The organism is Pseudomonas sp. Fl5BN2, assembly GCF_009908205.1.
GTDB lineage: Bacteria > Pseudomonadota > Gammaproteobacteria > Pseudomonadales > Pseudomonadaceae > Aquipseudomonas.
In genome coordinates, this window is the sequence record NZ_JAAARL010000018.1 from 57672 (window position 1) to 112759 (window position 55088).

The 55088-nt window shown below is 60.0% G+C and carries 60 protein-coding genes (2 of these 60 cut by a window edge); 46 read left to right on the forward strand and 14 right to left on the reverse strand.

From position 1 onward, the window contains the following. Window positions 1–811 carry the 5' portion of a phage integrase gene (locus GV819_RS23555; RefSeq protein WP_161758443.1) on the reverse strand. It extends 260 nt beyond the left edge of the window, so 811 of the gene's 1071 nt are visible here — the first part of the coding sequence; it begins with the start codon at window positions 809–811; the stop codon falls past the left edge of the window. Between the two features lie 2 nt (window positions 812–813). Next, window positions 814–1050, reverse strand: a complete 237-nt coding sequence (locus GV819_RS23560) for a helix-turn-helix domain-containing protein (protein WP_161758444.1) — start codon at window positions 1048–1050, stop codon at window positions 814–816. A gap of 92 nt (window positions 1051–1142) precedes the next feature. Here GV819_RS23560 and GV819_RS23565 point away from each other — a divergent pair, with 92 nt between their 5' ends. From GV819_RS23565 to GV819_RS23600, 8 genes are all read left to right on the forward strand, one after another. Then, window positions 1143–1376, forward strand: coding sequence for a hypothetical protein (locus GV819_RS23565; RefSeq protein ID WP_161758445.1), 234 nt, complete (start codon window positions 1143–1145; stop codon window positions 1374–1376). An 11-nt stretch (window positions 1377–1387) separates the two neighbouring features. After that, the gene (locus tag GV819_RS23570; protein WP_256667572.1) at window positions 1388–4054 is read left to right on the forward strand and encodes a toprim domain-containing protein; all 2667 of its coding nucleotides are present in this window, start codon (window positions 1388–1390) and stop codon (window positions 4052–4054) included. Window positions 4055–4522: 468 nt separating this feature from the next. Continuing rightward, window positions 4523–4816 carry a hypothetical protein gene (locus GV819_RS23575; protein WP_161758447.1) on the forward strand — a complete coding sequence of 98 codons (294 nt, stop codon included), beginning with the start codon at window positions 4523–4525 and terminating at the stop codon, window positions 4814–4816. 11 nt (window positions 4817–4827) lie between these two features. After that, entirely contained in the window at window positions 4828–5079 is a 252-nt protein-coding gene (locus GV819_RS23580; RefSeq protein WP_161758448.1) for a hypothetical protein, read from the forward strand. A gap of 62 nt (window positions 5080–5141) precedes the next feature. Beyond that, window positions 5142–5423, forward strand: coding sequence for a hypothetical protein (locus tag GV819_RS23585; RefSeq protein WP_161758449.1), 282 nt, complete (start codon window positions 5142–5144; stop codon window positions 5421–5423). After that, window positions 5416–5832 (forward strand): DUF2528 family protein, encoded by a 417-nt coding sequence (locus tag GV819_RS23590; protein ID WP_161758450.1) that lies wholly within the window; start codon window positions 5416–5418, stop codon window positions 5830–5832. The genes GV819_RS23585 and GV819_RS23590 overlap by 8 nt, the downstream gene beginning before the upstream one ends. After that, window positions 5829–6059, forward strand: a complete 231-nt coding sequence (locus GV819_RS33840) for an Arc family DNA-binding protein (protein WP_161758451.1) — start codon at window positions 5829–5831, stop codon at window positions 6057–6059. The genes GV819_RS23590 and GV819_RS33840 overlap by 4 nt, the downstream gene beginning before the upstream one ends. Then, window positions 6053–6301, forward strand: coding sequence for a hypothetical protein (locus tag GV819_RS23600; protein WP_161758452.1), 249 nt, complete (start codon window positions 6053–6055; stop codon window positions 6299–6301). The genes GV819_RS33840 and GV819_RS23600 overlap by 7 nt, the downstream gene beginning before the upstream one ends. Before the next feature lie 593 nt (window positions 6302–6894). Here GV819_RS23600 and GV819_RS23605 read toward each other — a convergent pair. From GV819_RS23605 to GV819_RS23615, 3 genes are all read right to left on the reverse strand, one after another. After that, complete coding sequence (locus GV819_RS23605; RefSeq protein WP_161758453.1) at window positions 6895–7155, reverse strand: ogr/Delta-like zinc finger family protein; 261 nt, start codon at window positions 7153–7155, stop codon at window positions 6895–6897. A gap of 78 nt (window positions 7156–7233) precedes the next feature. Next, window positions 7234–8100 carry a phage portal protein gene (locus GV819_RS23610; RefSeq protein ID WP_161758454.1) on the reverse strand — a complete coding sequence of 289 codons (867 nt, stop codon included), beginning with the start codon at window positions 8098–8100 and terminating at the stop codon, window positions 7234–7236. Next, window positions 8012–10063 (reverse strand): terminase large subunit domain-containing protein, encoded by a 2052-nt coding sequence (locus GV819_RS23615; RefSeq protein ID WP_161758455.1) that lies wholly within the window; start codon window positions 10061–10063, stop codon window positions 8012–8014. Before GV819_RS23615 ends, GV819_RS23610 begins: the two co-directional genes overlap by 89 nt. 163 nt (window positions 10064–10226) lie before the next feature. On the opposite strand from GV819_RS23615, the gene GV819_RS23620 reads away from it, so the two are divergent. From GV819_RS23620 to ptaA, 27 genes are all read left to right on the forward strand, one after another. Beyond that, window positions 10227–11132 carry a GPO family capsid scaffolding protein gene (locus GV819_RS23620; protein WP_161758456.1) on the forward strand — a complete coding sequence of 302 codons (906 nt, stop codon included), beginning with the start codon at window positions 10227–10229 and terminating at the stop codon, window positions 11130–11132. A gap of 1 nt (window position 11133) precedes the next feature. After that, window positions 11134–12165, forward strand: a complete 1032-nt coding sequence (locus GV819_RS23625) for a phage major capsid protein, P2 family (protein WP_161758457.1) — start codon at window positions 11134–11136, stop codon at window positions 12163–12165. Next, window positions 12162–12872 carry a phage terminase small subunit gene (gene gpM / locus GV819_RS23630; RefSeq protein ID WP_161758458.1) on the forward strand — a complete coding sequence of 237 codons (711 nt, stop codon included), beginning with the start codon at window positions 12162–12164 and terminating at the stop codon, window positions 12870–12872. Before GV819_RS23625 ends, gpM begins: the two co-directional genes overlap by 4 nt. Window positions 12873–12969: 97 nt before the next feature. Next, on the forward strand, window positions 12970–13431 hold the full coding sequence (locus GV819_RS23635; RefSeq protein WP_161758459.1) for a head completion/stabilization protein: 462 nt from the start codon (window positions 12970–12972) through the stop codon (window positions 13429–13431). Then, on the forward strand, window positions 13428–13874 hold the full coding sequence (locus GV819_RS23640; RefSeq protein WP_161758460.1) for a phage tail protein: 447 nt from the start codon (window positions 13428–13430) through the stop codon (window positions 13872–13874). Before GV819_RS23635 ends, GV819_RS23640 begins: the two co-directional genes overlap by 4 nt. Continuing rightward, entirely contained in the window at window positions 13864–14544 is a 681-nt protein-coding gene (locus tag GV819_RS23645) for a phage virion morphogenesis protein (protein WP_161758461.1), read from the forward strand. The genes GV819_RS23640 and GV819_RS23645 overlap by 11 nt, the downstream gene beginning before the upstream one ends. Before the next feature lie 11 nt (window positions 14545–14555). Continuing rightward, the gene (locus tag GV819_RS23650) at window positions 14556–15671 is read left to right on the forward strand and encodes a DUF2586 domain-containing protein (protein ID WP_161758462.1); all 1116 of its coding nucleotides are present in this window, start codon (window positions 14556–14558) and stop codon (window positions 15669–15671) included. 3 nt (window positions 15672–15674) lie between these two features. Then, window positions 15675–16124, forward strand: coding sequence for a phage protein (locus GV819_RS23655; RefSeq protein ID WP_161758463.1), 450 nt, complete (start codon window positions 15675–15677; stop codon window positions 16122–16124). Beyond that, on the forward strand, window positions 16124–16336 hold the full coding sequence (locus tag GV819_RS23660) for a TraR/DksA family transcriptional regulator (RefSeq protein ID WP_161758464.1): 213 nt from the start codon (window positions 16124–16126) through the stop codon (window positions 16334–16336). The genes GV819_RS23655 and GV819_RS23660 overlap by 1 nt, the downstream gene beginning before the upstream one ends. Next, window positions 16333–16725: a D-Ala-D-Ala carboxypeptidase family metallohydrolase gene (locus tag GV819_RS23665; RefSeq protein WP_161758465.1), complete on the forward strand. Its 393-nt coding sequence runs from the start codon at window positions 16333–16335 to the stop codon at window positions 16723–16725. The genes GV819_RS23660 and GV819_RS23665 overlap by 4 nt, the downstream gene beginning before the upstream one ends. A 1-nt stretch (window position 16726) precedes the next feature. Next, on the forward strand, window positions 16727–16942 hold the full coding sequence (locus GV819_RS23670) for a hypothetical protein (RefSeq protein WP_161758466.1): 216 nt from the start codon (window positions 16727–16729) through the stop codon (window positions 16940–16942). Beyond that, window positions 16932–17294, forward strand: a complete 363-nt coding sequence (locus tag GV819_RS23675) for a DUF1353 domain-containing protein (protein WP_161758467.1) — start codon at window positions 16932–16934, stop codon at window positions 17292–17294. The genes GV819_RS23670 and GV819_RS23675 overlap by 11 nt, the downstream gene beginning before the upstream one ends. 14 nt (window positions 17295–17308) lie before the next feature. Beyond that, complete coding sequence (locus GV819_RS23680) at window positions 17309–17563, forward strand: hypothetical protein (RefSeq protein ID WP_256667574.1); 255 nt, start codon at window positions 17309–17311, stop codon at window positions 17561–17563. Next, entirely contained in the window at window positions 17560–17847 is a 288-nt protein-coding gene (locus GV819_RS23685; protein ID WP_161758469.1) for a putative phage tail assembly chaperone, read from the forward strand. The genes GV819_RS23680 and GV819_RS23685 overlap by 4 nt, the downstream gene beginning before the upstream one ends. A gap of 23 nt (window positions 17848–17870) precedes the next feature. Beyond that, on the forward strand, window positions 17871–18011 hold the full coding sequence (locus GV819_RS33845; RefSeq protein WP_176707090.1) for a DUF6890 family protein: 141 nt from the start codon (window positions 17871–17873) through the stop codon (window positions 18009–18011). A 6-nt stretch (window positions 18012–18017) separates the two neighbouring features. After that, window positions 18018–20000 (forward strand): phage tail tape measure protein, encoded by a 1983-nt coding sequence (locus GV819_RS23690; RefSeq protein ID WP_161758470.1) that lies wholly within the window; start codon window positions 18018–18020, stop codon window positions 19998–20000. Beyond that, window positions 19997–20314, forward strand: coding sequence for a DUF2590 family protein (locus GV819_RS23695; RefSeq protein ID WP_161758471.1), 318 nt, complete (start codon window positions 19997–19999; stop codon window positions 20312–20314). Before GV819_RS23690 ends, GV819_RS23695 begins: the two co-directional genes overlap by 4 nt. Then, window positions 20311–21486: a baseplate J/gp47 family protein gene (locus tag GV819_RS23700; protein ID WP_161758472.1), complete on the forward strand. Its 1176-nt coding sequence runs from the start codon at window positions 20311–20313 to the stop codon at window positions 21484–21486. Before GV819_RS23695 ends, GV819_RS23700 begins: the two co-directional genes overlap by 4 nt. After that, complete coding sequence (locus tag GV819_RS23705; RefSeq protein ID WP_161758473.1) at window positions 21479–22003, forward strand: phage tail protein; 525 nt, start codon at window positions 21479–21481, stop codon at window positions 22001–22003. Before GV819_RS23700 ends, GV819_RS23705 begins: the two co-directional genes overlap by 8 nt. Before the next feature lie 8 nt (window positions 22004–22011). Beyond that, window positions 22012–23604: a phage tail-collar fiber domain-containing protein gene (locus tag GV819_RS23710; protein ID WP_161758474.1), complete on the forward strand. Its 1593-nt coding sequence runs from the start codon at window positions 22012–22014 to the stop codon at window positions 23602–23604. A gap of 5 nt (window positions 23605–23609) precedes the next feature. Beyond that, entirely contained in the window at window positions 23610–24179 is a 570-nt protein-coding gene (locus tag GV819_RS23715; protein WP_161758475.1) for a hypothetical protein, read from the forward strand. 20 nt (window positions 24180–24199) lie between these two features. Then, on the forward strand, window positions 24200–25102 hold the full coding sequence (locus GV819_RS23720) for a hypothetical protein (protein ID WP_161758543.1): 903 nt from the start codon (window positions 24200–24202) through the stop codon (window positions 25100–25102). After that, window positions 25099–25644 carry a DNA-binding protein gene (locus GV819_RS23725; protein WP_161758476.1) on the forward strand — a complete coding sequence of 182 codons (546 nt, stop codon included), beginning with the start codon at window positions 25099–25101 and terminating at the stop codon, window positions 25642–25644. The genes GV819_RS23720 and GV819_RS23725 overlap by 4 nt, the downstream gene beginning before the upstream one ends. Further along, window positions 25641–26345: a hypothetical protein gene (locus GV819_RS23730; protein WP_161758477.1), complete on the forward strand. Its 705-nt coding sequence runs from the start codon at window positions 25641–25643 to the stop codon at window positions 26343–26345. Before GV819_RS23725 ends, GV819_RS23730 begins: the two co-directional genes overlap by 4 nt. Continuing rightward, window positions 26318–27295, forward strand: coding sequence for a hypothetical protein (locus GV819_RS23735; RefSeq protein ID WP_161758478.1), 978 nt, complete (start codon window positions 26318–26320; stop codon window positions 27293–27295). The genes GV819_RS23730 and GV819_RS23735 overlap by 28 nt, the downstream gene beginning before the upstream one ends. Before the next feature lie 139 nt (window positions 27296–27434). Further along, entirely contained in the window at window positions 27435–28640 is a 1206-nt protein-coding gene (locus GV819_RS23740) for a hypothetical protein (protein ID WP_161758479.1), read from the forward strand. Between the two features lie 1072 nt (window positions 28641–29712). Next, entirely contained in the window at window positions 29713–30813 is a 1101-nt protein-coding gene (gene ptaA, locus GV819_RS23745) for a pyoverdine biosynthesis transaminase PtaA (RefSeq protein ID WP_161758480.1), read from the forward strand. A 69-nt stretch (window positions 30814–30882) separates the two neighbouring features. Here ptaA and GV819_RS23750 read toward each other — a convergent pair whose 3' ends face one another. Further along, on the reverse strand, window positions 30883–33249 hold the full coding sequence (locus GV819_RS23750; RefSeq protein ID WP_161758481.1) for a glucose/quinate/shikimate family membrane-bound PQQ-dependent dehydrogenase: 2367 nt from the start codon (window positions 33247–33249) through the stop codon (window positions 30883–30885). Between the two features lie 206 nt (window positions 33250–33455). Between GV819_RS23750 and GV819_RS23755 the strand changes: the two genes are divergently transcribed. The 10 genes from GV819_RS23755 (at window position 33456) to GV819_RS23800 (ending at window position 44508) form a co-directional block, all read left to right on the forward strand. Then, window positions 33456–33917 carry an Lrp/AsnC family transcriptional regulator gene (locus GV819_RS23755; RefSeq protein WP_011063845.1) on the forward strand — a complete coding sequence of 154 codons (462 nt, stop codon included), beginning with the start codon at window positions 33456–33458 and terminating at the stop codon, window positions 33915–33917. Window positions 33918–34087: 170 nt separating this feature from the next. Further along, the gene (locus GV819_RS23760; protein ID WP_161758482.1) at window positions 34088–35770 is read left to right on the forward strand and encodes a flavin monoamine oxidase family protein; all 1683 of its coding nucleotides are present in this window, start codon (window positions 34088–34090) and stop codon (window positions 35768–35770) included. 127 nt (window positions 35771–35897) lie between these two features. Then, on the forward strand, window positions 35898–36692 hold the full coding sequence (locus GV819_RS23765) for a carbon-nitrogen hydrolase family protein (protein WP_161758483.1): 795 nt from the start codon (window positions 35898–35900) through the stop codon (window positions 36690–36692). 48 nt (window positions 36693–36740) lie between these two features. After that, window positions 36741–39203, forward strand: a complete 2463-nt coding sequence (gene pqqF, locus GV819_RS23770; RefSeq protein WP_161758484.1) for a pyrroloquinoline quinone biosynthesis protein PqqF — start codon at window positions 36741–36743, stop codon at window positions 39201–39203. A gap of 156 nt (window positions 39204–39359) precedes the next feature. Beyond that, window positions 39360–39434 (forward strand): pyrroloquinoline quinone precursor peptide PqqA, encoded by a 75-nt coding sequence (pqqA, locus tag GV819_RS23775; RefSeq protein WP_003194766.1) that lies wholly within the window; start codon window positions 39360–39362, stop codon window positions 39432–39434. Window positions 39435–39537: 103 nt separating this feature from the next. Then, complete coding sequence (gene pqqB, locus GV819_RS23780; RefSeq protein ID WP_161758485.1) at window positions 39538–40449, forward strand: pyrroloquinoline quinone biosynthesis protein PqqB; 912 nt, start codon at window positions 39538–39540, stop codon at window positions 40447–40449. Between the two features lie 95 nt (window positions 40450–40544). After that, entirely contained in the window at window positions 40545–41297 is a 753-nt protein-coding gene (pqqC, locus tag GV819_RS23785) for a pyrroloquinoline-quinone synthase PqqC (RefSeq protein WP_161758486.1), read from the forward strand. Next, the gene (pqqD, locus tag GV819_RS23790; RefSeq protein WP_161758487.1) at window positions 41294–41569 is read left to right on the forward strand and encodes a pyrroloquinoline quinone biosynthesis peptide chaperone PqqD; all 276 of its coding nucleotides are present in this window, start codon (window positions 41294–41296) and stop codon (window positions 41567–41569) included. The genes pqqC and pqqD overlap by 4 nt, the downstream gene beginning before the upstream one ends. After that, window positions 41541–42710 carry a pyrroloquinoline quinone biosynthesis protein PqqE gene (gene pqqE / locus GV819_RS23795; protein ID WP_161758488.1) on the forward strand — a complete coding sequence of 390 codons (1170 nt, stop codon included), beginning with the start codon at window positions 41541–41543 and terminating at the stop codon, window positions 42708–42710. Before pqqD ends, pqqE begins: the two co-directional genes overlap by 29 nt. Continuing rightward, complete coding sequence (locus GV819_RS23800; protein ID WP_161758489.1) at window positions 42676–44508, forward strand: S9 family peptidase; 1833 nt, start codon at window positions 42676–42678, stop codon at window positions 44506–44508. The genes pqqE and GV819_RS23800 overlap by 35 nt, the downstream gene beginning before the upstream one ends. 41 nt (window positions 44509–44549) lie before the next feature. On the opposite strand, the gene GV819_RS23805 is transcribed toward GV819_RS23800, so the two are convergent. From GV819_RS23805 to GV819_RS23820, 4 genes are all read right to left on the reverse strand, one after another. Beyond that, complete coding sequence (locus tag GV819_RS23805; protein ID WP_011063854.1) at window positions 44550–44708, reverse strand: YqaE/Pmp3 family membrane protein; 159 nt, start codon at window positions 44706–44708, stop codon at window positions 44550–44552. A 207-nt stretch (window positions 44709–44915) separates the two neighbouring features. Continuing rightward, the gene (locus tag GV819_RS23810; RefSeq protein WP_161758490.1) at window positions 44916–45641 is read right to left on the reverse strand and encodes a type 1 glutamine amidotransferase; all 726 of its coding nucleotides are present in this window, start codon (window positions 45639–45641) and stop codon (window positions 44916–44918) included. Beyond that, window positions 45641–46924 carry an aspartate aminotransferase family protein gene (locus GV819_RS23815; RefSeq protein WP_161758491.1) on the reverse strand — a complete coding sequence of 428 codons (1284 nt, stop codon included), beginning with the start codon at window positions 46922–46924 and terminating at the stop codon, window positions 45641–45643. The genes GV819_RS23810 and GV819_RS23815 overlap by 1 nt, the downstream gene beginning before the upstream one ends. Beyond that, window positions 46921–47238, reverse strand: a complete 318-nt coding sequence (locus tag GV819_RS23820; RefSeq protein WP_161758492.1) for a hypothetical protein — start codon at window positions 47236–47238, stop codon at window positions 46921–46923. Before GV819_RS23820 ends, GV819_RS23815 begins: the two co-directional genes overlap by 4 nt. A gap of 102 nt (window positions 47239–47340) precedes the next feature. Here GV819_RS23820 and GV819_RS23825 point away from each other — a divergent pair, with 102 nt between their 5' ends. After that, window positions 47341–48270: a LysR family transcriptional regulator gene (locus tag GV819_RS23825; protein ID WP_161758493.1), complete on the forward strand. Its 930-nt coding sequence runs from the start codon at window positions 47341–47343 to the stop codon at window positions 48268–48270. Between the two features lie 236 nt (window positions 48271–48506). Here the strand turns inward: GV819_RS23825 and GV819_RS23830 are convergent, their stop codons facing one another. From GV819_RS23830 to GV819_RS23845, 4 genes are all read right to left on the reverse strand, one after another. After that, the gene (locus GV819_RS23830; protein WP_161758494.1) at window positions 48507–50285 is read right to left on the reverse strand and encodes an acyl-CoA dehydrogenase C-terminal domain-containing protein; all 1779 of its coding nucleotides are present in this window, start codon (window positions 50283–50285) and stop codon (window positions 48507–48509) included. Window positions 50286–50471: 186 nt separating this feature from the next. Continuing rightward, on the reverse strand, window positions 50472–52268 hold the full coding sequence (locus GV819_RS23835) for an acyl-CoA dehydrogenase C-terminal domain-containing protein (protein ID WP_161758495.1): 1797 nt from the start codon (window positions 52266–52268) through the stop codon (window positions 50472–50474). A gap of 91 nt (window positions 52269–52359) precedes the next feature. After that, window positions 52360–53652, reverse strand: a complete 1293-nt coding sequence (locus GV819_RS23840; protein WP_161758496.1) for a GGDEF domain-containing protein — start codon at window positions 53650–53652, stop codon at window positions 52360–52362. Window positions 53653–53872: 220 nt separating this feature from the next. Continuing rightward, a protein-coding gene (locus tag GV819_RS23845) for a phenylacyl-CoA dehydrogenase (RefSeq protein WP_161758497.1) crosses the window boundary here: on the reverse strand, window positions 53873–55088 show its 3' portion. 590 nt of this gene lie beyond the right edge of the window; only the last 1216 of its 1806 coding nucleotides appear in the window; the start codon falls outside the window, past its right edge; its stop codon occupies window positions 53873–53875.

Genomic DNA, 55088 nt, shown 5'->3' on the forward strand with positions numbered 1-55088 from the left:
GGAAGATGTTGTAACCGTGACGGAAGGGCAGTGAAGAGTCGAGCAGTCGCTGCAATTCCTCGCTGATTGGAACAGATCGATTCTTGCTCGATTTCGTCTTGTTAAATTGAATTAGGCAATTACGTACCTGGCGCGGCAACAGCTTTTCGGCTTCTCCCCACCTTGCGCCAGTTGCCAGGCAAACTTGCGCTATTAGGCCCGCGTCCGAATCCTCCGCAGCCAAAGCCTGCAACAGCTCCGGAATTTGGTCGACCGACAAATAGGCCATCTCAGCCTCGTCAAATTTCAACTTGCGAATCTTGGCCAGAGGGTTTTCCCCTTTCCACTCACCCAGACGCTCCAACTCATTGAACACAGCCCGTAAGTAGGCCAACTCATGGTTCAGCATATTGGCGCTGATGGGCTTCGGCTTCTCGTCCGTCTTGCTGCGACCACGCCCAAGACTAGTCCTGGTGTGTTTTCCCTCAGCCCTCTCGGCACGGTAGTTCGCAAAGTGATTGGCCGTGAATTTATGGACCTTGGGATCTCCCATACGCTGGACCATGGACTGCAGCAGGGATAGGCGCTGCTCACCAGTTTTTAGGGTTTGTCCGTGTAGTTTGAACCAAAGGTCGATCAACTGGCTTAGCCGGCGCTCATCAAGCTTCGGTGCCTTTTCGAACTCACCTCGGGAACCGTCGCCCATGATGCGACGTTCCAAGTGCATAGCCTCGTTCTTCGACTGCACCAGTCGCCGGATACGGGGCCCTGCTCTCCCCCCTGGGCGGCAGTCGACAAGCCACTGCCCGTCATCCTGTTTCTTGATAGCCATGCTTAAACCGGACTCACCTGACCAGACTCTGGTGCAACGTCACCAGTGACCAACCACAGTGCGTATTTCTTTAAGCGTGGGTGATTTGCGACCTTCAAAAACGGAGCAAGCCCCATCTCAGTTATCCCCGCATCGTACTTCTTCCAACTGCTGATACTGATCTCCAGTAATTCGCAGAACTCGGTCTGAGTAAGGCCTTCCTTAGCTCGTATGGCTTTCATTTTCGCCGGCAGATCCACTGCTTATCACCTCTTGACAGGTTCCAATCTTGGAACCATCATGGTTCCCTACTTGGAACTTTGATCCCCAATATTCAGCAGAGGTTAGCAGAATGCAGATCACCATCGACACGCCCTATGTCACGGTCGGCGAATACGCCAAGCGCTCTGGACAGTCCGACTCAGCCATCCGCCGTGAGATCGATCTGGGCCGTTACATCATCCGTCCGAAAGCGGAAGGCTCTAAGTCCGCCGTGCTTATCAACATGGTGCACATTCTGATGGAAGCAGCCGAACAGGCAGAACGCGTGCTCGTCCAACGCAGCAACAAAGCTGTAAACAAGTAATGGGAACTCGAATGGATTTCGACGCTATCTATCGAAACGATGTGGTCGACGCGCTGCTGAATGATCGTGACCTGGACTTCAAGAAAGAGAACGAGAAGTACCTGTCAGAGGGTGTATGCCCGCGCTGCAGCAAGCGAGAGCTGTTCATCAGCAAGGCCAAGCCTTACCAACTGAAGTGCAGCCGAGAGGGCAAGTGCCAGTTCGACGAGAAGACCCGAGAGCGCTACAGCTACCTGTTTGAAAACCTGAGCCAACGCTTCCCCAAAACCGACGAGAACCCACACGCAACCGCCGACGCCTACCTACAGCGCAACCGCGGATTCGATGTGGCCAAGCTGGCCGGCTGGTACACCCAGGGCCGTCGCAAGATGAAAACTGAGGAGTGGGCCGACACTGTTCGCTTCTCGCTCTCCAACGGCCACTGGGAGCGCATCATCGACGAGCGCATGGTGGCCGCGAACGAAGGTGTGAAGGCCGGCATCAAGGGCGGTATGAGCTACACCAACAGCGGCTGGATGCCCCCTGGCCAAATCATCGAGCGCAGCGATACCGTTTACGTCGTGGAAGGAATCTTCCATGCGATCGCACTGCATCTTGCAGGCTTCAAGGTCATCGCTTCGATAAGTTGCGTCAACTTCCCCTGGGAGATCGTCGAGGCGAACAAGGGCAAGCTCGTTACCTGGGTGATTGCCCTGGACGACGATAGCGCAGGCCACAAGTACATCCCCAAGTACCTCAAGATGCTGCGCGGCTTGTCAGAGATCGCCTGGGTAGCGCTCGCCGGCGAGCGCGATTGGGACGACGTGTACCGCGATGGCCACCTGGACAAGGCGTTCATGGACGAGGCCTGCTATCGCGGGCGGCTGTTCACGGCCAGCAGCACCCGGAAACTCGCCTACCTGGTGTACCTGCGGCGCCCTTCTGGCTTTTACCTGCTTGAGTTTGGCAATCAGCTCTACTCTGCGCGCGTTAACCAGGCAGAGCTGAGCAAGGCCCTAGGAGAGGAAAAGGTAGAGGGCAATCGGGAGGTCTTCTACAGCAACCTCCGTATCGATCAGATTTCCAACTGCATTCCCAACCTGGACTATCTGGAAAAGGACATTGTTACCGGGGAACAACGCTACTACTTCGACTTCAAGTTCCCAGACCGCACCCGCAGCTGCCAGGCGCCCCTGCCGTCCAGCGCGATCGCCGAGCCTCGCGGCTTCGTGCGCGCCCTGCTCGACTTCACCCCCGGCGGAAATTTCGAGGGTGGTGCCCGCGAACTGGCGATGCTCAAGCACAAATGGCTGAACGACGAGAGGCGACCTGTGCCAACCGTTCGAAGCCTGCCATTCCTGGGCTACGACGAAGAGAGCGGCACCTACTGCTATCCCAAGTTTGGATTCAACAGCGGCAGCGAGCTGGCGGTGAACACCCACGGCTACATCCAGGTGAAAGGGGCAGGCGTGAAAACCTCCTTGGTGAACACCAGGTTCGAACGCGGCGACGACTTCGACGGGGCGTGGTTTCCGGACTTCCTCGCCGTGCACAACCTGAACGGATTGACTTCTCTTGCCTGGTGGACCGCCTCTCTCTTCGTTCAACAGATCGGCACCGAGCAGGCATCGTTCCCGTTCCTGGAACTCACCGGTGACCCTGGCGCTGGTAAGTCCACCCTGCTCCGTTTCCTGTGGCGTCTCATCGGCCGCGACAACATGGAAGGCATCAAACCTAGCGGTACGGGCGCCAGTGCGGTCGGCCTGTCACGGGCCTTCGCGGAAGTGAGCAACCTGCCGGTCGTACTGATTGAATCGGACCGTACCTATGTGGACGCCAACGGCCGCACGGTGACCGTTCAGTTCGGCTGGGACGAAGTGAAGACCCTGTTCGACTACCACGCCCCGCTTCGTGTAACGGGCGCAAAGACCACGGGCAACGAAACCAGGGTGAGTATCTGGCGTGGCGCCCTGGCCATCTCTCAGAACGAGACCGTCGACGGTTCGGAGGCAATCTTGTCGCGGATCGTGCACCTGCACTGCACCACAGAACACCACTCCCTCGCGCTCAAGCCGCTGGCCGACCGCTTGAAGGTGTTGAAAGCAAAAGAGCTGGGCGGGTACTTGCGCAAGTGCCTGGCTAACGAGCAGCAGTGGCTGGCCAGATACTTCGAAGCCTTCCCCCGCTATGAGCAGCGTCTTCAGTCAGTCGGTGCGCTTACTGAGGGGCGAATCGTCCAGTGCCATGCGCAGATCATGGCCGCTGCTTACGCCACACAAGGCCTGTTCTCACAGTGGACGGACCGCGATACCGAGAGCGTGGCCAAACAGCTTGAGGCACGTGCAATCGATAGGCAGCAACGTTGCCGATCGGAGAACCCCACCGCCGCCAAGTTCTGGCAGATCTATCACTACCTGAATGAAGACGTGGTGACGACCATCGACGGTGATGGCGAGCGAGAAGAGATCCGAGAGACGTTGAACCACAGCATCGATAAGGAGCTGATCGGCATCAACATTGAGCACTTCCAACAGGCCTGCAGAAAGGCTGGCCAGGACGTGATTCCGGATACCCAACTGCGCCGCGCCCTAGCCAGTAGCACCACCCACAAGTTCATCGAAACCCGTAAAGCACGCTCCCGTTTGGAGAAGCGTTCTCTGTGGCTGTGGTTCTTCCACAAGCGCGGGGAGGCCGCTTGAAACGTATGGGTGCGAGGGGGGAAAGGGGTGTTCGTGGGCTGATGACTGCTTTTGTGCGAAGCCCAACAGAGCAGCCGGAACATCCGGAACATTTCTATTTAATCGATATAAAACCTAATAAATACAGGTAGTTAGAACACAAAAAATGTTCCGGCACTGCTGGAACATGCCGGAACGCACCGGAACAAAATCTGTTCCGGCATGTTCCGCCAATGTTCCAGTGGGGACTGACCACCGGAACATGGCTGCAGCCCTTGTATAGCGTGGCCTGTAGCCATTTTTACAAAAACCCGTGTTCCGGCATGTTCCGGTGACACCGGAACATTTTCGCACCGCTGGAGGCCCCGTAAATCAAGGGGTCCAGCAATTCAGCTTTCAGATGTTCCGGATGTTCCGGACGTATGAAGGGACTACACACGTTTTTATTTGCGCGGGGATTCCGCGTCAGCACCAGAGAGAGGCAACACCATGCAACTACAAGTCATCACCGGCCATATGGGCACAGGCAAAACCACCAAGCTACAGGCGATTCAAACCGAGCTGGCCAGCCAAGGTATCGACGCACCGATCATCGTCGGTGCGAGCTGCACCACTCCGTTCTTTCTGAACCAGATCTCCAGCCGGGCTATGGCCGGGGCCAAACACTTTCTGGCGGACGACTGCACCAGGGCTCAAATCAAAGCGGTGCACGACCTACGTGCACGCGGCATCAATTCAGGGTTACCGGAGTACTTGGTGATCCACCTGGTGCAGCAGGCTTAAAGGGGACGTCCATGAACATTCGATACAGCGCCAATGCTCTAAACGGGAGTCTGCAATTACCGAGCTACTACGTGGACCTATGCACACCCGAAGATCTTGCCGAAATAGTGACCATTGCGCACTGGCAGGACCATTCAGAAGAAACCCCAACGATCATCACCGTCGTTCACCTGCTGGAGGTCGACGGTCAAGACTTGGGATTGTTTGAAGTGCGCTGTGAGCAGCGCCCTGTATTCACGGCAAGCCAATTGCGGCAAGCCTGATAAAGACGGTGTCGAGGAGTTCGCACCTCCTCGACACCAACCACCACAAGAGGAGCAACACCATGCAAGCACAGCACCCAAGCAGCAGCGATTCGAAGGCTATCACATCACCGGCCGAAGGCATGCAGAAGGCACGTCACTTGATGGCCATCCGCATCGTTGGGACTGCACTTTTCGACTACCAGGTGCAAAAGACGGCGGCCGCCCGGATCCGCCTCGAGTCACTGGCAACCATGGCCCAAGCCCAGGGCGATTTGACCGACATTGAAGCGCTCGTGGTCGCCCAAGTTCTCGCCACTTCCAATAACCCTATCCAGCAGATGCAGGAGCGAAACCATGTCTGAGCAAACCAACATCAAGCGGTACAATGTCAAAGACACCTGGAAGGGCTATGAGGTGACCCTTGAGGTAAACCTTGACCGCCTGACAGCGGAGCGCGCTGGGCTCATCAATAGTTACTGGACCGGGGCTGAAGATCGTGGGGACGAGGAAGACGGCGACCTCATTCGCAGTGTCGTTCACCTGGCCGGGCTCGAGGTGATCTGTGAAATGCTCGAAGACGGCGGTGCCAACTTTTCCAGTGGCTGCAACGATTATCCCGCTCGTTGCGCGACTAGGACCCTTCAGGAAACAGAGGGCTGGGGAGGAGGCATTGATGGGGACGAATTCGGATGGTGTGGAATCCGCGTTGTCGCCGCTGATGTCCAGCTCCCAGACTTTGAGGACTTGGCGTTGGTCGAGGTGGCCTTATGAGCGATTCTCGTGAGCAAGATAAATTTGTGGTGCGTCTGCCGGATGGCCTACGCCCCGAGATCGCGGCCATAGCTCGAATCAACCATCGCAGCATGAATGGGGAAATCATCATCCGCCTGCAGCGCTCTCTCGTCCTGGAACAACTCCAAGCTAAGCAGGACGAACTCATTACCCAGTTGCTCAAACGCATTGATGCATTGGAATCAAAGGAGGCCTCCTCATGCTGATCGACGGACAATTCATCGCCATAAGTGAGGCGCAGTACTCTCACGCCCGCAAACAGCTGGAGCTGCCTTCAGACTTTCACCTGGTCGAAGCCACTGCCCTCCTCCACCACGACACTGGGAACGGCATTGCTCAAATCCCACTGCCTGCCGGGTTGGTCGTCGCAGCTTTTGAAAATACCGCGGGCCATCGTCAGTATGGCGTCGTGACTCTTCCCCCTTTAAAAATCAATTTTAGAGACTAAAAAATAGACTCCCAATCCATAAAGGGCGCTTCGGCGCCCTTTTTTTCCCTCTAGAACCTCAGTTCAAATCAACTAATAACAACACATCAAACATATATACTGCCTATGCCTTCAATTTATCCAACAGCAATCGAATACATCTTTAAGCATGAGAAACCACAACAAAACTCATTGTAATTGATCACAAAATTAAAGCCTTCTAGTGAAGTAAAGACTGAAATACCAAGCTAAAAATTACTTCCTCAAGTTCTACACCAGAGAGCCGCACGCCTGTAAATGATCGGTACAATATTATTTTACTATCAGTTTACAGTTCAAAAAATGTAGATCTTAGAACACTTGACGAATTAAAAAGCCACCATCTAAACTTCGCCAAATCAAGACCTGCCGAATATGGAGTTTTCAGTTATGAGTTCAGTTGTTGCGTCGAAAGAATTTCGAGAGGAGTTGCAGGATTGCCGAAATTCCGTAGCGTTTGCCCTAGAGTTACTGCCCTCTAATTCCGAGTTTTCCGAACATGCTCAAGCCGGGTTTGCGCAGTTCCGGATTGATTGTTTTAACCAGTTCAATGCCATTGTTTCGAAAGTGTGCAGTCACACTGATGGCAATACACCGAGTTGATCAAACAACTCTCGTTGCTGAGCACGGGGCAGGTCGCGGAGACGATCGAACAACAAACGATCAACCGCCTGCGCTGAAGGGCTCAGGGTGTGAGAAAAGGTGAGATTGGCCACCCAGGTGTGACCACACGAGATATCCCCGCACTGGCAGTAGAGTTTGGCAAATTTCTTCGACAGATCATCCCGTGAAGCAATCCGCCCTTTACTGCCACATTCCGCGCAATACACCCGCATCAACTGCCCTCCCCAGGGTTCCTTATTCGGCACTATTATGCCATATCTGTAGTGGCACCTTCTCTAAAGCCGCCCATATCAACTAGTTACAGTAGGGTCAGGCGCGTCCCTCCAAGCAATACGCCGATCGTCTCTTAGCGTGTCATTGAGCTGGTTGAACAGTTGGCAGATCGGCCTGATCTCGTTGCTGGTGTAAACCCGATCGATCTTTTCGATATCGCCAAAGCCACCGCTGTTTTCCGGAATGATCCCTGCCAGCGCCGGGTTCATACGCCATGCGGCGATTACATCGTTGCGGGTGATGTTCTTGACCTTCTCCAGCTCGTCCTTGGCCTGGAAGTCGCCCACGGGGATGATCTGGATTGCCTTCTCTGTTCCCCCCGGGATGTTCACGAACATCGATCTGAAGTTGCCCACGCCCTTACTGGCGCTGATCTGATCGCGCAGGTTGTCCTCGTCTTCTTCCGACAGGTTCGCGTCGTTGGTATAGAAGATGTAGCCCGCGTGGGCCCCGTTGCTGTAATAGCGCCGGCGGAACAGAGTCGCCGCCTCGTTGAGCAATAGCGACTGCAGGCCACCCAGGTAGTCGGGGATGCCATAGATGTTCTGTTCCACGTCGTAGTTCATGACGTGCTCGATCTCGTCCTGGTCGAATTCCTCTTCTTTGCCGTCTTTGCGCAGCATCACGAACCCACCGTCCACCTTTACCCGCATGTTGATCGCCGGCAGGTGCTCCAGCTCCAGCACCTGCCCGAAGGCGTTGGAGTGGCGCAGTAAATACGCCTCGCCGAACACCACGAAATCCAGGAAGGCACGGCCTGCAGTGGCGACCCCACAACCCTGCGACGGGATGAACTCACGCAGCAATAGGTTTCGCTTGAACCCTGGAATGGCGCCGTGGTGAGCGTTTGCGCGCAGCAGTTTGGCCAGGCCTTGGCGGGACACCGGCGGCGTGTAGATCCGTCCGTTGTCGCTGGCGAAGACGCCCAGGTACTGCCCGATATTCTCGGTCAGTACCTGCTCTGGTGCCCCGAACGAGAAGGCCCGCGTGGGCCGTCGTGCCGGAATTACCTGGTGCTCTTTTTTTGTGTTGGCCATTACCTGATCCGCTGAGTGCATAGCGACTGCGCCGCTGCTTGTTGGTGTTGAGGGGTTCATGGGCCAGGGCATGCATGATTGCCCAGGCCACATCGGCGTGGCCGGTGGCGTCGGTGCGCGATGCGCTATAGGTCACTTGGCCGCTGTTGGTGGTGCCGCGCTTAATTGTCAGGAACGCCTGGGCTATGTCGTTCCAGCCCGCGTCCCACTCAATCCGGCTTCCCATGATCGTGTCCTGGGCTTTGAGCACCAGCGCGTTCTTGGCCTCAAGGCTGTAGTGAATAGCCGTTGCACGCGGGTAGAAGTCGCGCACCAGGTCATACACGCCGTACCCGATACCGGTGGTATCGATGCCGATGTGTTGAACGTTGAAACGTTCGGTGAGCTTCTTGACCTGGGCCGCCTGGTACGTGAACGAATGCCCACGCCAGCTGTGCTTTTCCAAAATCCGGAACTTGGCCCCGGGCTCCAATGGCGGCGCGATGACGACACAGGTGGCGTCGTCACGGGTGCGACTGGGGTCATACCCCAGCCAGACGGGGCTGTTGCCAAAGGGCCGCTCATGGTCGGGGTCGAAGTCGGTCCACAACGACTGATCGGAGTAACAGCGTTCCAGATCCTTGAGGGCGAAGGCGCTCTGAGTGCTGTCGATGAACTTGCACATGAACAGCTGCTGAAATTTGTCCTCGTCATACTCAAGCTGCAGTTGCTCCAGGTTGAACAAATTGCAGCCGCCGGCGAGCGCATCCAGGATGGTGATGATCTTGCGCCACTGCCCATCCGGGCAGGTTGCGCCCGCTGCAATCTGGTCGTCGCTGGGCCATGGTTTTTTGGCGTCCGGGTGCTTGCCGTTGCGGAACTTCTCCCCAGTCCAGAACGGATAAGCCTGGTGCGACACGGCGCTGGGCGTCGAAAAGTAGGTTTTGCGCCATTTGAAGTGGGTGCCCATGGCACTAGCGGTGTTGTTCAGCTTCTCGAAATCGCGGATCCAGAAGTATTCGTCGACGTACACATGGCCGTGGTAGCCCTGGGCGGTTGCCCCGTTTGTACTGAGAAAGCGCAGCTCGGCCCAAGGCTTGCCATTCTTGCTGAGCACTATCGGGTTTCCGGTCAGCTCCAGACCGAACCACTCCTGGGCAAAGGCGATGATGTAGCTACGGAAAATCTCAGACTGGGCGCGGCTGGCGGATAGAAAGACCTGGTTGTCCCCGGACAGCACCGCGTCCATGAACGCCTCGCCGGCGAAGTAGTAGGTCAGACCCACCTGGCGGCTTTTGAGAATGTTCCGGATCCGCATCGTCAGCGGATTCTGTTTGGCCGCGAACAGCTCCTTCTGATAGCCGTACATCTTGCTTATAAACTTGTCGAGAAAGTCGACCTCGGTCAGCTCGCTGACGTCGTTCTTCACCTTCTTTTCGCGCTTCTTGCCACCTTTGTCGCCGCGCTCCCGGCGATCACCACGCGACCGATCGCGGCCGTCCTGGTGCTCTGCAGGCGGCTCACCGATCGGCGTCGGCACTGGCTTTAGGCATTGCTTAGCCAGGCGCTCGCGAAGCGTTGTGAGGCGGTCCAGCTCGTTCAACTCGCCCGGGGTCAGCGTGCCCGGCTTTTCAAGTAACAAGGTGATACGGCGGCTGACGGCGGTCAGCGGCTCCTCATCCGTGAGCATGTCCTCCCAGCCGCCCTGGCGGATCCAGTAATAGACGATCCGGATGTTCGGCAGGTTGAGTTGCGCCTGAATTTCCTTCGCCTTGTGGCGGCGCAGAAATAGGCGTTTTGCGGCTTCTTTGACTTCGACTGAATAGAACATGGGCCGCAGTCTATGCGGCGAAAACGCGGGAAACGCGGGGTTAAATTCCGCCTTCTTCCTAGATCGTGAATCTAGGAGAACCGCAGATTTGAACCGTTTGTTTGGGCCGGAATCGCTCCCTATCGTGGCGGCTCATTCAACCGATTGAGCGCAGTTAACGCCCATGCCCCGTTCCCTTGTTTCGTTCTGGAAACGCGTCGCCACCAGCGGCCTGACCGCCGATGGTCGGGATATTCTGGCCCAGGATCTGCGCGACATCGCCGAGACCTACAAGCCGTCTTTCTACACCGCTGTGATCTGGTGCGACCACGAACGCTGGCCGGGCTCCCACGGCACCGTCTATGCGGTGCGTCTGGTCGAGGAAGGCGACGATCTGCAACCAGGTGAGGTTGCGCTTGAGGCGCAATTGAAGCCCAACGACCAACTGCTCTACCTCAATGATCGCGGCCAGAAGCTGTTCACCAGCATCGAGATCACCCCGAACTTCCGAAAGACAGGCAAAGCGTACCTGACCGGCCTGGGCGTCACCGACGAACCCGCAAGCGTAGGCACCCAGGAACTGTACTTTTCGAAACGCTCCAACAAGACCGCCTATTACGCCGCTTCGGTGGCCATCGGTTCGTTCCGTGACGCCCAGCCCCAGGGTGAGATCGGCCGGCTCGCGGCCATGTTCACGCGCCTGTTCAAGCACTTCGGCCTCGAAGAAACCCCCGCAACCCCGCAAACCCCAACCGAGAGCAAACCCCCAATGGATGAAGCTACAGCCAAGGCGCTGCAGGCATTGCTGGAGCAGCTGTTGCTCGTTGCTGCCGGCATTCAAGCAGTGATCGAGCCCGCCACGTCTGAAATCGAAGAGCCCGAACAGGCTCCAATCGACGATGTTGAAGCCGCAGTCGCCGGCATTGTTGAACAGGCCGAGGCCGATCGTGAGTTCGCCCGAAGAGGCAATACCGACAAACGCCTGGCCAACATCGAAAGCCTGCTGACCAAGGCCTTCAGCACCGTCAAAACCCGTCAGGTATCGCGCACCACTGGCCCTGCCGGCCCTGCCAAGAAGCGGGTGGTCTGACATGAGCAAAGCACTGTCCAATCATGCTTTGAATCAGTACTGCTTGCTGCGCTTGGCGATCGCCGAGGCGTACAGCGTCGACGACGCCAGTCAGCAGTTCAGCGTTGAACCGTCCGTAGCCCAGGAACTCAACGACAAAATCACCGAGAAATCGGACTTTCTGGGTCGCATCAACGTAATCGGCGTATCCGAGGTCAAGGGCGAAAAGGTCATGCTCGGCGTGTCTGGCCCGGTGACCAGCCGCACCAACACCAAGACCACCGATCGCGAAGCCCGCGACGTTTCCGGCCTGGATAAGCACGGTTACGAGCTGTTCCCGACCGAGTCTGACGTGGGCCTGCCGTACGCCAAGATCGATGCATGGGCGAAGTTCCCCGACTTTGCCGAGCGCTACGCGGCAGCTGTTCAACGGCAGATTGCCCTGGACCGCATCATGATCGGCTGGCACGGCACCCACGCGGCGCCGCAAACCGACCTGAAAGCCTTTCCAATGCTGCAGGACGTGAATAAGGGCTGGCTGCAGATCGCCCGCGAACAGATCCCGGCTCAGGTGCTCAAGGAAGGTAAAGAGGCCGGCAAAATCACCCTCGGTGTCGGCGGCGACTACGCCAACCTCGACCTCTTGGTGCATGACGTCAAGCAGATGATCGACCCGGTCCACCGCGACGCCGGCGACCTGATTGCGATCATCGGCAGCGACCTGCTGGCCCATGACAAGGGCAAGTTGTACTCCAAGCAGGGCGACACCCCGACCGAGAAGGAGCGTATTGAAGGCGCCCAGGTGATTGCCACCTATGGCGGTCTGCCCAGCTTCATCGTCCCGTTCTTCCCGGTGGACGCTGTCACGGTCACCAGTTGGGACAACCTTTCGATCTACTTTCAGGACAGCAGCTGGCGCCGCCAGTTGGTCGAGAACCCGAAACGCTCGCGCACCGAGGATTACAACAGCCGCAACGAGGGCTACGTGATCGAGCAACTGGAGAAATTCGCAGCTGCCGAAAACGTGGTAGTGCTGCCGGTGCCTGCGCCATGAGCCTGGCCCTGGCGCACAAGCGCCGTCTCTTGGCGTTGGGGCCAGAGTTAGCCGCCGCTCAACTGGCGGTGGCTTACTCCCCCGACACCGCCCTGGCCAGCCCTGCGAACGCTCAAAAACACCTGCAGTTGATGGTGTCGGCGCTGGCCGGTGATCTGGAGCGCATCAGCGCGATCAATAGCCGCGACGACCGCCAGAAGCTCAAGCGCGACGAGTTGTTACCCAAGTACCTGGAGTACGTGACGCGCTACCGCGACAGCAGACTGAACTACCCCAACCCGGTGGTGATGCAGGTCCTGGTGTGGTTGTTCGACACGGTCCAGTTCGAACTGGGCCTGGAGCTGGCGAACTTCGCCATTGAGCAAGGCCAGACCATGCCGGAGCGCTTCAACCGCGACGTGCCGACCTTCGTTGCAGACGAGCTGATCGACTGGGCCGAGGCCGAACACAAAGCCGGCCGCAGCCCTGAGCCTTACGTCTCCAACCTGCTGACCTGGGTCGATGGCCGCTGGGATCTGTTCGAACGCATCCCGGCTCGCTACCACAAGTTGCTCGGCATCTTGGCCATTGAGGCCAAGGACTGGGCGAAGGCAATCACCCACTTTGAGCGTGCCACCGAGCTTTACAAGGAGATCGGCGTAGGGACGCGCCTGGACGGCGCACGCAAGGCACTTGCCAAACAACTGGCCCCACCGGCCACCGAGTAACCGACTACCCCCCCAGCGGGGAACTGTGGACGTGAGTCGGCCATTTATGGCCCGCCCTACGAGAAACAGTTTCCCCGCCCTATTCGAGCGACCAGCAATGAGCTTTTCGGGTAAACCCACCACCTTTGTGGAACTGCAGATCGAGAACGACGGCTTCTGGCCGAACCTCTCGCTGTCGCAGTTTCAGAAGGCCTATCGCCTTCCTGGGGAGTACCTGGTGGAAACGCTGGTCGATGGTTTGACCACTGCCATGGCCGAGGTCAATACCGACCTGGCCAAGTGCAAAGCCAAATGGCAGGACGCTGGCATAGACAGTGTGAGCACCGCTGATTCGCGCCTTCTGCCAGAGCGCACTTTCAAGGTTGCGACCTATCACCGTGCCGTCTACTGCCGCGCAAAAGCCAACCTGCTGACCCAGTTCGTGACCATCATCCGCCGCGACAGCGCCGAGAACCTGGGCAAGGAACTGCCGGACCGTCCGGAAACTTTCCTGGCATTCAGTCAACAGGCCGTGCGCTCGCTGCAGGGCCGTGGCCGCATCACGGCGGCGCTGCTATGAACAAGCTCCGCGCCCTGACCACTTACTTGATCGGCCTCAACCTGGTGCTGCCCGAGCAGATCGACAGCTGGGCCGAGCAGGTCAACCTGGATCTGATTTGGAAACCAGGCACCCAAGGCCTGCACATGGGCGACATGCGTTACCGCGCCGTGTTCGTGATCGAGCGATTCGCCGGCAACCCGGCGTTGCTGATGGCGCTGCTGGGCGGCTGGCTGGAATCCAACGATTCCGATCGCGACGACGACCTGCCGGCGCCGACCTTTGCGGTGGACCAGGTCACCCCGGACGAAGCCGACTTGGAACTGACCCTGGAGTTCATCGAGCCCCAGCACCTGGCCGAAGACCCCAATGGCCTGATCGATGCCTTCGGCAAGAAGTGGGGCCTGGTCGCCTTCGACCTGTGGACGGCCGAACACGGCGAGGTGCGCGGCCATGGCGCGTAGCACCTTTGAACTGGATGTTCGGGGCCACCTGGGCGTGCGTGAACAACTGGCCCTGCTGAGCCTGCCGCCGCAGTTGCGCCGGCGCCTGCTGAACAACGTCACCAAGCGCATACGGACGATGAGCCGTAAGCGGATCCGCGAGCAGCAGAACCTGGATGGCTCACCCTTTGAAGCGCGCAAGGGCGATAGCAAGGGCAAAAAGAAGATGGAAGCCGGCCTGGGCAAGCTGCTGCAGGTGACCCGGGTCAGTCCGGACGAAGCCGTCCTGGGTTGGCGCAACGGGTTGACCAGTTGGGTCGCTGCCCAGCAGCACAACGGCACGTCGGAGCGCCGTACCGCTGCCCAGATGCGCCGGTGGAACAAGGTTCCCGAAGGCCTGGCCGCGACCGACAAACAGGCCAAGCGGCTGCGCCGGCTGGGCTTCAAGGTACGCCAGAAGGGCAAAAAGAGCCTGACCCGGCCCGCAGTGGCGTGGATCCAGGAACACGTCGGGTACGCACAGGCGGGCCTGCTGATTCGCATTCTTTCCGATGAAAAAGCCGAAGGCACCGGTGCGCAAAGCTGGGAAATCACCCTGCCCAAACGCCAGTTCCTGGGCGTCAGCACCGATCGGGACACCAGCTTGCTGGTGAACCAGGTGCTGGAACAAATCCTCAATTCACCCCGCTAACGAGGCACTGCATGGCACTCGGCAAAGTCAGCGTCAACAATCTCAACCTCGGCCAGGGCGCCGTGACCGAGATCGAGCGCTATTTCCTGATCATCGGTCCCGGCGCCAAGAACGTCGGCCAGTTGATCCCCTTGAACACCGACAGCGACCTGGAAGCCCAGTTGGGCATTCCTGACAGTGACCTGAAAACCCAGGTCAAGGCCGCACGCCAGAACGGCGGCGACCGCTGGGCCTGTGTAGCGGCTCCGATCGCTGCCGACGGTGACTGGACCGGCGCCCTGGAAAAGGCCCAGCAGCAAGGCTTTTCAGTCGAAGCGGTGCTGCTGACCAAACCGGTCAGCACCGGCGCCGAACTGCTGGCCATGCATGACGCGGCCGAGGCCGTCGCCAACACCTACGGGCGCCGCCTGTTCGTGATGGCGTCTGCGCCTGGTATCACCGTTCAGCAGACCTGGAACGAATACCTGGTCGAGCGCAAAGCGCTGACCAAGGACGTATTGGCGCCGCGCGTCCTGCTGGTTCCCCAGCTGCATGGCAACGACCTGGGCGTGCTCGCCGGCCGCCTGGCCAACGCTGCCGTGAGCATCGCTGACAGCCCAATGCGCGTGGCCACGGGGTCGTTGCTGGGCCTGGGCCCGACGCCAGTGGACAAGGAAGGAATCCCGCTGCCTTCCGCCATCCTCGCCGAGCTGGACAAGGCCCGTTATTCGGTCCCTCAGACCTACCCGGACTATCCCGGGGTGTACTGGGGCGACGGCAACATGCTCGACGCACCGGCCAGCGACTACCAGGTGATCGAGTACCTGCGCCTCGCTGACAAGGCCGCTCGCCAGGTCCGGCCGCTGCTGATTCGTCGTGTCGCCGATCGGCGCCTGAACACCTCGCCGGCGAGCATGGCCGCCGCTGTCAGCGCGTTTATGAGGCCCCTGCGCGCCATGGCCAAGTCCACCACCTTTGCCGGCCAGGTGTTCCCGGGCGAGATCGAATCGCCCAAGGACGGCGACGTGGTCCTGACCTGGAAGAGCAAAACCAGCGTCGAGCTGTTCCTGAAAATCAAACCCCTCAACTGCCCGAAAGACCTCACGGCGAACATCGCCCTGGATCTTTCCAACGACGATTCGGAGTAACCCATGTCGCGTATTGGTGGCAAAAACTTCGACATTGCCCTGGGGGATCTCCAGGCCCACGTCGAGAGCTGCACCCTGGATATCACCGACAACACCGCCGTGGCGCAGTCCCGGGGTGTTCCGGACGGCTACGTCGATGGCGACGTGGCGGCCAGCGGTGAACTCGAGTTCGACAGCAACAACTTCAATCTGTTGATCGAGGCCGCACGCACTGCCGGCAGCTTCCGCCAGCTGGAGCCCTTCGACGTGGTGTTTTTTGCCCAGGCGGGCCAGGAGGAACTGCGCATTGAGGCCTTCGGCTGCAAGTTGAAGGTCTCCAGCCTGCTCAGCGTGGACCCCAAGGGCGGCGAAAAGACCAAGCACAAGGTGCCGTTTGACGTCACCAGTCCGGACTTTATCCGCGTGAACGGCGTGCCGTACCTGGCTGCAGCCGAGATCGAGGGCCTGCGCTGATGGTGTGCCCGTTCGATCGCGCCCAGGAGCTGGAGCAACGCCAGCGTGACCAGGCGATCACTGCTCAGCTTGCCCTGTCGCGTCCGAACGGGCCGAGCCTGACCCATTGCGAGGACTGCGATAAGCCGATCCCCGAGCAGCGTCGGGCACTGGGCGGCATGACTCGCTGTGTGCCGTGCCAATCCCTCTTTGAACAAGGACAACGTCGATGAGCAATACCCGTTGGCCGAACTTTTCGGCCAAAGAGCTGCGCTGTAAATGCGGCAAGTGCGGCAGTGACGGCAGCGAGATGCAGCCCGAGTTCATGGACAGCCTGCAGCAGCTGCGCGAGCGGTTCGGCAAGCCGATGGTACTCAGCAGCGCGTACCGCTGCCGCCGGCACCCCGAAGAGGCCAGGAAAGCCGAACCAGGCGAGCACGCCATGGGCCTGGCCGTCGACGTGCAGATCCGTGGTGCCGACGCCGTGCAGATCCTGCACCTGGCGCTGAACCTGGGCTTTACCCGAATCGGCATCAGCCAGAAGGGCAATAGCCGCTTTATTCACCTGGGCCGCGCCCCGATCGGCGGACGCCTGCCAAGCCCTGCACTGTGGAGCTACTGAGATGAACCGCCTGTTGATTGCCGTCTCTTTCGTCGCCGTGGCCCTGGTGGGCTGTGCGCTGAGCGATTCCCACGCCGTGGTGGCGCGCAGCGCTTCCACCCTGGTGGCCGCGTACTGCAAGACCCCGGCGCCGGCGCGCGCGTTGCTGCGCGCCCAAATTGCCGCCGATACCGCGCCAAACCGCATCCAAGTGGGGTGCGCCGCCGATGCCCTTTAGAAGTTCGCTTGAGGTCAAGGCCGTGTTCGGCACCAAGCAATGGCAGCTCACGCGGCCGCTGTTCTACGTGACAGCCGACAACCGATCGGTGGTCGTGCACGTGGGCTACCGCACCGACCTGGCCAGCGTGCCGCGCCCGGTGTGGTGGCTGATCCCACGTGATGACGAATTTGCCCGCCGGCCTTCGGTGATTCACGACTTCATTTACACCCACGGCACGGCCAAGTTCACCAAGGCCGAAGCTGACCAGGTCTTTTATGACGCCTTGCTCGAGGAGGGCATGCCCAAGCCCTTGGCCTGGCTGATGTTCGCCGCAGTGCGCATCGGCGGCCGTGGCAACTGGGGGCGTTAATGGAGCTTTCAGCGATGGCTATCAGCGTGCTGTTGATGCTGACCGAGCTGGTTTTGACCGGCGTGGTCGGCTTCCAGGTGTTCCTTTTCAAACAGGTCAGTGCGGCCCGCCGGGAGCACCTGGAGCTGCGCATCGAGATAGCCACGCACAACGGGCGAATGGAGTCGTTCGACAAAGCCCTGGAGAAGCTCGAGGCGCGATTTGAGAAACGCCTCGAGCAGTGCCTCGACACCTATTTCAACAACCTCAACCAGAGAAACAGACCATGACCCAATCCCGCGAAATCACCCTGGAAATCGGCGAAAAAGAATTCAGCTTCACCCTGTCGCCCCAGGACGTGACCAAGTACTTCAACGCCATGACCGCAACCAACAAGGTCGCGCCGTCGCACAACCTGCTGAGCACCACCGTCAACCAGGAACAGCGCGCAGGCCTGCGTGAGTTGCTGGCCAACCCGGTGACGACCATGCAGATCGCCGGCGCGCTCCTCGAGGAGTACGCACCTGACGTCGAGATCATCGTAAAAAAGCCCTCGAACGCGCTGACCGCCTGACCGAAGACGGCCTGGGCCAGTTGATGGCCCTGACAAACCGCTGGCTGCCTGGCGCTGAGCCCTCAATCGAGAACATGGGCACAGCGCAGTGGCTGGAAAACGAGCACTGGAGACGCATGGAGATTGCCGTGGCAAACGGCATCGCCCATGCGTTGAACGGATAAAAAAGCATGGCTGACCGCAGCGCCCGCCTGGACTTCATCCTGGCCCTGACCGACAAGGTCACCGCACCGTTGGGCAAGGTTAAAACAGGGTTTTCCAACCTGGCCGAACAGAGCGAGAAGAACATCAAGACGATGGGGCTTGGCCTGGCAGGCATGACGGGCGCTTTTGTCGGCATCAATGAATCGCTGCAGCCCGCCCTGGAGATGAACCGCGCCCTGGGCGAGGTCCGATCGCTGGGCGTGGCTGAGGACGCGTTGACCTCGCTCAATCAGAAAGCCCTGGAGTTCTCGGTGAACTACGGCGAGAACGCCCGGGACTTTGTGGCCTCGGCGTACAGCATCGAGGGCGCTATCAAGGGCCTGACCGGCAGCCAGCTGGCGACGTTCACCAACGCCAGCAACCTGTTGGCCAAGGCCACCAAATCGGACGCAGACACCATGGGGGCCTACGTCGGCACCATGTACAACCTGTTCAAGGGCCAGGCCGATGCCATGGGGAAGGCGGAATGGGTCGAGAAAATGAGCGGCCAGACGGCCCTTGCGGTGCAGCTGTTCCGCACGGACGGCGCGCAACTCAAGGACGCATTCAAGGAAGTCGGGGCGATCGCCACCGCCGGCGGCGTCGACATTGCCGAGCAGTTCGCGGTGATCGGCTCGCTCAGCAGCACCATGGAAGGCGGCGACGCCGGCGGCCGGTACAAGGCGTTCTTTGAAAACCTCGGCGCCGCGTCTGAAAAGATGGGCATGAAGTTCACCGACAACCAGGGCAAGGCCCTGCCCATGCTCGACATCATGGCCAAACTGGAAGGCAAGCTGGGCGACCTGACCAGCGCATCGGCCGGCACCAAACTCATGGAGGCCTTCGGCGGCGAAGGCGCCCAGGTGATCGGGGCGCTGGCCAAGGACTCGGACCGCCTGCGCAACAGCATGGACAAGCTGGGCAAGGTGCGCGGCCTGGAAGAGGCCGAGAAGATGGCCCAGGCCATGGTCGACCCGTGGCAACAGTTCGCGGCCGCGATCGAGGCGCTGCGCATTGCCTTCGGCCAGGCACTGATTCCGATCCTGACACCCTTGATGGCCAAGCTGACCAGCATCGCCGGCACGCTGACCCGCTGGACTCAGCTTTTCCCGAACATCACCCGGGTGATCGGCATCACCACGCTGACCATCCTGGCGATCATCGCCACCATTTCCTTTCTGACCTTCGCTGTCGGGGCCTGCCGCATGGCTTGGATGGCCCTGGTGACGATCTGGAAAGTGGTCCAGCTAATCAACCTGCGCACCGTGGCGGGTTTCCTCCTGCAGGCGGCGGTGATCGCCGTCTATGTGGCGGGTCTGACCGTGCTCTACACCACCATGGGCATCATCCGTGTGGCCATGATGCTGTGGCAGGGCGTGATCTGGTTGGTCAACGTGGCGTTGACGGCGAACCCGATCGGCGTGGTGGTGATGGGCATTGCCGCCCTGGTCGCGATCGTGATCGCCGCCGTCTACTACTGGGACGAGTGGACCGCGGCCCTGACCAACAGCGAGGCCTTCAAGTGGGTGCTCGAGCAGCTGCAGGCGCTTTCTAACTGGTTCGACTCAATGGGCGGCTGGGCCGGCATGGCCAAGGGCGCGTGGGACGGGATCGTGGGCATCTTTCAGAAGGCCATCAACGGCCTGATCGAGATGATCAACAAGATCCCCGGCGTGAATATCGAAGCCCGCCTGGGCGATATGCCGCAGATCCCCGGCGCCGAGCAGGCGGTGAACGCCGCAGAGGTGGCCAGCGCTTCGCAGAAAGCCCAGCAGACCATCAGCGGAGCCATTCCAAGCCTGTCGCCGGCGCGGCCTAACGCGGTGCCCCCGGGCGGCCTGCTGACCAGCATCCAGAACAACAGCAGCCAGAACAGCGGCACCCGCGTTGAGAACGTGAACATCCACACAGGGAAAGCCATGACCCCGCTGGAGCTTGAAAACATGATGGCCATGTCGGTGGGCGGATGAGCGAATACATAGACCTTTGGATCGTCGACAACGACCTGGTGCTGGATCCGTCCCGACAGCCGCTGCTGATCGAGGACCGGGCCAGTATCGCCCAGGACATCGCCCATATGATCCGCGACAGCGGCCTGTTGGTGACCCTGGTCGCCGAGCGTGATCGCCTCCGGCAGCGTGACTGTATCCAGCAACTGGAGCTGCTGGTGGAGTCGGACGAGCGCCTGGTGCCGGGCACCGCACTCATCACCCAGCTGCAGCCAGGCCAGTACCTGGTCACGGCTACCACCCTGCAATTTGGCAATATCGAGGTGACGTTGTGAGCGACGTAGATTTCAAGCGGGCATTGAGTGACGCCGGCATTCCCACCACCGAGGCCGGCCTGCGCCAGGCCTGGGAGATCGAGGTGGCGGCCCAGGGCTGCAAACTGAGCAACACCAGTACTTATTCGCCGTTCTGGCGTGTGGTCACCGCCCTGGTGACCAAGCCGGTTATGTGGATCCTCGACTTCTTTGTCAGCACGGTTCTGCCGAACTTTTTCGTCAAGACCGCCGGCGGCGCCTGGCTGGATATGCTGGCCTGGGCGGTTAACGTGACACGCAAGGGCGCGACAAAGGCCGAGGGCGTGCTGCTGTTCACCCGCATGACCGCCGGCGGCGCCCTGGTCGTACCCGCCGGAACCCTGATCCAGTCTGCAGCAATCAATGGCCACGTTTACCAACTGGCCACCACCGTGGCCGGCGCCTTCACCGATGGCCTGATGCAGTTGGAGATCCCGGTGAAGGCCACCGACGCCGGATCCGGCTACAACCTGGCCCCGGGTTACTACGCCATCCTGCCCGTGCCGGTGCCGGGTATCGCCCAGGTGGTCAATAACGACGGTTGGTTGATTGCACCAGGTGCAGATCCTGAGCCCAACGACGAGCTGCGTTTGCGGGTGCGAAACCAGTTCTCGGCGGTCAACCAATGGCACACCGACGCGGTATACCGGGCCATGATCTCGACCTTCCCGGGCGTACGGCCGGACGGGGTCTATTTCGAGCATGGCGCGCCACGCGGCCCGGGCAGTGCCAACGCCTTTGTGTTGTTCGAAGCCGGTGTGCCGGCGGCGACGTACCTGGAGCAGATCAACGCCCATATCCGCGACCAGGGAAACCATGGCCACGGGGATGACCTGCTGGTGATGGTGATGCCGGAGACCTTCCACGCGCTGCAGGTGGAAATCTGGCCACGTTCAACCGTCACCGTCGAGCAGCGGCAAAAGCTGCAGGACGAGGCCGAGCAGTTCATCAGGGCCGCATTCCGCGAGAGCACCGCCAGTGACTACCAGCCGACCCTGACTTATCCACAGTCGCGCTTCTCCTTTAGCCGCCTGGCCGAGGAGCTGCACCAGCAGTTCGCCGGCATCGAGTCGCTGCACTTTGCCACCGACGACATTCTGGCCGAGCTGAACATTCCCCGGATCCAGAGCCTGCAGGTGGTGCTGCGTGATTAAGATCAACCTGAAGTTCTGGCTGGCCGGCACTGAGCTTACAAAGCTCAAACAGGCCGCACAGGCCTGGTGGGAAAAGGTCGAGGGCTGGCTGCGCTGGCCCTTGCTGCAGATGGACGCCGACACCTGTCACCTGGTGGTGCTCGACCTGTTGGCCTGGCAGCGCGACATCAGCCGCTTTAAGGGCGAGCCCGAAAGCTTGTACCGGCTACGGGTCAAGTACGCATTCATCAACGCCGTGGACGCCGGCAGCACGGCCGGGATGAAACGCATCCTGGAGCGCCTGGGCGTGGGCTACGTCGAGATCGAGGAGCGTGAGCCGGATCGGGACTGGGATGTGGTGCTGCTCCGCTTCTCTGACTCGCAACTGTCGCAGAACCCCGAGCTGCTGCGTGTGCTGATCCAGCAATACGGGCGCACCTGCAGGCGATACGACTTCTCGACCATCACACCGGTGCGCCTGTCGGCCACCATCGTTCACTTCCACGACGATCAGCAAACGCTGGTCGCCAGCCTGTAGGAGCCCCCATGGGAGCCAGCATTACCCTTGCAGGTGAAAACCTGATCGCCCAAAAACAAGCCGCCAACACAGGGCTGAAAGTCTCTCGATTCATTTTTGCCCATGTACCCGGCTTAGACACAGGTGGTTTGGTGGATCGCGCTGCAGGTAGACCAGCTGCCGCGCAGATCGTCCACACCCAACCAATCGGAGACGACCAGGCCGGCTATGTGAACCCTAACCAGGTCGTGTACAGCGCACAGATCGGTTCCGACATCGGCGACTGGGACTTCAACTGGATCGGACTGGAGACGTCCGAGGGAGTGTTGTTTGCCGTGGCCTATGTGCCACTCCAGCAGAAGCGCCGGAACATCCCGCCGCTGCAGATCGGTAACAACCTGACCCGCAACTTCCTGGTGGTGTTCGACGGCGCCCAGGCGCTGACCGGAATCACCATCGATGCCAACACCTGGCAGCATGACTTCACCGTACGACTGGCCGGCATCGATGAGCGCGAGCGGCTGAGCAATCGTGACGTGTTTGGCCGTGCCTGTTTCTTCGGCAGTTCGCTGCAAATGGAAAAGGTCGGAGCCACGTATCAAGTCAAACCGGGCACTGCGTACATCGAAGGTATTCGGTTGGACAGTGCAGTGGCTTTGCCGATCGTGCCACCAGTGTTCCCCACAACGGCTTGGCTTGATGTTTCGCTTCAGCGAGAGCAGAACGATGCGGTGGCCAGCTGGCAAGTGGTGTGTGCGGCCGAATGCCCGGACTACATCGATAGTGGCGGCGTAAAACACTATTGCGTGCCCATCGCCGACCTTGCCAGCGTGAATGCCCTTTCTGACCGCCGCTCTGTAGAGGCGATCGGCGGGCCGCTGGTGCAGCATTTCGCTGCTCGCGTAGGTGATTACGTGAACCTGCGGGCCCGTGCAACCACAAAGGACGACGTCGAACTGGGCAATCTGCCCAATGCTTTGAGCGACGACCCGGATACCAACAGCAGCGCCATTCTGGCCACCACGAAGGCGGTGAAAGCTGCCGCTACCGTGATTTGGGCTGCTATCGCCAATGTCGTGTCAGGTGTAACAGTGGTCGGCAAAGCGGCCAAACTCGCGGCTTTGCGCAAGATCTCCCTCAATGGCGCCGTTACGGGGAATGTCGATTTTGACGGTTCCACCGATGTGGTCATAACCGTGGCTGCGACTCAGGCCACCGAGGCGGTACCAGGTGGTGCAAAGGTGGCTACCCAGGCACAAGCCAACGCAGGGACCGACGACACGGCCTATATCACTTCAAAAAAAATGCGTTGGGGTTTCACGGTCAGCTTCACAACAAACGGCTACATCGTGTTTCCCGTATGGCTGGGTGGGCTGATCATTCAATGGGTCAGCTTTACGACATCAGCGTCAGGAGGCACCACCGTTCCCTACCCGATGGCTTTCCCCACTCAGTTCCTTGGCTGTGCGGGGCTACCGCAAATCGCGGGCACCCTTACGAGCTCGCTTTATTTCGAAGGCGTTCCAACGACCACCAGCATGGTGGTTAGCGGCTCATCTATTACCCCTTCCTATGTCGGCAGGGCCAGCCTGCCGGCAAAACTTTTCCTGATCGGGAACTGATAAACATGAGCCGTTACTACAGCCAACTGACCGGTTGCACCTACTTGACTCGCGTACACAGCGTCATGCCAGAGGATGCCAAGCTAATCAGCGAGGAGCGGTATCTATCTGTTATTGCTGAGCCTGCTCCGGGAAAGGTCCGAGGGCATGACCTCGAGGGCCTGCCGATCTTGATCGACCCGCCACCCATGCCTTTGGACGATCAATTGAAACGGCTCTACAACAGTCAATTTGAAGCAATCAATCGTTCGTGCGAGTTGGCAATAACGGGCGGCTTTTGGTCCAGTGCCCTGGGCGCTCCCTACCTCTATAACAGCCAGCTGGATGATCAATTGAACCTGACCGGCGTCATTCTTGCTGGGCTGGATACTTTGTATGCCTGCCGTGACGAGGCCGGAGTTAAAGACTTTCGAGACCATACCTTGGCGCAGATCCGCCAGGTGGGTGATGACTTCACCGCATTTAAATTGCAGCTACTGCGCAAGGCGAACCAGCTCAAGCAACAGTTGGACAAGGCCCTGGCCGCCGGTGATCTCGCGGCGATCGAGGCGGTGACCTGGGAGAGCGTTCAGTGAATACCTGGGCACCGGTGACCATGCGCTGGCCTGAGCAGGCCACCCAGTGGATGGGCGAGTTGTCTGCAGCCAAGGACCTGGCCGGCGGCGAGTTGGCCAGCACCGCGCAACGCCTGGCGGGCCTGGACGGTATGGCCAGCACCAACCCGGGGCCGGTCGGCGCCGCTGCTGCAGGCGCGATCGCCGCCGGTCGCGCCGCACTGGCCGGCCAGATGGGCGACGCGCCGGCGTGCCTGGCGGTGACCCCGTTTCAAAGCGGGATCGGCCAGGGCCGTGGGCATCAGCGTTTTCTGTCCGCGCCCAACTTGCTGCAGCAGCTGGCCGACAAACTGACCGACGCCGGCGACGGCGGCTTGCCGATCGGGCCGCAGTACGCGCTGTCGATCCTGTTCCTGGGCACGCGCTACGACCAGTTGGCCGACACCCTGGCGCGCTTCAATGCGCTGTTGCCGATTCCTGACCTGGTGCGCACTGAGCGACGTGCTCGTCACCTGGCCCAGCTGGAGACTGAAAAGTGGGTGATGCCCCAGGCCGGCCCGCTGCCCCGTTGGCAGTCGTTGCCCCTGGAGCGCTGCACGGTGGTCAAAGCAGCCAAGCAATCGATGGCCGGTCAGATCGCCGTGCTGGAAAGCTACGCGGCCGACAGCTCGCCCATGGGTGACCTGGCTGCACTGGCGGGCCGCAAGGCCGCTCAGCAGCAGGGCCGCGACCAGCAACTGAACGACTTGAAAGCGTTGCTCGCCGGCGGCAATGCAGACCACAGCATGCGCGCGCGGATCCTGGGCCCCGGCAACACCACCGAGCTGCGCCGGTCCCTGCTCGAGGGCGACGCCCCGGGGCATGAATGGGTGCTGTCTGCCGGTGTGCTGCTGGTTGGGTCGCACCAGGGCCTGAGCTTTGTTCGTGAACTGGTGGGCCTATGACGCTTTTACTCGACGGCCAGCAAGTCCGGGGCAAGCGGCTTAAGGTCACCGCCAACCTGCGTATTGAAAGCGACGACCTGTCTGGCCAAACCAGCAACACCGAGACGGCCCACAAGGGCTTCAAGCCCAAGACCCTGGCAGTCACGCTGATGATTCCATTTGTTGACCAGGTGCAGCTGCGCGACCTGATGCGCCTGGCCGAGGCCACCGCCGGCGGTGGCCAGCTCAAGATGTACCGCATAGTCAACGACACGGCCGCAGCCTTTGGCATCCGCGAGGTGCAGTTTTCAGAGGGGGTCAGCGCCCGACAAGATGACTCGCTGAACGCCTGGCTGGTCCAGTTCACCCTGTCCGAAAAGCTGTCGAACCCGGAAAAGGTCGAGAAGCGCCGCGCCGGCAATGCGGTCAGCGCGCAAGCGGCGCCCGGGCAGGCCGTGAGTGGTGAAGGTGGCAGCGGTACCGGCGAGGCTGCCCAGGAGCTGAGCGGCTTTGAATCGGTCCTGAAAAAGGTGGATGACTACCTGGGCGGCGGCAAGGCATGAAACTGCACAAGGTGCTGACAATCGGTGGCCAGGCCTATGTCCTGGTCAAGGACGACGTGCGGCTGGACAGCAAAAGCCCCGGCCGGGCGACATTCACTATCCAGGCCGGGGCCCCGGTCAAAGGCCTGGTAACGCTGGATATCGGCTACAACGAGCGCACGCTGCAGCGCCATTTCATCGGCTACGTCGAGCGATCGACCGCGGTTAATGCGATGCAGCAGATCTTGGTCTGCCGCGAACTGGCGGCGATCCTGGCCAACCCGCTGCCGCTCAACCTGCGCCACGTCGACCTGCAGGCGGTGCTGGCCGAGATCAGCACCAAAACCGGGCTTCGCTTTCGGGCGCCTGATCAGCCGTACGCCAGGGTTAAGGCGCCGTTCTTCTACAGCCTGGCCACCGGCTACCTGGCCATGGACAGCCTGGCCCAGGTGTTCAACATCCCCGACTTTATCTGGCAACAGCAGGGCGACGGCGAAGTCTTTGTGGGCAGTTGGGCCGACAGTTTCTTCGGCACCCGGGCACCGCTGCAGCTGCCCAACGGGCTGTTTGACGGCTACCAGGGCAATCAGAGCGCAGTGGTTGCGGTCCTTCCAGGACTTCGCCCGGGCGCTACCTTCAACCAGGGCGAGAGAATCACCAGCGTGACCCTTGCCGGCAACCAAATGGCGATCAAATGGACGACGCAATCCGTCGCAGCGTAGAGCGGCAATTCCCCGAACTCACTGGCGGTTACCACCTGCCACGCTTTGGCCGGGTGGTGGCCGTTCCGGATGCGCCGGCGGCGCCCGGGCTGTGCGACGACTTCCGGCCGCGCTTTGGCGTCGACGTCGAAGTGCTGCTGCCCGACGGGGAACCAGATCCAGCGCTACCGATCCTGAGCGGCCTGCCGCTGCCGGCGCCGATGGGCGGGCAAGAAGCCGGCATGTTCGGCTTCCCCGAGGAAGGCACCACCGTTGTGGTCAGCTTCGCCTATGGCATGCCGAACAAGCCCTTTATTACCCAGATCCTGCCGCACGGCCTGAGCCTGCCCCGGGTGCCGAAAGGCGACCAGGTCTGGCAGCACAGCGAGGCGTGCCAGCAGCGCGTCGACGCCGATGGCAACTGGTTGCGCCAAACCGATGGCAAGATCCAGGACAAGGCGATCGAGCGCGAAGTGGAAGCCCTGGAGAACATCGAGAGCTTCCAGAATCACACCAGGACGGTCGACGACCATTCGAAAGAGTCAGTGGGTGGGATCAAGACGATCGAGGCACTGGGCGCGCTCAAGCTGCTGTCGGGCGGGTCCGCAAGCCTGGCGGCCGTAGATGACCTGCACCAGGCCACCGGCCGCGACCTGAACCTGGTGGTGGGCCAGAAGCACAACGCCACGGTGGGTGGCGACATGGAGGAAAGGATTCAGGGGCTGCGCAAAAGCGTGGCGGGTGTGAGTCAGCAGTTGTTGGCGTCGAAGAATTGGATCGGGTCCGGCAGTGTGAATTTGTTTCAGGTAGTGAGCGATATGCTCGACCTGCTGCAGCAGATGAACATCCAGTTGGCTGCCCACACCCACGCACCAGGGCCAACGCCAAGCTCGACTGACGCGACAGCATTCACAGAGAAAGCGGCACAAGCTTTGGTTCTAGCAACGAAACTGAAACCGATCACGCTCTGATCCCCACTGATACTCCCCGTCAACTCATAAATTTTAAGCTCCTACTTGGATATTCCTAGCAGGGCAGGGTTTGTGCTGTAATCCATTCGCAGAAAAAATATTTTTGCTTCAGAAAATTAAAATTGGCGGGAGAAGTTTTATGGCTGAAAGCTTTGATGCTCTGATTGTCCCTGCGGATAACTCTCCAAGTGATGTTGCCATAAAAAAAGCAATTCTATTTTTTGATTCTGTAACTTTGGTCAATCCCGTTGACCGTGCATTAGTCAATAATATGGAGGTCATTGAGAAGTTTCCAAACGGTATGTCTGTGGGGTGGGCTAATCGCAACGATTTCCCTCGGACTCCGGATTATTTGGATGGAATGGAACGTATTTTGTCGGATACTTCAAGTTTACGAAGTAGAGGGGTAGTTCGGTTAACCCCAGCAGGGCCTCTTCCAACTCTCGATGCAGGTATGAATTATTTGATATGGCATAGCGCGATTACTAGTGCCAGCCTCATTGAAGCGGCAGCCCCAGATAGGTATCAGCAGAGTAAGCCCCCATTAGGGATTAGCGGCTATATGCTAGGTGGCGTATTGTCGGTGAAAAATTTCAAATCAAAGTATGAAATGATCGAGACGCGCCCTCCTGCGAGGTTTTCTGATGTGGATGACGAGTGGTCAATATTTGCAACCCTGAGACTAGGTCGAGCACTAAAGTTCTTACGTCTATCTAACGCTTTGGGCTTGACTCCGCTTGCGTTTGATCTGCCAAATCAAAGAATACTCAATGCCAGTGCAGAGTTTGGATCGCTATTAACTCAGCATCAATCCGTAGAGGTGGAGTTCAGCCAGGGGCCTATGCAGCTTGATTTTGATATTCTAGAACCTGTGGAGTTTCAGAGCGTCTTGAAGGAAATGAGTTGGAATGAAGTCCAGAAGCTTCGAAAGTACATACTGCCAGGGATGAATAACTTACGGGCTTACTTAAAGCGATCTATCCAGTTGCAAGGAAAAGCTTCAAGTCTTGAGCCCGACACTTATCAAAAGGCACTTGTAAATTTAAATCTTGAATTTAGAGTTGCTAAGGAGAAATTAGCTACAGAGTGGGAAAAACTAAGGATTGCCGCAATTTGTAAGGTGGGGCTAGGCGCAGTGGGTGGGGCGTATTTGGCAAATGGTACGGGTTTAATAGCTACGGTAGTTGGTGTTCCTTGGGTCGATACGCTAACGAAGATGTTTGGAGCAGGCCTAGTAGCTACAAGCACTTTGAGTAGCGAGTTGCAAGCATTGGTTCCAGCAAGGCGAATAGTCAAGCAACACCCTCTGTACTTCACCGATAAGCTTCCTGGAGAAACTCGGTAAATAACTGAAGAACATCGACGGGACATCATTTGTGTCTCGTCGATGCTGACAATTTCTATCCCAAGCGGCGTAACCAAGGCTGAGCATAGCGCGGCCGTCGATGTACTCAATCCACCTTACACGAACCCAGTCACAGCGATCCCCGCCAGCGTTGGGTCCAGTAACGGTGGTAATGGGTCAAGAGGCATCCCCACCTATAATCTAGCTACATTGGCGTTCCTACTAAGCTCGGCGTTGTTCTCTGAGTTCACCATCACATTGCCCCGGATCAGCGGATAGCGTCCACGCTCCTAGCGGAGACGGCGAAATTCGTCTGACTAAGAAAAAAACACCTGAAAAACCACTTATCCCCCTCCCGCCGACGGGCTTTGCGTCGTTTTTTTGTGCAAAGCCAAGGGGTGGTGCAAACCATAGGCCCGCCCAGGCCCGCTGCGAGGTCTGCGGGACGTTTAGCAATTGCACCGTGTGCAAGGTTATGCAGAGAAATGTCATGCGCTTGCGCGACACGCCGTGGCATCTATGTTGAGGCGGTAATTATAAGAGCCCCGGCCAGCCTGGACGAAAACTTGAAAAACACGGCAGACCCCCTGTTTTCAAAACCGGGACTGCTCCAAAAATTGCTGACCTGGTCGAATTTGATCAGGCGAGGCCAAAGCTACGAAATCCAGGCTGGCTGCAGCCTGTAGCCAACTACATAGGCGGTGGAGGGTTTCAAAGCGCTTCACTGTACTGTCGCAGCGGCCAACGTCCACATTCCGTCCACACCTGAAGCGGAAACGTATCCCACATATCCTTAAATATCATTTAAAAACATAGCGATACTGGAGAACACCAGGCATATCAGACTACTTTTACGGGCTCATAATCCTTTGGTCCACGGTTCAAGTCCGTGTGGGCCCACCACATTCAAAGCCGCGCATTGCGCGGCTTTTTCATGCCTTGCGATCTCTGTGATCCACGCCGAGGTATTAAACCGCCACCTTAAATCCCGCTCGCAAGTCATCGTCATATCCATGTCCAAGCAGGACAAAAGACGTAGAGACGTCTTTCGCGATGACAAAAGGATTTATCAATGGTTGAGATCACACGCCGATCACTGGTGGGGCTCGCAACAGCCCTGCCGCTGCTGTCATTGCCTGGATGGAGCCAGGCCGCCGAGCCCACCCCGCTACCAATCCTGCCTTCCTCCGACGATGCCCTGATCAACTTCAACGAAAGCCCCTGGGGGCCCTCTCGAAACGCCCACCATGCGATGCAACAAGGCATCGCCCTCAGTGGCCGCTATCCCTACAAGACTCAGTACCGCCTCAACGCGCTCTTCGCCCGGCAACAGGGCATTCCCGAAGATCACGTACAAAGTTTCTGCGGTTCCAAGGCCGCGCTGCAGCACGCGGTGATGGCTTTTACCCAGAACGGCAGCCTGGTGATGGCCAGCCCTTCCTATGAAGCGCCCAGAGAGGCCGCCGAAAGCCGGAAGGTCCAAGTGCACGAAGTCCCCCTCGACACTGATCACCGCCACAATCTGCCAGCCATGCTCGCTGTCGACCGCAGCCCCGGGCTGATCTACCTGTGCAATCCGAACAACCCCACCGGCACCCTGACGCCCCGCAAAGATATCGAACAAGCCCTGGCACGAAAGCCCAAGGGAGCGGTGCTGGTGATCGACGAGGCCTATATCGACTTCTCCGAAGCCGACACCTGCATTCCCCTGGTCAAGCAGCAGCCGGAACTGCTGGTGCTGCGGACCTTTTCCAAGATCTACGGCATGGCCGGTGCACGGCTGGGCTTCGCCGTGGGCCAACCCGCGCTGCTCAAGCGTCTGGAAATCTTCGGCGGTTACAACGTGCCGGCCGCCTCGACTCTGCTGGGGGGCATCGCCAGCCTTGAAGAGTCGGGGCTGCTTGCCGAGCGCAAACGACACAACAATCAACTGCGCGACGAAACCATCGCCTGGCTGCAAGAGCGCGGTTTCACCTGCACCGCCTCACAGGCCAATTGCTTCATGATCGACGTTCGGCGCCCCGCCCAGGAGATCGTCGATGCCCTGGCCGCGCAGCATGTGAAAATCGGTCGGGTCTGGAATGGATGGCCGAACTGGGCCAGAGTCAGCGTCGGTTCCGAACAGGACATGCAGCGTTTTCGCCAAGCCTTCGCCCAGGTCACCCAGGGCTGAAGAGCACGTCCTTCAGCAATGAAAAAGCCGCGCAGTGCGCGGCTTTTTCATGCTTGGGTACTTCAGTGATTACCGGGGTAACGCATAGGCAATCACGTAGTCGCCACGGTCCGTCGACTGACGAGCCCCACCCGCCGTAAACAGGATGTACTGGCGCCCGGTCTTGGGCGACACATAAGTCATGGGTCCGGACTGGCTGCCCACTGGCAAACGTGCCTTCCAGATCTCATTGCCGTTACCGGTATCAAACGCCCGCAGGTAGAAGTCCTGGGTACCGGCGAAGAACAGCAAGCCGGATTGGGTCGCCAGGGAAGCGCCCAGCGTAGGCATGCCGATTGGAATCGGCAAGTGCATGCGGATCCCCAGCGGGCCAGTGTCCTGCACCGTGCCAACCGGCACCTGCCACACCAGTTTCTTGGTCTTCAGGTCGATGGCCGACATGGTACCGAACGGCGGCTTCTGGCAAGGAATGCCGGCAGCCGAGAGGAAGCGCTGGCGCATGGCGCCGAACGGTGTGCCTTCCTGAGGCACCACACCCATTTCGATGCCACTGGCACCGGCAGCGATCTGGTCCCGAGGGATCATGTAGTTGGCCAGCCCCAGGCGCATGTCGTTGACGAACATGTAGTTGCTGGTGGGGTCCAGCGACACGCTGCCCCAGTTCATGCCACCCAGGGAACCCGGGAATTGCAATGCATGATCCAGGCCCGGCGGGGTGTACACACCCTCATGGCGCATGCCCTTGAACTGGATGCGGCACATCAGTTGGTCGAACGGCGTGGCGCCCCACATATCGGATTCGCTCAAAGTCTGGTTGCCGATCGAAGGCATCTCCACCGAGAACGGCTGGGTCGGCGAATAACGCTCACCCGGGACATTGCCCTGAGGCACCGGACGCTCCTCCACCCGCGCGATGGGTTTTCCGGTCTCGCGGTTGAGCAGGAAGATCTCACCCTGCTTGGTGACTTGCGCCAGTGCCGGTTGTACGCCGCCCTTGTCGTCCGCAATGTCGTACAACAACGGTTGTGCTGGCAGGTCGAAATCCCAGAGATCATGGTGGGTGGTCTGGAAATGCCAGCGCACCTGACCAGTCTTCACATCGAGGGCGACGATCGAGGAGTTCCACTTGTCATCGAACTCGGTGCGTTGACCGCCAAAGAAGTCCGGAGTGGCGTTACCGGTAGGCAGGTACACCAGGCCCAGCTTGGCGTCATAGGACATCGCTGACCAGACGTTCGGGGTGCCGCGGGTATAGGTCTCGCCCGCAGGAGGACGCTTGGTGGTGTTGGGGTTGCCCGGATCCCAGGCCCACATCAGTTCGCCGCTGCGCACGTCATAGGCGCGCACTACGCCCGGAGGTTCGCCAGTGGAGAAGTTGTCCGCCACACGACCGCCGACTATCACTACAGTCCCCGCCACCAGGGGGGTCGAAGTCTGCTGGTAGTAACCCGGCTTGATCTCGCCCATATCGGTTTTCAGGTCGACAGTGCCCTTTACCCCGAACTCTTCACAGGGCTTGCCGGTTTCAGCATTGATCGCGATCAGTCGCGCATCGCCGGTCGGCAAGAACAGGCGCTTGGAGCAGGTGGCCGGGGCTGCTGAAGATTCGACGACAGGGGCTGCAGAGGCATCGAAATAGCCCAGGCCACGGCAACGCTGCCAGTTGGGCGCATAACCTTGTGGATCGAACTTCCAGCGCTCGGTGCCAGTGTCGGCGTCCAGGGCAAACACTTTGCCGTAGGCGGTGCAGGTGTAAACCGTGTCACCGATCTGCAACGGCGTGTTCTGGTCTTCCGCACCCGCTCCGGTGCTTTCAGGGATATCGCCGGTGCGGAAGGTCCAGGCCACCTGCAGCTTGTCGATATTGCCCTTGTTGATCTGGTCCAGCGCGGCGAAACGGTTGCCCGCGGTGGTATTGCCCCAGTGGGCCCAATCCTTTTGCTCAGAGCCCGGAGCCACCGGTTGGAGAGCCGGCACGCTAGCCGCCTTGACCACATGGGTCGGCACGAACATATAGGCCAGGGTGGCCACTACGCCGATCCCCAAAAGCCCCGCCAATCCATAAGCGCCGCGCCCCGCACGGGCGCCGGAGGCACGCACCAGAGCCGGGTAGATCAGCGCCACCACCAGGCCAATCACGGCGAAGGTCAGTACCCGGGAGACCAATGGCCAATACTCCAGGCCCGCATCCCAAACCGCCCAGATGGCTGTCAGCACCAAGGCCACGGCATATAGCCAGGCGCCACGCGGCTTACGCCGAGCGATCAACCACCCGGAAACCAGCATCGCCAGGCCCATCAACAGGAAGTAGGCACTGCCTCCCAAGCTGACGAGGTAGCCCCCGCCGCCGACAAGGCCCAGCCCGATCAAGGCAATCAGGCTGCCCAACCCCGCGAGCAACCATTTGCTGCCCCCGGCAGCCCCAGTGTTTTTCATCGTGAAATCTCTCCCATCTGTAAAACCAGATCGCGAGAATGTACTAACTAGTTACTTATGACAACTTGTCGCAGGCTATTTGTTTCAAAAAAATTCATCTTCGGGTAAGAGCCGTCGCCGGCCCAGCCATCACACAGGGATCGGAAGCGATGGTCTGCGCGAGGCTGTAACATGTCCGCTCCTCGATAGCCGTGCTGGAGCCCACCTTGTCCGATAGCCGCCCTCCTGTTCTTGACGAAGTCGATCGTCAGTTGATCGCCGCGCTGCAGATCAACGCTCGCGAAAGCGTGGCAATGCTGGCCAGGCAATTGGGCATTGCCCGCACCACCGTCACCTCGCGCCTGGCACGCCTGGAGAAGACCCGGGTCATCACCGGCTACGGTGTGCGCCTGGGTCAACGGGTGGTCGATGGCGGTTTGCAGGCCTATGTAGGGATCAAGGTCCAGCCCCGCTCCGGCAAGGAAGTACTGCGCCGCCTGAGTGGCATGGCCCAGGTTCAGCAACTGTGTGCGGTCAGCGGCGAATTCGACTACGTGGCCTGGCTGCGCACTGACTCGCCGGAACAACTGGACCAGTTGCTGGACCAGATCGGTAGCGTCGACGGTGTGGAGAAGACCACCACCTCGATCATCCTCAGCAGCAAGATTGATCGCGGGCATGCGCTGTGAGATCACCAGGCAAACAGTTCGTCGATTCGCTAAACGAATTCGTCATATTGATAAATAACAGCACATAACGACGACAGATTGCGTCTTATCTACGTGTTTCACCCTCTCTAGAATGGCTACCATCTTTTCCTATACTCAGCACGCTGCTGAGCCGCCCGCCAAGGTCAGCCATGAACAAGAACAATCGCCATCCTGCAGACGGTAAAAAGCCGATCACCATTTTCGGCCCGGACTTCCCTTTTGCCTTCGACGACTGGATCGAGCATCCCGCCGGTCTAGGCAGTATTCCCGAAGCGCAGCATGGCACCGAGGTGGCGATTGTCGGTGCCGGTATCGCCGGGCTGGTGGCGGCCTACGAGCTGATGAAGCTGGGTCTCAAGCCGGTGGTCTACGAAGCATCGAAGATGGGTGGCCGCCTGCGCTCCCAGGCCTTCGAAGGCGCCGAGGGGATCATTGCCGAGTTGGGCGGCATGCGTTTCCCAGTGTCATCCACGGCCTTCTATCACTATGTCGACAAGCTCGGCCTGCAGACCAAACCCTTTCCCAACCCGCTGACCCCGGCTTCTGGCAGCACGGTCATCGACCTCGAAGGCCAGACTCACTACGCACAGAAGCTCGCCGACCTGCCCGCCCTGTTCCAGGAAGTTGCCGACGCCTGGGCCGACGCCCTGGAGGACGGCTCGCGCTTCGGCGAGATCCAGCAGGCCATCCGTGACCGCGATGTACCGCGCCTCAAGGAACTGTGGAACACCTTGGTGCCGTTGTGGGATGACCGCACGTTCTACGACTTCGTCGCCACCTCGAAGGCCTTCGCCAAGCTCTCGTTCCATCATCGCGAAGTGTTCGGTCAGGTGGGCTTCGGCACCGGCGGCTGGGATTCCGACTTCCCCAACTCGATGCTGGAAATCTTCCGCGTAGTGATGACCAACTGCGACGACCACCAGCACTTGGTGGTGGGCGGAGTCGAGCAAGTGCCCCTGGGCATCTGGCGCCATGTGCCGGAGCGTTGCGCCCACTGGCCAGCCGGCACCAGCCTCAGCTCACTGCACCACGGCGCACCGCGCACTGGGGTCAAGCGCATTGCCCGGGCTGCCGATGGCCGCTTCAGCGTCACCGACAATTGGGGTGACACTCGGGAATACGCCGCAGTGCTGACCACTTGCCAGAGCTGGCTGTTGACCACCCAGATCGAATGCGAGGAATCGCTGTTCTCGCAGAAGATGTGGATGGCCCTGGACCGCACCCGCTACATGCAATCGTCGAAGACCTTCGTTATGGTCGACCGCCCGTTCTGGAAGGACAAGGACCCGGAAACCGGCCGCGACCTGATGAGCATGACCCTCACCGATCGCCTGACCCGCGGCACCTACCTGTTCGACAACGGCGACGACAAGCCGGGAGTGATCTGCCTGTCCTACTCGTGGATGAGCGACGCCTTGAAGATGCTTCCACAGCCAGTGGAAAAGCGCGTGAAACTGGCCCTGGACGCGCTGAAGAAGATCTACCCGAAGGTGGATATCGCCAGCCGCATCATCGGCGACCCGATCACCGTATCCTGGGAGGCCGATCCGCACTTCCTCGGCGCATTCAAGGGCGCGCTGCCGGGCCACTACCGCTACAACCAGCGGATGTATGCGCACTTCATGCAAGAGCAGATGCCCGCCGAACAGCGGGGCATCTTCATCGCCGGTGACGATGTGTCCTGGACTCCAGCCTGGGTCGAGGGCGCAGTGCAGACTTCGCTCAACGCCGTATGGGGAATCATGAAACATTTCGGCGGTGCCACTCACGCCGAGAACCCGGGGCCGGGGGATGTATTCCATGAGATCGGGCCGATTGCTCTGGCTGATTGAAGCCTGAAGCCGGGGCGGTGCTTGCGAACGCAGGAGGCCCCGGCGGGGCTTACAGAGCGAACCCGGCCCGGGCCGGCGACATCGGCTACAGTGGTGGCCGGTTCCGCAACTGAGAGGAGTAAAGGCCATGCGTGTCGCCTTGTATCAGTGTCCGCCACTGCCGCTGGATGTGACCGGTAATCTGCAACGCTTGCATCAGGTAGCCATGGAAGCTACCGATGCTGATCTGCTGGTGCTGCCGGAGATGTTCCTCAGTGGCTACAACATCGGTGTCGAAGCGGTCGGTGCTCTGGCGCAAGCCCAGGATGGCCCTTCGGCCCAGCGCATTGCCGCCATTGCACAAGCCGCCGGCACAGCGATTCTCTACGGCTACCCGGAGCGCGGCGCCGATGGCCAGATCTACAACGCTGTGCAGTTGATCGACGCCAATGGCCAGCGCTTGTGCAACTACCGCAAGACCCACCTGTTCGGTGACCTCGACCACTCGATGTTCAGCGCCGGTGACAATGACTTCCCCGTGGTCGAACTCGACGGCTGGAAACTCGGCTTTCTGATCTGCTACGACATCGAGTTTCCGGAGAACGCCCGGCGCCTGGCACTGGCGGGGGCCGAGCTGATTCTGGTGCCGACGGCGAACATGATTCCCTATGACTTCGTCGCCGATGTGACGATTCGTGCCCGGGCTTTCGAGAACCAGTGCTACGTGGCGTACGCCAACTACTGCGGACGGGAAGAGCAGATCCGCTATTGCGGCCAAAGCAGCATCGCCGCTCCCGACGGGAGCCGAATTGCCCTGGCCGGGCTCGACGAGGCCTTGATCATCGGCACTCTGGAGCGCCCGTTGATGGCTGAATCCCGGCGGCTCAACCGCTATCTCGCCGATCGCCGCCCCGAGCTTTACGACGACCTGAGCAAGCGCTGATCCCGGGATATCCGCTAGCATGAGCGCATCTCTGTCTTGGAAGTGCTCATGCCCGCGCTGAACCACCCTTTGCCTCACTTGGAAACCCTGGCCAACGGCCTGCAGGTTTCCCTGCGTCATGCTCCCCATTTGAAGCGCTGTGCGGCTGTGCTGCGGGTAGCTGCCGGCAGCCACGATGTGCCTCTGGCCTGGCCGGGCCTGGCGCACTTTCTTGAGCATCTGCTGTTTCTCGGTACCGAACGCTTTCCCGCCGACCAGGGGTTGATGGCCTATGTGCGCACCCAGGGCGGGCAGTTGAACGCCAAGACCTGTGAGCGCTGCACCGAGTTCTTTTTCGAACTGCCGGTTGCCGCCTTTGCCGGTGGCCTGGAACGCCTGTGTGACATGCTCGCCCGTCCGCGCATGCACCTGGAAGATCAGCTCCGGGAGCGAGAAGTCCTGCACGCAGAGTTCATTGCCTGGTCCCGGGATGCCACCGCGCAACGCCAGTTCGCGCTGTTCAATGGCCTGTCCGCCGCGCACCCGTTGCGCGCCTTTCACGCCGGCAACCGCTACAGCTTGAACCTGCCCAACAGCAGCTTTCAGGAGGCACTGCAGCAGTTCTATCGTGATTTCTACCAGACCGGGCAAATGACCCTGAGCCTTGCCGGACCGCAGCCGCTGGAAGAGCTGCGCGCCCTGGCCGAACGCTACGGTGCCGACTTGCCGAGCGGCCAGCGCCTTGCACAGAACCCGCCACCCGCCCTGCTGACAACGGGCTCGCAGAGTTATCAACAGGTCGATGCACAACGCCTGGATCTGCTGTTCACCCTCGAACAGCTGCCAGAAGGTGCAGCATCGGCGCTGGACTTTCTTTGCACCTGGCTGCAATCCGCCAAGCCCGGAGGACTGCTCGCCGAGCTCCAGCAACGCCGACTGGCCCACAGCCTGAAAGCGCAACCGCTGTATCAGTTTTCCGGGCAAGCCCTGCTGCACCTGGAGTTCGGCCTGGGCACTGAAGATCTGGCAACACCGGCCCAGGTCCACAGATTATTGATGGAGTGGCTGGGCTTCTTCAGCGCCCAGGCCGATTGGCCAGAATTGCGTGAAGAATATGCCTTGCTGCAACAACGCCAGCGCCTGGTCAGCAGCGCCCTGGCACTGGCGCGGCGGGACAGCCAACAGGCAGCCGATGAGCTGGATGAACAAGGACTAGCTGCTCTCAAGGCTCTGCTCAAGCAGTTGCAGCCCCGGGCTGTGGATAACTTCAGCAGTGTCTGGAGCCTGCCCTCTGCCAATCCCTTCCTGCGCAGCACGACCGAAGCGCCCAGGGCCGGACTGATTCGCGGGCAGACCAGCGCTCACCGTGGCTTGCGTAGCTTTGCCCAGGATCGCTCCCGAGGCCGCAAAGAAAACTCGGCACTGAACTTCAGCCAGGCACTGCCCGTGGACGGTTCCGCAGGGGCACTGATTTTGCGCTGGCGCCTGGCAGCGCCTGCACCGGCCGGCCTGCACAGCCGATTACTCGATAGTCTGGAGCCATTGAGTCGCGATGCTCGTCAAGCAGGTGTGGAGCTGAGTTTCTCCACCTGCAGTGAGGACTGGCTGCTGAAACTGAGCGGCCTGCATCAACCCATGCCTGCTGTGCTGCAACAGGCCCTGAAGACCTTGGGCTGCCCAGCGGAGTCATTCTGGCAGCACAGCGCAATCACGACAGGCAAGGCATCATTGATGCCCATCCGACAGTTGCTCAAAACCTTCAGTGAACAGCCACTGGCCGCCAGCCCGGCAACTCCCGGTCCGCAGACACTGCAAGCGCTGTGGGCCAAGGCCCGCTGGGATGGGCTAGCCCTGGGGCTACCGTCCAGCACTCAAGAAACCCTCAGCCGGGCGCTGCATCACATGCCAGGTACCGCAGACGCCAGCCTCTGCCAACCGTCACCAACGGACGTCAGCTACCGCTGGCAAGCGTTGCCCGGGGAGTCCAGTGAGCAGGCCCTGCTGCTGTTCTGCCCGACAGCCACCCGAACTCTTGCAGATGAAGCGGCCTGGCGCCTGCTGGGCCAACTCTGCCAGACGCCGCTCTATCAGCGTTTGCGCGTCGAATTGCAGTTGGGTTATGCCGTGTTCAGCGCAATCCGCCAGCGTAATGGCCAGACCGGCCTGCTGCTCGGCGTACAGTCCCCCAGCGCAACGCTCGCGGAAATACTTCAGCACCTTGAGGAATACCTGCAACGCCTGCCAGAACAACTCCAGATGCTCACCGAGCACGCCTGGAACGATCAGCGACAGGCTCTGGTCCGGCAGTTTCACCCTGAGGAGCTATCCTTGGAGCAAGCGGCAGAGCTGCTGTGGCAAGCAAAGCTGGCCGGCCACCCGTCGGATTACCTGCAACAGTTGCAAGCCTGCATCGACGCCCTTACACCTGCGGCCATGGTCCAGGCCGCCAGGGGCCTGAAAAGCGCTACAGGTGGCTGGCAGGCTCTGGCCAACGGCCCTTGCCCGGGTTCGCCATGGCAAGCGGCAGAATGATCATTACCAACGCTGCAATGAGCTTTCTTTAGAATTGCGGGCAACCTGCAGCGGGAATTTAGTAAGATAGGCCCCTAAGCATCTGAACATCTCCCGCCGGAGGTGGACTATATGTATAGGCAACACCCGTCCCACCCACCTCAAAGGAGCATTTTTATGACTTGGTCCAAACCTGCCTACACCGACCTGCGTATCGGCTTCGAAGTCACCATGTACTTCGCCAGCCGCTGATTTCTGCCTCTGGCCAGAAAACGCAGCGCAACGCCTCGGCCCGTCCGGGGCGTTTTTATTTTCAGTTCTCCACCTTTTTAAGTCGTCACCCCAGGGAGCATCCATGTTCGTCCAGATTCTAGGTTCCGCCGCCGGCGGTGGTTTTCCGCAGTGGAACTGCAACTGCGTGAACTGCGCAGGGTTTCGCGACGGCAGCCTGCGGGCCCAGGCGCGTACCCAATCGTCCATAGCGATTTCCGATGATGGCGTGAACTGGGTGTTGTGCAACGCCTCCCCGGACATCCGCGCCCAACTGCAGAGCTTCGCCCCCATGCAACCGGGCCGCGCACTGCGAGACACCGGGATCGGCGCGATCATTCTCATGGACAGCCAGATTGACCACACCACCGGCCTGCTCAGCCTGCGCGAAGGCTGCCCGCATCAGGTCTGGTGCACCGACATGGTCCATGAAGACCTGAGCACCGGGTTCCCACTGTTCAAGATGCTCAGCCACTGGAACGGCGGCCTGAACTGGAACCGCATCGAACTCGACCAGAGCTTCAGCGTCCCGGCCTGCCCCAACCTGCGCTTCACTCCACTGCCCCTGCGCAGTGCCGCACCGCCCTATTCGCCCCATCGCTTCGACCCACATCCAGGGGACAATATCGGCCTGATCGTCGAGGACCTGCGCAGCGGCGGTAAGCTCTTCTACGCACCAGGACTGGGCAAGGTAGACGCGGCCTTGCTGGAAATCATGGCCGCCAGCGACTGCCTGCTGCTGGATGGCACCTTGTGGGAAGACGATGAAATGCAGCGCCGTGGCGTCGGCACTCGCACTGGCCGGGAAATGGGCCACCTGGCCCAGAACGGCGCGGGTGGCATGCTTGAAGTGCTGGAGCAGCTACCTCGCCAACGCAAGGTGCTGATCCACATCAACAACACCAACCCGATCCTCGATGAAGACTCCGCCGAACGTGCCGAACTGGTACGCCGAAAGGTGGAAGTGGCTTACGACGGAATGAGTATTGAGCTGTAGGCCGGATCGCCCACAAGCTCGACCGCAGAATCTTGGGGCCATTTGCGTAGGAGCGGGCTTGCCCGCAAAGAGGCCCAAGCACCCGGAGAATCAACATGACTGATATCCCCCTGTCCCCCGCCGAATTCGAGCAGGCACTGCGCGCCAAAGGCGCCTACTACCACATCCATCACCCCTATCACGTGGCGATGTATGAAGGCCGGGCGACCCGCGAACAGATCCAGGGCTGGGTCGCCAACCGCTTCTACTATCAGGTGAATATCCCCATGAAGGACGCGGCGATCCTCGCCAACTGTCCGGACCGGGAAGTTCGTCGCGAGTGGATTCAGCGCCTGCTGGATCATGATGGCGCCCCGGGCGAAGACGGCGGCATCGAAGCCTGGCTGCGCCTGGGCCAGGCCGTGGGCCTGGACCCGGACCAGCTGCGCTCCCAGGAACTGGTGCTGCCCGGCGTGCGCTTTGCCGTGGACGCCTACGTCAACTTCGCCCGCCGGGCCAGTTGGCAGGAGGCCGCCAGCAGTTCCTTGACCGAACTGTTCGCCCCTCAGATCCACCAGTCGCGCCTGGACAGCTGGCCCCAGCACTACCCCTGGATCGACCCGGCCGGCTACGAGTACTTCCGCACCCGTCTGGGCCAGGCCCGGCGAGATGTAGAACACGGCCTGGCCATCACCCTGCAGCACTACACCACCCGTGCGGGCCAGGAACGCATGCTGGAAATTCTCCAGTTCAAACTGGACATCCTTTGGAGCATGCTCGACGCCATGAGCATGGCCTATGAATTGAACCGCCCGCCCTATCACAGCGTCACCGATCAGCGGGTTTGGCATAAGGGAATCACCCTATGAGTTTCGACCGCAGCAAAACACCACGCTGGCGTCCCGGCTACCGCTTCCAGTACGAACCGGCGCAGAAAGGCCACGTGCTGCTGTACCCGGAAGGCATGATCAAACTCAATGACAGCGCCGCGCTGATTGGCGGCCTGATCGATGGCGAGCGCAACGTGGCAGCAGTCATCGCTGAGCTGGAGCTCCAGTTCCCGGGGGTGCCCGAGCTCGGTGAGGATATCGAGCAGTTCATGGAGGTCGCCCGTGCTCAACACTGGATCGAACTCGGCTGAGTCGGCGCCAGTACCGAGCAAGCCGGAAGTCGGCCTGCCGCTGTGGTTGCTGGCCGAACTGACCTATCGCTGCCCGCTGCAATGCCCGTATTGCTCCAATCCCCTGGATTTCGCCGACCAGGGCAAGGAGCTGAGCACCGAACAGTGGATCAAGGTATTCCGCGAAGCGCGGGAGATGGGCGCGGCGCAACTGGGCTTCTCCGGCGGCGAGCCACTGGTGCGCCAGGACCTTGCCGAACTGATCGGCGAGGCACGCCAGCTAGGGTTCTATACCAACCTGATCACCTCGGGCATCGGCCTGACCGAGCAGAAAATCAGCGACTTCAAGAAAGCCGGCCTGGACCACATCCAGATCAGCTTCCAGGCCAGCGACGAACAGGTGAACAACCTGCTGGCCGGCTCGAAAAAAGCCTTCGCCCAGAAGCTGGAGATGGCCCGCGCAGTCAAGGCCCACGGCTATCCGATGGTGCTGAACTTCGTCACCCATCGGCACAACATCGACAAGATCGACCGCATCATCGAGCTGTGCATTGCCCTGGAAGCCGACTTCGTCGAGCTCGCCACCTGCCAGTTCTATGGCTGGGCCCAGCTCAATCGCCTCGGCCTGCTGCCGACCAAGGAACAACTGGTCCGCGCTGAACGGATCACCAACGAGTACCGCGCCAAGCTGGAAGCCCAAGGGCATCCGTGCAAGCTGATTTTCGTCACCCCGGACTACTACGAAGAACGCCCCAAAGCCTGCATGAACGGCTGGGGCAGCATCTTCCTCACCGTGACCCCGGACGGCACCGCCCTGCCCTGCCACGGCGCGCGGCAGATGCCGGTGCAGTTTCCCAATGTGCGCGACCACAGCATGCAGCACATCTGGTACGACTCCTTCGGCTTCAACCGCTTTCGCGGGTACGACTGGATGCCGGAGCCTTGCCGCTCCTGCGACGAAAAGGAAAAGGACTTCGGTGGCTGTCGCTGCCAGGCCTTCATGCTCACCGGGGATGCCAGCAACGCCGACCCGGTGTGCAGTAAATCGGAACACCACGGGATGATTCTCAAGGCCCGTGAAGAATCCGAAACCGCCACCCAAACCATTGAGCAACTGGCCTTCCGCAATGAACGAAACTCACGCCTCATCGCCAAGGGCTGAGCCCTTCAGCGCCAGCCAAGCCACAGCATCCGGGGTCGATTTTGCCGAGCTGCAACTGACGGCCAATGGCGTGTTCTGGAATGAATACCGCCCCACAGATGCCAGTTGCCGAATCTGGCATTGGCAGGAAGGCCAGGCCCAATGCCTGACGCCGTCGGGTTTCAGCGTGCGCAGCCGGGTTTACGAATACGGTGGCGGCGCCTTTTGCCTCAGCAATGACATGCTGCTGTTCGTCAACGAAGCGGACCAGCAACTGTATCGGCAGCCCCTGGCAGGCGGCGCTCCTGCGGCCCTGACCCAAGGCGACTGCCGCTACGGTGATCTGCACTATCACGCTGGCCAGGTCTTGGCCGTCGAAGAATGCGCCAGCGAACATCGCCTGGTGGCCATCGACATAGAAACCGGGCGCCGCAATCTACTCGCCGCCGGGGCCGACTTCTATGCAGCCCCAACCCTGAGCCCAGATGGCCAACGCCTGGCCTGGATCGAATGGGACCGCCCCCATCAACCCTGGACCAGCACCCGCCTGATGCTCGCCGAACGCCTGACCAATGGCTCCTGGGGCGACCCTCGTTGCCTGGCGGGAGAAGGCCAGGAAGAGTCGCTGCAACAGCCGCGCTTCGATCAGCACAATCGGCTCTACTGCCTCAGCGATCGCCAGGGTTTCTGGCAACCATGGGCCGAGTCAGATAGCGGTTTACGACCACTGCCCTGCGCTGCTGCGGATCATGCGCCGGCGCCCTGGCAACTGGGCGGCTGCACCTGGATGCCCCTGGGTGGCGACGCCTGGTTGGCCAGTTGGAGCGAGGAAGGTTTTGGCCGCCTCGGACTGCGCAATGACGATGGTTCGCAGCAGGACTTCACCGGTAGCTACAGCCGCTTTCGCAGCCTGGCGCTGGATCAGCGCTACCTGTATTGCATCGCGGCCTCCCCTGTCAGTCCCTCGGCAGTCATCGCCATCGAACGCAAAACACAGCAGGTTCACGTGCTGGCGGGTGGCGTCGCGCCGTTACCGGCGGAACGCATCAGTCGTCCGCAAACCCTGCGCTATCCCAGCGGCGGAGGACAGGCCCACGGTTTCTTCTATCCGGCCATGAACGGTGTCAACAGACCGCCACTGGTGGTGTTCATCCACGGCGGTCCGACGTCTGCCTGCTACCCGATGCTCGACCCGCGTATCCAGTTCTGGACCCAACGCGGCTTTGCCGTCGCCGATCTGAACTACCGGGGCAGCAGTGGTTATGGCCGGGCTTATCGGCAAGCACTGCACCTGCGCTGGGGTGAAGTGGACGTGGAAGATGCCTGCGCGGTGGTGGCTTATCTTGACGAACAGGGGTTGGTCGACCCACAGCAGGCGTTCATCCGAGGTGGCAGCGCGGGGGGCTACACCACCCTTTGCGCCCTGGCCTTCGCCAAGGTCTTTTGTGCCGGCGCCAGCCTCTATGGGGTCAGCGATCCCATTGCCCTGGCGCGGGCCACCCACAAGTTCGAGGGTGATTACCTGGACTGGCTGATCGGCGATCCTCAGCAAGACAGAGAGCGCTACCATGCTCGTACACCGCTGCTGCATGCCGGAAATATCAGCGTGCCCGTGGTGTTTTTCCAAGGCGAACTGGACGCGGTGGTGGTGCCCAAGCAAACCCGCGACATGCTCAAGGCGCTGCAAGACCAGGGCATCGCCGCCGAAGCCCATTATTATCCGGATGAGCGTCATGGCTTCCGCAAGGCCAGCAACCAGGCCCACGCCTTGGAGCAGGAATGGCGGTTTTATCAAAAGGTACTGCAAGCCCAGCGCTGACCCATGCCATGCCCGCTCCGCTGGAGCGGGCAGCTTCAGGATCAGCGTTTAGCGATGATGTACACCGCATGCACAATGCCAGGGATGTACCCGCACAGAGTCAGGAGGATGTTGAGCCAGAAGGCACCGCCGAAGCCTACTTGCAGAAAGACGCCCAAGGGCGGCAAGAGAATGGCGAAGATAATACGGATCAAGTCCATGGTGCAGCTCCTGATAGCAGTCGGCTCGGGTGAGCCTTACTTGCAATCGACCCTGGGCCCACGCCAGGGTTCAGAGCAATCACTGCCTGCCCCAGGCAAGCGCCTCAATGCCGTGTTTCTGCTCAAGGACGCAGACAAAAAAACGCCCCATGCGAAAAATCGGACACAGGGCGATGCGTTATACCGCGAGACGGTTCAGGAATTCAGTCAACGTAAAGTCGGATGTGGCCCTGACAAGTAATCCAGGACACGGAACAGGGTTGGTGCCAGGCCACCGCAATGGGGGATCCCGGCGAGAATCGCTTGCGGGTCTTCAACACTATCGGGTTTTGCACTGTGCTCAGCGTTCAACCAGCCTTGGGGACGAGTCTGCAAAAGCGCCTCGATGCTCTGCAGGTCGCTCTGCAATAGGCACTGCAGGGCAATGGCCCGTTCCTGCCAGATAAATCCCTGATGAACACAAGCTGCCGAGCGATAAAGCGGCAATGCGCCCTTGGGCAAGTCGAAGCTTTCGCCATGCCAATGAAAAGCCATCAAGCGCTCCGGCAGTGCCAGCCCGAGAGGCGAGTCTTGGGCATTCGGGTACTTTTCCACCGGCCACCAACCGATCTCGCGGGTGGCGCTGGGACGGACTTGCGCCCCCAGTGCCTGCGCCAGGAGCTGGCCTCCCAGGCCAATGCCCAGCACTCGCTTACCCGCAGACAAGGCCTTGCGCAGCAGACGTTTTTCCGCCACCAGCCAGGGAGTCTGTGCCTCGTCATGCACACTCATCGGGCCGCCCAGAGCGATCAGCAGGTCAAAGCTGTCAAGCCGAGGCAGGCGGGCCTGTGCATACAGGTGACAGATGTGCACGGCACTCGCCCGCTCCAGCAACCACTGGTTGATCCGGCCCGGGCCGGCAGCGGACGAATGCTGCAGGATCAGCACGCGCATCAGACGGCCACTCCCTTGCGACATTGCAATTGAGCGGTACGCACCCGGGAGAAGGCCCGAGCCAAGCGCAGGAGCATCTCGTCAATATTGCCCTTGCTGACACTCAGTGCCGGAGTGAAGCGCAGGCAGTTCGGTTGCGGGGCATTGAGCAACAACCCCTCATGCAAGGCCGCCTTGAGCACCGCCGCTGCCGAGTCGTCCGCCAGGGTCATGCCCCAGAGCAGGCCGTGACCACGGACCTGGCCCTGTGCATAGCGGCTCGCCAGGCGAGTCAGTTCCTGACCCAGGTACTGCCCATTGGTGCGTACCTGCCGCAGAAAACCGTGCTCCTGCAGACTGTCCAGCACCGCCAGGCCGGCCGAGGTCATCAAGGCGTTGCCGTGGTGCGTACCGTCCAACTCGCCATGTTCGAAACAACAGGCCTTGCCCCGTGCCAGCAGCGCCGCCAATGGCACGCCGCCGCCAAGCCCCTTGCCCAAGGCAATGATATCGGCGCGTACGCCATACAACTGCTCAGCCAGCAGGGTGCCACAACGGCCTGCACCGGTCTGGACCTCATCGAGGATCAACAGAATGCCCAGCTCCCGGCACAGGCGCTCGACCCCTTTGAGATAGTGCTCAGTCGCCGGAATGACCCCTGCTTCGCCCTGGATCGGTTCCAGCATGATCGCCACCGTTTGCGCATCTACCGCCGCATGCAAAGCCGGCAGATCGTTGAACGGCACTTGGCTGAAGCCAGGCAACTGAGGTTCGAAACGGTTACCCGGGGCGCCGTCGCCGGCCGCTGACAGCGCCGCAAAGCCGCGACCATGGCAACTGCGGCTGGCAGTGATGATCCCTGCCGCGCCACCGCGGTGCAGTTGGCCCCATTTGCGCGCCAGCTTGATCGCCGCCTCGCAGGCTTCGCTGCCGCTGCTCAACAGATAAGCCTGGTCGCTGCCAGTGTTGCGGCACAACCGATCGGCGAGCTTGAGCATTCCACGGTTATAGAAACCCGAACCGGGGTTGATCAGCGACTGGGCCTGGGCGGTGATGGCACTGACCAGCACCGAAGGACTGTGACCAAGGCTGTTAGCGGCCCCGGCCTGAGTGAAGTCCAGGTAGGTACGGTCATCACTGTCCCACAGCCAGGAGCCCTGACCACGCACGAACACCGGCTGGGGACGCTGCACACTGAGCATCAGACGCTCACTGGAGAAAGGGACATCCGAGATGGTCGCATAAGGCTCGACAGCCAAATCATCCAGGCTCGGCGGGGAGCGGCGCGAACTGAACAGATTCATGCTCGCCGGGTCTCCAGACACACCTGCTCTTTACCCAGACCGTGGGTCGAGAGATTTTCTCCTGCAGCCGGCCCGCAGCGTCCGAACTGTGGATCATTTTTGCGCAAGTAGGCGGAGTGTTCGTCGCGATAGTGCTGCAGTGCTCGTTCAAGGGCAGTGTGAAAGCGTGGATCACGATGTTCGCCGCCGCCCAGGCCTTGAGCACATAACCAGAGACGGTTTGCAACCAGGGGGTTGTCGGTTTCACAGACCAAACCTTGGCCAACATTTATTGCCTTGCCTATGTAAACGCCATCGACATTACCGCTATTCATCGCGCTTCCCGGCCCTGTAAGCCTTGTGAATAGGCGGTAGACTAGGCGTCCTGCGGGCTTCAAGCCATTTCGATTTTTAAGCTTTTTCGATAAGAAATACTTATGGATTTTAAGCAACTGCGTTATTTCGTCGCGGTGTATGAAGAAGGCCATGTGGGCCGCGCCGCAGAGCGCCTCTCAATCTCACAACCGGCGCTCTCCCAGCAGATCCGCCAGTTGGAGCAGAACCTCGACGTCAGCCTGTTTGAACGCAGCAGCAAGCGCCTGCTGCCAACCCTCGCCGCCCATACGCTGTACAACCACGCCCTGCCTCTGCTCGACGGTTTGCAACGGGCCCGTGAAGCCCTGGGCAACTTCAAGGGCCAGGCATTACGGACTCTAGCCATTGGTGTGCTGCAAACGGTGCACTCCGGCCTGGTGCCGCAAATGCTCGAGCGTGTGCGCAAGGCCCAACCACACCTGGTGGTGCAGATCTATGAGCTGACCGGGCTGGAAATCGAACGACGCTTACTCAATGGTTCACTGGACATCGGCATCAGCTACCTGCCGCCTCGCCAGCCGGGACTGCATGGCGTACCGCTGTACGAAGACGAACTGACCTTGGTCATTCCCGAACAACATCCGCTACGCGAATTCAAGAAAGTGTCCATGAGCCAGGCGGCGGAGTTGCCGATGCTGCTATTGGGCGAGGAGTTTCAGATCCGTCAGATCTGGCAGGCACAACTGGCCAGCCTGGGACGACGCCCGCAGGTGCAGGCGGAATTGAACAATATGGCCGGTATTCTCGACAGCCTGCCCCACACGCGGCTGGCAACCGTACTCCCCGGCCGCTCACAACAGCAGCACAGCAACAAGGAGTTGCTGTGGAAACCACTGAGTGAGCCCAGGGTGCCACTGAAAGTCGGGTTGGTCTGTCGAGATCTGCAGCGTCAGCACGGGACGCTGGAATTACTGCGAACTTTATTGGAGGACTCGATGAATACCCAGGATGGGCGCCTGGGTGGCACTGCAGTGCCGGAAACGCTGGGTTGAACTCGCTGAAATAAAAAGTCCGAAAAAAGAAAACCCCGCCGAAGCGGGGTTTTGCAGACTGTTTCCCTGACATCCTTTTCACTCCGCCATCCTGGCAGAATCCTACGTGTCCGTGTTGTTGCTTTGCGCTTCCTGCGCGACGTCCATGTGAAGTAGATTAGCCTCAGCCGTCATCTACCGATATGGACGATCAGCAGCTCGTTATGTAAGAGATTACTTACAAACGCCCTTATTCATTAAAACTGCTCCGCCTGCAGCAAGAACAGCGACTCGCTACCCGCTTTTACCGAAGCCGTCAGGGAGTGAATGCGCGGCAGTAGACGAGCGAAGTAGAAACGCGCAGTCCCCAGTTTGCTGGCATAAAAGTCCTCAGCCTGCTCCTTGCCCAGCGCGGCCTTGGCCATCAGCGCCCACATGTAGGCATAAGCCGTATAGCCAAAGACCTGCAGATACTCCACTGAAGCCGCGCCAATCTCGTTGGGGTTGGCAGTCGTCCTGTCCAGCAGCCAGGCCGTCAGTTCGTCCAGATTCTGCAGGGCCGCGTTCAAGGGGCGAGTGAACTCCTCTAGCTGAGCATCGGCGGTCGCGGTGAAGTGGCGAATCTCGTCGGCGAACACGGAATAGAGCGCACCGCCGCTACCAACGATCTTGCGTCCGACCAGGTCCAAGGCCTGAATGCCGTTGGTGCCTTCATAGATTTGGGTGATCCGCACGTCGCGAACCAGTTGTTCCTGACCCCACTCACGGATGTAGCCGTGGCCACCGAAAACCTGCTGGCCATGAATCGTGGTTTCCAAACCCAGGTCGGTTAGAAATGCCTTGGCCACCGGAGTCAACAAGGCCACCAGGCTTTCCGCACGTTTGCGAGTCTCAGTGTCTTCGCTGAACTTGGCAGTATCCAGTTGCATCGCCACATAAGTGGAGAAGGCCCGCCCTCCCTCGTTGGCAGCCTTCATGGTCAGCAGCATGCGCCGCACGTCCGGGTGCACGATGATCGGATCGGCGGCCTTGTCCTTGGCTTTTGGTCCAGTCGGCGAACGGCTCTGCAGACGATCACGGGCGTATTCAACCGCGTTCTGATAGGAACGTTCACCCGTGGCCAGGCCCTGGATACCCACACCCAGGCGCTCGTAGTTCATCATGGTGAACATCGCCGCCAACCCTTTGTTCGGCTCCCCCACCAGGTAGCCAATGGCCTGGTCAAAGTTCATCACGCAGGTGGACGAAGCCTGGATGCCCATCTTGTGTTCGATCGAACCGCAACTCACCGGGTTGCGCTCACCCAGACTGCCATCGGCGTTGACCATCAACTTGGGCACCAGGAACAGGGAGATTCCCTTTGGACCCGCCGGTGCATCCGGCAGCTTGGCCAGCACCAGGTGAATGATGTTTTCCGTAAGGTCGTGTTCGCCACCAGTAATGAAGATCTTGGTCCCGCTGATAGCAAAGGAGCCATCCGCCTGAGGCTCGGCCTTGGTACGGATGATCCCCAGATCGGTACCGGCATGGGGTTCGGTCAGGCACATGGAACCGGCCCAGACACCGGCGTACATGTTCGGCAGGTAGGTGGCTTTCAGCTCTTCGCTAGCGTGCGCGTTGATCGACAGGCAGGCTCCGGCGGTCAGCATCGGATACAGGCCGAAAGCCAGGCTCGCCGAATTGACCATTTCCTCGACCTGAGCCGACACCGCCTTGGGCATGCCCATGCCACCGAACTCGGGATCGCCGCCCACGCCGACCCAGCCACCTTCGGCATAAGTCTGATAGGCCTGTGGAAAGCCCTCTGGGGTGGTCACCACGGTGTTGTTCCAGTGGCAACCTTCCTCGTCGGCGCTGCGGCTCAGCGGGGCGATACTTCTGGCGGTGACTTTGCCAGCCTCTTGCAGAATCGCCTCGACGGTCTCGGCATCCACTGTCTCAGCCAAAGCCGGCAACTGGGCCCAAAGCTTGGCGACCTCGAAAACTTCATTGAGGACGAAGCGCATATCGCGCAGGGGGGCTTTGTAGTCAGCCATGGCAAACCTCGCAAGATCTAAACAAGTGGGCCGAAACAGGCCCATTTACGAAAAGCCGAGTGTACCCGAACAACTTTTGCGACACATAGGGTCAACTAGTGACCTTTTTGTTATTTTTAGTCACAGCGAAGTTCAAGTATGGCAAAGCCCGCAATAAGCGGGCGGTATCCAGGACATGCAGCGTACTTACAGGGCGAACAACTCTGCTGGAAGGTTCATCAGGCAATCACTGCCGGCCTCAATAGCCGCCAGATGAGCGCCCGTACGTGGAAGTAACCGCTTGAAGTAGAACTCGCAGGTGGCGAGCTTGGCCTTGGCGAAATCACCATCGCCCAGCCCCGCTTCAAGTTGCTGCTGAGCCACCAGGGCCATGCGCAACCAAAGGTAGGCCAGGACGATGTAACCGCTGTACATCAGGTAGTCCATGGCTGCGGCGCCCACTTCGTCCGGGTTCTTCATGGCGGCCATGCCCACCTTGGTGGTCAACCCGCCCCACTGGCGGTTCAAGCCATCGAGTTGCGCGACATGGGCCTTGAGTTGCGGATGCTCGGCATTTGCCGTGCAGAACTTGTGCACAAGCCTGGTGAACCCCAGCAGCAACTGTCCTTGGCTACCCAGCACTTTGCGACCCAACAGGTCCAGGGCCTGAATTCCGTTGGTGCCCTCGTAGATCGGTGCAATACGACAATCACGCACCAACTGCTCCATGCCCCATTCACGAATGAAGCCATGGCCGCCAAAAACCTGCATCCCGTGGTTGGTCACTTCCAGGCCGGTCTCGGTCATGAAGGCCTTGCAGATCGGCGTCAGGAACGCCAGGAGGTCTTCGGCCTCCTGACGCTGCCGGTCATCGCGACTCAAATGAGCCACATCCAGCAACTGGGCGGTGAAATAAGCCAGGGCCCGATTGCCCTCATTGAACGCCTTCATGGTCAGCAGCATGCGCCGCACATCGGGGTGGACAATGATCGGATCGGCCACCTTGCCTGGAGCCTTGGGACCGCTCAGGGAGCGCATCTGCAAGCGATCATTGGCGTATTTGATCGCTCCCTGGAAGCTCGTTTCACCCAGACATAGTCCCTGCATCCCAGTACCAAGACGTGCATGGTTCATCATGGTGAACATGCAGTTCAGGCCTTTGTTGGCCTCGCCGATCAGGAATCCCTTGGCACCATCAAAGTTCAACACGCAGGTGGCCGAAGCCTTGATCCCCATCTTGTGCTCAATGGAGCCGCAGCTCACGCCATTGCGCTCAGCGGCCTCACCCGCCGCGTCCGGCAAGAACTTGGGTACGATGAACAGCGAAATCCCCTTGGTTCCGGGCGGGGCATCCGGCAGCTTCGCCAGCACCAGGTGAATGATGTTCTCACTCATGTCGTGCTCGCCGGCGGAGATGAAAATCTTGCTCCCTGACAACGCATAACTACCATCGGCCTGGGGCACCGCGCGTGTCTTGATGATGCCCAGATCGGTGCCGCAATGGGCTTCGGTCAGGCACATGGTGCCGGTCCACTGCCCGGCGGTGAGCTTGCTCAGGTACAGCTGCTTCTGGTCCTCGGTGCCATGAGCATGAATCGCCGACATAGCGCCGTGGGTCAGCCCTGGATACATGCCCCAGGAGGTATTGCTGGAACCTACCATCTCGCTGATCACCAACCCCAGCGAGTGGGGCAGCCCTTGGCCGCCATAAGCGGGATCAGCCGCCAGTCCGTGCCATCCACCCTCCACATACTGAGCGAAGGCCTGTTTGAATCCCTTGGGAGTGGTCACCACGCCGTTGTCGAAATGGCAGCCTTCCTCATCACCGGAGCGGTTCAGCGGGGCCAGGACGTTCTCACAGAACCTGGCACCCTCTTCAAGGATCGCGCTGACCATGTCCGGGCTGGCGTCAGTGGCCCCCAGCGCCGCGTAACCGGCATGAAAGTCGAAGACGTGATCGATCAGAAAACGCATGTCGCGCAAGGGCGCTTGATACTCGGGCATGGTGATTTCTCCGGTAGCAGATCGCCCCAACCTACTGCCGCCGCCCTCAGCCTGCCAATGACTGTCCAGTCGCTGAATGCGCCATCATCACTCAACCCGCAGCGGTATCCATGCGTACCGCACCACGGCGATTCTGCCCGAACGCCATGACACAGTTACGCCCGGCGCCCTTGGCGCTGTAGAGCGCCTGGTCGGCGGACTTGAGCACTTCCTCGGGGGTCCGATGCTCCATCAGCCGCTCGGCGACACCGATACTGATGGTCACCGAAACACTGGAAGCCGCAGCAGCGCCACGCCGCTGACGACCTTGCTGATCGTCCTGGGGACGGCTGTCGGAATTGCGCAACTGAATGTTGTAGTTGGCAATGACCTCGCGAATCATCTCCAGATGCGGCATGCACTCATCCAGGGTCTTGCCGGCAAACACCACAGCGAACTCTTCCCCGCCGTAACGATAGGCGCGCCCGCCACCGGTGACTTTCGACAGCTTGCTGGCCACCAAGCGCAACACCTGGTCACCCACATCATGACCATGGGTATCGTTGAATTTCTTGAAGTGATCGACGTCGCTCATGGCCAACACATAGCTGCGCCCCAAGCGCTGCATGCGCTCATTCAAGGCCCGGCGTCCCGGCAAGCCGGTCAGCTCATCACGGAAGGCCATCTGGTAAGCCTCATGTGCCACCGCAGCAGCAATCATCAGCATTACCTGGCTGCACATGATGTTCAGGGTGAATGGCAGGATGAAGGTCTTGGGCAACATCCAGAACAGCCCCAACAGCCCCACGAGCTGCGCCGCATGCAGTGGCCGTGGATTGCGCCAGTACTGGATCGCCAGCAGCAGGAAGGAGGCGAAGAATACCGGGTACGACAACTGGATCAAACTCATCCAACTGCCGTGCAGCGCCGGCCAGCGGATCTCCGCCAGCCAGTTCAGCAGCGCCTGTGGGTAACTCTGCTCAAGGCCCAGGGCGACACTGCCAAATGCCAGCAACACGGCAAAGCGCGCCACCATGTCCTGAAACAGGTGCGTGCGCTCCTGCCAGGCGGCGAACAGGCCAAACAGCAAAGGCAGTAACAGGCAGCAAAGGTGGAACACCACCGCCGCATCTTCACGGACCGAGCCGTGATCCCGGTAGTAATCGGTCTGGGTATCCAACAGAAAGTAGGCGATGTACACCGTAACCATCAGGAACAACTCACGCTGACGCCGATACACCGCGCAATACGCACCACCGAGCAACAGCACCAGAGTCGGTAGCACGTTGAACAGTGAAGTGAAGAAGACGTTGAGGTCCTTGACGTAGGCGGCCGCCAGCCCCGCAAGCAAAAGCACTAAAGACGGTAGAAAATGACTGAAACGTACAGCGGAAGAACGCGGCAAGGGTAAAACTCCGACCCGGCTGATCAATAGGTGGCATTGTGCCTTCATTTATTGAAGTTAAGCACATGCGACGTGACAGACATCACATTGCCATCTCTTTAACGGCAGGAAATCGCTTCTGCTTAGCGATTTAGTCGGGAATTTTCATGAAGATTCTGCAGGCATAAAAAAGCCGCTCAACCCAAGGGGCGAGCGGCTTTTTCGAAGCGTTCAGTCAGGCTCAGTAAGCCAGGCCGAAGTCCTCTTCCTTCATGTCCATCAGGTTATTGGCACCCGAGAGCATGGTCGCAACATGAGTGCGGGTACGCGGCAGAATGCGCTGGAAGTAGAAGCGCGCAGTCTGCAGCTTGGCGGTGTAGAACGCCTCTTCAGTGGTACCGGCTGCCAGCTTTTCAGCCGCCAGACGCGCCATCTCGGCCCAGAAGTAAGCCAGGCAGGCATAACCGGAATACATCAGGTAGTCCACCGAAGCCGCGCCCACTTCCTCACGGTCTTTCATCGCGGCCATGCCCACTTTCATGGTCAGCTCGCCCCACTCTTTGTTCAGTGCTGCCAGCGGTGCAACGAATTCCTTCACCGCTTCGTTGCCTTCGTTGTTCTGGCAGAACTTGTGGACGATCTTGGTGAAACCCTTGAGGGCCTCGCCTTGAGTCATCAGCACTTTACGGCCCAGCAGGTCCAGTGCCTGGATGCCGGTGGTGCCTTCGTACAACATCGAGATACGGCTGTCGCGAACGTTCTGCTCCATGCCCCACTCGGCGATGAAACCGTGGCCACCATAGATCTGCACACCGTGGTTGGCGGATTCGAAACCGACTTCGGTCATGAACGCTTTGGCGATCGGAGTCATGAAAGCCAGCAGTGCGTCAGCTTTCTTCTTCTCTTCCTCGTCCGTGCCGTACTTGACGATGTCCACCTGCTTGGCGGTGAAGTAGACCATTGCCCGGTTGCCTTCGGCGAAGGCTTTCATGGTCAGCAGCATGCGTCGCACATCAGGGTGCACGATGATCGGGTCAGCGGCCTTGTCCGGCGCTTTCGGGCCAGTCAAGGAGCGCATTTGCAGACGATCGCGAGCGTATTTCAGGCCGCCCTGAAAGCCGATCTCGGCGTGGGCCAGACCTTGCAGAGCAGTCCCCAGACGCGCGGTGTTCATAAAGGTGAACATGCAGTTCAGACCTTTGTTCGCCGGGCCGATGAGGAAACCGGTAGCCGCGTCGAAGTTCATCACGCAGGTGGCGTTACCGTGGATACCCATCTTGTGTTCCAGGGAACCACAGCTCACGGCGTTGCGCTGGCCGACGCTGCCATCAGCGTTAGGCAGGAACTTGGGTACGATGAACAGCGAAATGCCCTTGGTGCCAGCTGGCGCATCGGGCAGGCGAGCCAGAACGATGTGGACGATGTTGTCGGCCATATCGTGCTCACCAGCGGAGATG

What these genes read in the sequence shown, in the direction of transcription:
- GV819_RS23565 (WP_161758445.1), top strand. Translation starts at nt 1,143, where the DNA reads ATGCAGATCACCATCGACACGCCCTATGTCACGGTCGGCGAATACGCC.
- GV819_RS23570 (WP_256667572.1), top strand. Translation starts at nt 1,388, where the DNA reads ATGGATTTCGACGCTATCTATCGAAACGATGTGGTCGACGCGCTGCTG.
- GV819_RS23575 (WP_161758447.1), top strand. Translation starts at nt 4,523, where the DNA reads ATGCAACTACAAGTCATCACCGGCCATATGGGCACAGGCAAAACCACC.
- GV819_RS23580 (WP_161758448.1), top strand. Translation starts at nt 4,828, where the DNA reads ATGAACATTCGATACAGCGCCAATGCTCTAAACGGGAGTCTGCAATTA.
- GV819_RS23585 (WP_161758449.1), top strand. Translation starts at nt 5,142, where the DNA reads ATGCAAGCACAGCACCCAAGCAGCAGCGATTCGAAGGCTATCACATCA.
- GV819_RS23590 (WP_161758450.1), top strand. Translation starts at nt 5,416, where the DNA reads ATGTCTGAGCAAACCAACATCAAGCGGTACAATGTCAAAGACACCTGG.
- GV819_RS33840 (WP_161758451.1), top strand. Translation starts at nt 5,829, where the DNA reads ATGAGCGATTCTCGTGAGCAAGATAAATTTGTGGTGCGTCTGCCGGAT.
- GV819_RS23600 (WP_161758452.1), top strand. Translation starts at nt 6,053, where the DNA reads ATGCTGATCGACGGACAATTCATCGCCATAAGTGAGGCGCAGTACTCT.
- GV819_RS23605 (WP_161758453.1), bottom strand. Translation starts at nt 7,155, where the DNA reads ATGCGGGTGTATTGCGCGGAATGTGGCAGTAAAGGGCGGATTGCTTCA.
- GV819_RS23615 (WP_161758455.1), bottom strand. Translation starts at nt 10,063, where the DNA reads ATGTTCTATTCAGTCGAAGTCAAAGAAGCCGCAAAACGCCTATTTCTG.
- GV819_RS23620 (WP_161758456.1), top strand. Translation starts at nt 10,227, where the DNA reads ATGCCCCGTTCCCTTGTTTCGTTCTGGAAACGCGTCGCCACCAGCGGC.
- GV819_RS23625 (WP_161758457.1), top strand. Translation starts at nt 11,134, where the DNA reads ATGAGCAAAGCACTGTCCAATCATGCTTTGAATCAGTACTGCTTGCTG.
- gpM (WP_161758458.1), top strand. Translation starts at nt 12,162, where the DNA reads ATGAGCCTGGCCCTGGCGCACAAGCGCCGTCTCTTGGCGTTGGGGCCA.
- GV819_RS23635 (WP_161758459.1), top strand. Translation starts at nt 12,970, where the DNA reads ATGAGCTTTTCGGGTAAACCCACCACCTTTGTGGAACTGCAGATCGAG.
- GV819_RS23640 (WP_161758460.1), top strand. Translation starts at nt 13,428, where the DNA reads ATGAACAAGCTCCGCGCCCTGACCACTTACTTGATCGGCCTCAACCTG.
- GV819_RS23645 (WP_161758461.1), top strand. Translation starts at nt 13,864, where the DNA reads ATGGCGCGTAGCACCTTTGAACTGGATGTTCGGGGCCACCTGGGCGTG.
- GV819_RS23650 (WP_161758462.1), top strand. Translation starts at nt 14,556, where the DNA reads ATGGCACTCGGCAAAGTCAGCGTCAACAATCTCAACCTCGGCCAGGGC.
- GV819_RS23655 (WP_161758463.1), top strand. Translation starts at nt 15,675, where the DNA reads ATGTCGCGTATTGGTGGCAAAAACTTCGACATTGCCCTGGGGGATCTC.
- GV819_RS23660 (WP_161758464.1), top strand. Translation starts at nt 16,124, where the DNA reads ATGGTGTGCCCGTTCGATCGCGCCCAGGAGCTGGAGCAACGCCAGCGT.
- GV819_RS23665 (WP_161758465.1), top strand. Translation starts at nt 16,333, where the DNA reads ATGAGCAATACCCGTTGGCCGAACTTTTCGGCCAAAGAGCTGCGCTGT.
- GV819_RS23670 (WP_161758466.1), top strand. Translation starts at nt 16,727, where the DNA reads ATGAACCGCCTGTTGATTGCCGTCTCTTTCGTCGCCGTGGCCCTGGTG.
- GV819_RS23675 (WP_161758467.1), top strand. Translation starts at nt 16,932, where the DNA reads ATGCCCTTTAGAAGTTCGCTTGAGGTCAAGGCCGTGTTCGGCACCAAG.
- GV819_RS23680 (WP_256667574.1), top strand. Translation starts at nt 17,309, where the DNA reads ATGGCTATCAGCGTGCTGTTGATGCTGACCGAGCTGGTTTTGACCGGC.
- GV819_RS23685 (WP_161758469.1), top strand. Translation starts at nt 17,560, where the DNA reads ATGACCCAATCCCGCGAAATCACCCTGGAAATCGGCGAAAAAGAATTC.
- GV819_RS33845 (WP_176707090.1), top strand. Translation starts at nt 17,871, where the DNA reads ATGGCCCTGACAAACCGCTGGCTGCCTGGCGCTGAGCCCTCAATCGAG.
- GV819_RS23690 (WP_161758470.1), top strand. Translation starts at nt 18,018, where the DNA reads ATGGCTGACCGCAGCGCCCGCCTGGACTTCATCCTGGCCCTGACCGAC.
- GV819_RS23695 (WP_161758471.1), top strand. Translation starts at nt 19,997, where the DNA reads ATGAGCGAATACATAGACCTTTGGATCGTCGACAACGACCTGGTGCTG.
- GV819_RS23710 (WP_161758474.1), top strand. Translation starts at nt 22,012, where the DNA reads ATGGGAGCCAGCATTACCCTTGCAGGTGAAAACCTGATCGCCCAAAAA.
- GV819_RS23715 (WP_161758475.1), top strand. Translation starts at nt 23,610, where the DNA reads ATGAGCCGTTACTACAGCCAACTGACCGGTTGCACCTACTTGACTCGC.
- GV819_RS23720 (WP_161758543.1), top strand. Translation starts at nt 24,200, where the DNA reads ATGCGCTGGCCTGAGCAGGCCACCCAGTGGATGGGCGAGTTGTCTGCA.
- GV819_RS23725 (WP_161758476.1), top strand. Translation starts at nt 25,099, where the DNA reads ATGACGCTTTTACTCGACGGCCAGCAAGTCCGGGGCAAGCGGCTTAAG.
- GV819_RS23730 (WP_161758477.1), top strand. Translation starts at nt 25,641, where the DNA reads ATGAAACTGCACAAGGTGCTGACAATCGGTGGCCAGGCCTATGTCCTG.
- GV819_RS23735 (WP_161758478.1), top strand. Translation starts at nt 26,318, where the DNA reads ATGGACGACGCAATCCGTCGCAGCGTAGAGCGGCAATTCCCCGAACTC.
- GV819_RS23740 (WP_161758479.1), top strand. Translation starts at nt 27,435, where the DNA reads ATGGCTGAAAGCTTTGATGCTCTGATTGTCCCTGCGGATAACTCTCCA.
- ptaA (WP_161758480.1), top strand. Translation starts at nt 29,713, where the DNA reads ATGGTTGAGATCACACGCCGATCACTGGTGGGGCTCGCAACAGCCCTG.
- GV819_RS23750 (WP_161758481.1), bottom strand. Translation starts at nt 33,249, where the DNA reads ATGAAAAACACTGGGGCTGCCGGGGGCAGCAAATGGTTGCTCGCGGGG.
- GV819_RS23760 (WP_161758482.1), top strand. Translation starts at nt 34,088, where the DNA reads ATGAACAAGAACAATCGCCATCCTGCAGACGGTAAAAAGCCGATCACC.
- GV819_RS23765 (WP_161758483.1), top strand. Translation starts at nt 35,898, where the DNA reads ATGCGTGTCGCCTTGTATCAGTGTCCGCCACTGCCGCTGGATGTGACC.
- pqqF (WP_161758484.1), top strand. Translation starts at nt 36,741, where the DNA reads ATGCCCGCGCTGAACCACCCTTTGCCTCACTTGGAAACCCTGGCCAAC.
- pqqB (WP_161758485.1), top strand. Translation starts at nt 39,538, where the DNA reads ATGTTCGTCCAGATTCTAGGTTCCGCCGCCGGCGGTGGTTTTCCGCAG.
- pqqC (WP_161758486.1), top strand. Translation starts at nt 40,545, where the DNA reads ATGACTGATATCCCCCTGTCCCCCGCCGAATTCGAGCAGGCACTGCGC.
- pqqD (WP_161758487.1), top strand. Translation starts at nt 41,294, where the DNA reads ATGAGTTTCGACCGCAGCAAAACACCACGCTGGCGTCCCGGCTACCGC.
- GV819_RS23800 (WP_161758489.1), top strand. Translation starts at nt 42,676, where the DNA reads ATGAACGAAACTCACGCCTCATCGCCAAGGGCTGAGCCCTTCAGCGCC.
- GV819_RS23805 (WP_011063854.1), bottom strand. Translation starts at nt 44,708, where the DNA reads ATGGACTTGATCCGTATTATCTTCGCCATTCTCTTGCCGCCCTTGGGC.
- GV819_RS23810 (WP_161758490.1), bottom strand. Translation starts at nt 45,641, where the DNA reads ATGCGCGTGCTGATCCTGCAGCATTCGTCCGCTGCCGGCCCGGGCCGG.
- GV819_RS23815 (WP_161758491.1), bottom strand. Translation starts at nt 46,924, where the DNA reads ATGAATCTGTTCAGTTCGCGCCGCTCCCCGCCGAGCCTGGATGATTTG.
- GV819_RS23820 (WP_161758492.1), bottom strand. Translation starts at nt 47,238, where the DNA reads ATGAATAGCGGTAATGTCGATGGCGTTTACATAGGCAAGGCAATAAAT.
- GV819_RS23825 (WP_161758493.1), top strand. Translation starts at nt 47,341, where the DNA reads ATGGATTTTAAGCAACTGCGTTATTTCGTCGCGGTGTATGAAGAAGGC.
- GV819_RS23830 (WP_161758494.1), bottom strand. Translation starts at nt 50,285, where the DNA reads ATGGCTGACTACAAAGCCCCCCTGCGCGATATGCGCTTCGTCCTCAAT.
- GV819_RS23835 (WP_161758495.1), bottom strand. Translation starts at nt 52,268, where the DNA reads ATGCCCGAGTATCAAGCGCCCTTGCGCGACATGCGTTTTCTGATCGAT.